At 74.1% G+C, this 55971-nt stretch carries 52 protein-coding genes and 1 pseudogene (2 of these 53 cut by a window edge); 23 read left to right on the top strand and 30 right to left on the bottom strand.

Annotated features, from left to right (window positions below):
- On the top strand, window positions 1-4 hold the 3' portion of the coding sequence (locus tag ABZ117_RS17975; protein ID WP_356821798.1) for a 3-keto-5-aminohexanoate cleavage protein. The gene continues 701 nt to the left of window position 1, outside the view; only the last 4 of its 705 coding nucleotides appear in the window; its start codon lies beyond the left edge, outside the window; it ends in the stop codon at window positions 2-4.
- An 11-nt stretch (window positions 5-15) separates the two neighbouring features.
- Here the strand turns inward: ABZ117_RS17975 and soxR are convergent, their stop codons facing one another.
- On the bottom strand, window positions 16-474 hold the full coding sequence (gene soxR, locus ABZ117_RS17980; RefSeq protein WP_356821800.1) for a redox-sensitive transcriptional activator SoxR: 459 nt from the start codon (window positions 472-474) through the stop codon (window positions 16-18).
- Window positions 475-579: 105 nt separating this feature from the next.
- Here soxR and ABZ117_RS17985 point away from each other — a divergent pair, with 105 nt between their 5' ends.
- Window positions 580-1041 carry a MaoC family dehydratase gene (locus ABZ117_RS17985; RefSeq protein WP_356821802.1) on the top strand — a complete coding sequence of 154 codons (462 nt, stop codon included), beginning with the start codon at window positions 580-582 and terminating at the stop codon, window positions 1039-1041.
- Between the two features lie 13 nt (window positions 1042-1054).
- Here the strand turns inward: ABZ117_RS17985 and ABZ117_RS17990 are convergent, their stop codons facing one another.
- The 3 genes from ABZ117_RS17990 to ABZ117_RS18000 form a co-directional block, all read right to left on the bottom strand.
- Window positions 1055-1678, bottom strand: coding sequence for a TetR/AcrR family transcriptional regulator (locus ABZ117_RS17990; protein WP_356821804.1), 624 nt, complete (start codon window positions 1676-1678; stop codon window positions 1055-1057).
- A 101-nt stretch (window positions 1679-1779) separates the two neighbouring features.
- A complete protein-coding gene (locus ABZ117_RS17995) occupies window positions 1780-2067 on the bottom strand; it encodes a YiaA/YiaB family inner membrane protein (protein ID WP_356821805.1) in 288 nt (95 codons plus the stop codon).
- A 60-nt stretch (window positions 2068-2127) separates the two neighbouring features.
- Window positions 2128-3279: an acyl-CoA dehydrogenase family protein gene (locus ABZ117_RS18000; protein WP_356821971.1), complete on the bottom strand. Its 1152-nt coding sequence runs from the start codon at window positions 3277-3279 to the stop codon at window positions 2128-2130.
- A gap of 90 nt (window positions 3280-3369) precedes the next feature.
- Between ABZ117_RS18000 and ABZ117_RS18005 the strand changes: the two genes are divergently transcribed.
- Entirely contained in the window at window positions 3370-4011 is a 642-nt protein-coding gene (locus tag ABZ117_RS18005; RefSeq protein ID WP_356821807.1) for a TetR/AcrR family transcriptional regulator, read from the top strand.
- A 59-nt stretch (window positions 4012-4070) separates the two neighbouring features.
- Here the strand turns inward: ABZ117_RS18005 and ABZ117_RS18010 are convergent, their stop codons facing one another.
- From ABZ117_RS18010 to ABZ117_RS18050, 9 genes are all read right to left on the bottom strand, one after another.
- Window positions 4071-5153 (bottom strand): Zn-dependent alcohol dehydrogenase, encoded by a 1083-nt coding sequence (locus tag ABZ117_RS18010; protein ID WP_356821809.1) that lies wholly within the window; start codon window positions 5151-5153, stop codon window positions 4071-4073.
- A gap of 15 nt (window positions 5154-5168) precedes the next feature.
- Window positions 5169-6557, bottom strand: coding sequence for an aldehyde dehydrogenase family protein (locus ABZ117_RS18015; protein ID WP_356821811.1), 1389 nt, complete (start codon window positions 6555-6557; stop codon window positions 5169-5171).
- Window positions 6558-6734: 177 nt separating this feature from the next.
- A complete protein-coding gene (locus ABZ117_RS18020) occupies window positions 6735-7451 on the bottom strand; it encodes a class F sortase (protein WP_356821813.1) in 717 nt (238 codons plus the stop codon).
- Entirely contained in the window at window positions 7438-8100 is a 663-nt protein-coding gene (locus ABZ117_RS18025) for a hypothetical protein (protein WP_356821815.1), read from the bottom strand. The genes ABZ117_RS18020 and ABZ117_RS18025 overlap by 14 nt, the downstream gene beginning before the upstream one ends.
- 101 nt (window positions 8101-8201) lie before the next feature.
- Window positions 8202-9437: an MFS transporter gene (locus ABZ117_RS18030; RefSeq protein ID WP_356821817.1), complete on the bottom strand. Its 1236-nt coding sequence runs from the start codon at window positions 9435-9437 to the stop codon at window positions 8202-8204.
- A gap of 24 nt (window positions 9438-9461) precedes the next feature.
- Window positions 9462-10898, bottom strand: coding sequence for a citrate:proton symporter (locus ABZ117_RS18035; protein ID WP_356821818.1), 1437 nt, complete (start codon window positions 10896-10898; stop codon window positions 9462-9464).
- Window positions 10899-11023: 125 nt separating this feature from the next.
- Window positions 11024-13255 (bottom strand): molybdopterin oxidoreductase family protein, encoded by a 2232-nt coding sequence (locus ABZ117_RS18040; RefSeq protein WP_356821820.1) that lies wholly within the window; start codon window positions 13253-13255, stop codon window positions 11024-11026.
- 180 nt (window positions 13256-13435) lie between these two features.
- Entirely contained in the window at window positions 13436-14101 is a 666-nt protein-coding gene (locus ABZ117_RS18045; protein ID WP_356821822.1) for a TetR/AcrR family transcriptional regulator, read from the bottom strand.
- A gap of 64 nt (window positions 14102-14165) precedes the next feature.
- Window positions 14166-14813, bottom strand: coding sequence for a hypothetical protein (locus ABZ117_RS18050; RefSeq protein ID WP_356821823.1), 648 nt, complete (start codon window positions 14811-14813; stop codon window positions 14166-14168).
- A 154-nt stretch (window positions 14814-14967) separates the two neighbouring features.
- Between ABZ117_RS18050 and hmgA the strand changes: the two genes are divergently transcribed.
- The 3 genes from hmgA (at window position 14968) to ABZ117_RS18065 (ending at window position 18841) form a co-directional block, all read left to right on the top strand.
- Window positions 14968-16278 carry a homogentisate 1,2-dioxygenase gene (hmgA, locus tag ABZ117_RS18055; RefSeq protein WP_356821825.1) on the top strand — a complete coding sequence of 437 codons (1311 nt, stop codon included), beginning with the start codon at window positions 14968-14970 and terminating at the stop codon, window positions 16276-16278.
- Window positions 16279-16323: 45 nt separating this feature from the next.
- Window positions 16324-17070, top strand: a complete 747-nt coding sequence (locus tag ABZ117_RS18060; RefSeq protein ID WP_356821827.1) for a GntR family transcriptional regulator — start codon at window positions 16324-16326, stop codon at window positions 17068-17070.
- A 616-nt stretch (window positions 17071-17686) separates the two neighbouring features.
- On the top strand, window positions 17687-18841 hold the full coding sequence (locus ABZ117_RS18065; protein ID WP_356821828.1) for a type ISP restriction/modification enzyme: 1155 nt from the start codon (window positions 17687-17689) through the stop codon (window positions 18839-18841).
- On the opposite strand, the gene ABZ117_RS18070 is transcribed toward ABZ117_RS18065, so the two are convergent.
- A complete protein-coding gene (locus ABZ117_RS18070; protein ID WP_356821830.1) occupies window positions 18838-19566 on the bottom strand; it encodes a TetR/AcrR family transcriptional regulator in 729 nt (242 codons plus the stop codon). The genes ABZ117_RS18065 and ABZ117_RS18070 overlap by 4 nt on opposite strands.
- Window positions 19567-19629: 63 nt before the next feature.
- On the opposite strand from ABZ117_RS18070, the gene ABZ117_RS18075 reads away from it, so the two are divergent.
- The 3 genes from ABZ117_RS18075 to ABZ117_RS18085 are packed head-to-tail and all read left to right on the top strand — an operon-like array spanning window position 19630 to window position 22626.
- Entirely contained in the window at window positions 19630-20586 is a 957-nt protein-coding gene (locus ABZ117_RS18075; protein ID WP_356821832.1) for an ATP-binding cassette domain-containing protein, read from the top strand.
- The gene (locus ABZ117_RS18080; protein WP_356821834.1) at window positions 20583-21362 is read left to right on the top strand and encodes an ABC transporter permease; all 780 of its coding nucleotides are present in this window, start codon (window positions 20583-20585) and stop codon (window positions 21360-21362) included. Before ABZ117_RS18075 ends, ABZ117_RS18080 begins: the two co-directional genes overlap by 4 nt.
- Before the next feature lie 46 nt (window positions 21363-21408).
- Window positions 21409-22626, top strand: coding sequence for a CaiB/BaiF CoA-transferase family protein (locus ABZ117_RS18085; protein WP_356821836.1), 1218 nt, complete (start codon window positions 21409-21411; stop codon window positions 22624-22626).
- Window positions 22627-22683: 57 nt separating this feature from the next.
- On the opposite strand, the gene ABZ117_RS18090 is transcribed toward ABZ117_RS18085, so the two are convergent.
- From ABZ117_RS18090 to ABZ117_RS18100, 3 genes are all read right to left on the bottom strand, one after another.
- Complete coding sequence (locus tag ABZ117_RS18090; RefSeq protein WP_356821838.1) at window positions 22684-22953, bottom strand: hypothetical protein; 270 nt, start codon at window positions 22951-22953, stop codon at window positions 22684-22686.
- A 126-nt stretch (window positions 22954-23079) separates the two neighbouring features.
- The gene (locus ABZ117_RS18095; RefSeq protein ID WP_356821840.1) at window positions 23080-23892 is read right to left on the bottom strand and encodes an anti-sigma factor; all 813 of its coding nucleotides are present in this window, start codon (window positions 23890-23892) and stop codon (window positions 23080-23082) included.
- Complete coding sequence (locus tag ABZ117_RS18100; protein WP_356821842.1) at window positions 23889-24431, bottom strand: sigma-70 family RNA polymerase sigma factor; 543 nt, start codon at window positions 24429-24431, stop codon at window positions 23889-23891. Before ABZ117_RS18100 ends, ABZ117_RS18095 begins: the two co-directional genes overlap by 4 nt.
- Before the next feature lie 208 nt (window positions 24432-24639).
- On the opposite strand from ABZ117_RS18100, the gene ABZ117_RS18105 reads away from it, so the two are divergent.
- The 3 genes from ABZ117_RS18105 to ABZ117_RS18115 all read left to right on the top strand — a co-directional run bounded on the left by ABZ117_RS18105 (window position 24640) and on the right by ABZ117_RS18115 (window position 29508).
- Window positions 24640-26181, top strand: coding sequence for a DUF4331 domain-containing protein (locus ABZ117_RS18105; protein WP_356821844.1), 1542 nt, complete (start codon window positions 24640-24642; stop codon window positions 26179-26181).
- Window positions 26182-26284: 103 nt separating this feature from the next.
- Window positions 26285-27892, top strand: coding sequence for a tetratricopeptide repeat protein (locus ABZ117_RS18110; RefSeq protein ID WP_356821846.1), 1608 nt, complete (start codon window positions 26285-26287; stop codon window positions 27890-27892).
- Complete coding sequence (locus ABZ117_RS18115) at window positions 27889-29508, top strand: nickel transporter (RefSeq protein WP_356821848.1); 1620 nt, start codon at window positions 27889-27891, stop codon at window positions 29506-29508. The genes ABZ117_RS18110 and ABZ117_RS18115 overlap by 4 nt, the downstream gene beginning before the upstream one ends.
- Before the next feature lie 119 nt (window positions 29509-29627).
- On the opposite strand, the gene ABZ117_RS18120 is transcribed toward ABZ117_RS18115, so the two are convergent.
- Entirely contained in the window at window positions 29628-30434 is an 807-nt protein-coding gene (locus ABZ117_RS18120) for an SGNH/GDSL hydrolase family protein (protein WP_356821850.1), read from the bottom strand.
- A gap of 260 nt (window positions 30435-30694) precedes the next feature.
- Between ABZ117_RS18120 and ABZ117_RS18125 the strand changes: the two genes are divergently transcribed.
- The 5 genes and pseudogenes from ABZ117_RS18125 to ABZ117_RS18145 all read left to right on the top strand — a co-directional run bounded on the left by ABZ117_RS18125 (window position 30695) and on the right by ABZ117_RS18145 (window position 38109).
- Window positions 30695-31105, top strand: a complete 411-nt coding sequence (locus tag ABZ117_RS18125) for a hypothetical protein (protein WP_356821852.1) — start codon at window positions 30695-30697, stop codon at window positions 31103-31105.
- A gap of 414 nt (window positions 31106-31519) precedes the next feature.
- Complete coding sequence (locus ABZ117_RS18130; RefSeq protein WP_356821853.1) at window positions 31520-32341, top strand: glycosyltransferase family 2 protein; 822 nt, start codon at window positions 31520-31522, stop codon at window positions 32339-32341.
- Window positions 32338-33276: pseudogene (locus tag ABZ117_RS18135) on the top strand (glycosyltransferase family 2 protein); the annotation flags it as partial. The gene ABZ117_RS18130 and the pseudogene ABZ117_RS18135, both read left to right, overlap by 4 nt.
- A gap of 563 nt (window positions 33277-33839) precedes the next feature.
- Window positions 33840-34640 (top strand): polysaccharide deacetylase family protein, encoded by an 801-nt coding sequence (locus ABZ117_RS18140; protein ID WP_356821854.1) that lies wholly within the window; start codon window positions 33840-33842, stop codon window positions 34638-34640.
- A 127-nt stretch (window positions 34641-34767) separates the two neighbouring features.
- Window positions 34768-38109, top strand: coding sequence for a lipopolysaccharide biosynthesis protein (locus ABZ117_RS18145; protein WP_356821973.1), 3342 nt, complete (start codon window positions 34768-34770; stop codon window positions 38107-38109).
- A 102-nt stretch (window positions 38110-38211) separates the two neighbouring features.
- On the opposite strand, the gene ABZ117_RS18150 is transcribed toward ABZ117_RS18145, so the two are convergent.
- Window positions 38212-39618, bottom strand: a complete 1407-nt coding sequence (locus ABZ117_RS18150; RefSeq protein ID WP_356821855.1) for a xylan 1,4-beta-xylosidase — start codon at window positions 39616-39618, stop codon at window positions 38212-38214.
- Window positions 39619-39771: 153 nt separating this feature from the next.
- On the opposite strand from ABZ117_RS18150, the gene ABZ117_RS18155 reads away from it, so the two are divergent.
- Both ABZ117_RS18155 and ABZ117_RS18160 read left to right on the top strand, forming a co-directional pair.
- Window positions 39772-40866 carry a DUF5925 domain-containing protein gene (locus ABZ117_RS18155; protein ID WP_356821857.1) on the top strand — a complete coding sequence of 365 codons (1095 nt, stop codon included), beginning with the start codon at window positions 39772-39774 and terminating at the stop codon, window positions 40864-40866.
- Window positions 40867-40881: 15 nt separating this feature from the next.
- On the top strand, window positions 40882-41652 hold the full coding sequence (locus ABZ117_RS18160; RefSeq protein ID WP_356821859.1) for a DUF72 domain-containing protein: 771 nt from the start codon (window positions 40882-40884) through the stop codon (window positions 41650-41652).
- A 22-nt stretch (window positions 41653-41674) separates the two neighbouring features.
- Here the strand turns inward: ABZ117_RS18160 and ABZ117_RS18165 are convergent, their stop codons facing one another.
- Window positions 41675-42043 (bottom strand): GntR family transcriptional regulator, encoded by a 369-nt coding sequence (locus tag ABZ117_RS18165; RefSeq protein WP_356821861.1) that lies wholly within the window; start codon window positions 42041-42043, stop codon window positions 41675-41677.
- 72 nt (window positions 42044-42115) lie between these two features.
- Between ABZ117_RS18165 and ABZ117_RS18170 the strand changes: the two genes are divergently transcribed.
- A complete protein-coding gene (locus ABZ117_RS18170; RefSeq protein WP_356821863.1) occupies window positions 42116-43045 on the top strand; it encodes a GNAT family N-acetyltransferase in 930 nt (309 codons plus the stop codon).
- Window positions 43026-43526, top strand: a complete 501-nt coding sequence (locus ABZ117_RS18175) for a DUF402 domain-containing protein (protein WP_356821864.1) — start codon at window positions 43026-43028, stop codon at window positions 43524-43526. Before ABZ117_RS18170 ends, ABZ117_RS18175 begins: the two co-directional genes overlap by 20 nt.
- A 19-nt stretch (window positions 43527-43545) precedes the next feature.
- On the opposite strand, the gene ABZ117_RS18180 is transcribed toward ABZ117_RS18175, so the two are convergent.
- Window positions 43546-44166 (bottom strand): class I SAM-dependent methyltransferase, encoded by a 621-nt coding sequence (locus ABZ117_RS18180; RefSeq protein ID WP_356821866.1) that lies wholly within the window; start codon window positions 44164-44166, stop codon window positions 43546-43548.
- Between the two features lie 139 nt (window positions 44167-44305).
- Here ABZ117_RS18180 and ABZ117_RS18185 point away from each other — a divergent pair, with 139 nt between their 5' ends.
- On the top strand, window positions 44306-44440 hold the full coding sequence (locus ABZ117_RS18185) for a hypothetical protein (RefSeq protein WP_356821868.1): 135 nt from the start codon (window positions 44306-44308) through the stop codon (window positions 44438-44440).
- Window positions 44441-44667: 227 nt separating this feature from the next.
- Here the strand turns inward: ABZ117_RS18185 and ABZ117_RS18190 are convergent, their stop codons facing one another.
- Together ABZ117_RS18190 and ABZ117_RS18195 are read right to left on the bottom strand one after the other, a co-directional pair.
- The gene (locus ABZ117_RS18190) at window positions 44668-45540 is read right to left on the bottom strand and encodes an alpha/beta fold hydrolase (protein WP_356821870.1); all 873 of its coding nucleotides are present in this window, start codon (window positions 45538-45540) and stop codon (window positions 44668-44670) included.
- Between the two features lie 183 nt (window positions 45541-45723).
- The gene (locus ABZ117_RS18195) at window positions 45724-46170 is read right to left on the bottom strand and encodes a MarR family transcriptional regulator (protein ID WP_356821872.1); all 447 of its coding nucleotides are present in this window, start codon (window positions 46168-46170) and stop codon (window positions 45724-45726) included.
- A gap of 88 nt (window positions 46171-46258) precedes the next feature.
- On the opposite strand from ABZ117_RS18195, the gene ABZ117_RS18200 reads away from it, so the two are divergent.
- Window positions 46259-46633 (top strand): cupin domain-containing protein, encoded by a 375-nt coding sequence (locus ABZ117_RS18200; RefSeq protein ID WP_356821874.1) that lies wholly within the window; start codon window positions 46259-46261, stop codon window positions 46631-46633.
- Window positions 46634-46650: 17 nt separating this feature from the next.
- Here the strand turns inward: ABZ117_RS18200 and ABZ117_RS18205 are convergent, their stop codons facing one another.
- From ABZ117_RS18205 to ABZ117_RS18235, 7 genes are all read right to left on the bottom strand, one after another.
- On the bottom strand, window positions 46651-47625 hold the full coding sequence (locus ABZ117_RS18205; protein ID WP_356821876.1) for a hypothetical protein: 975 nt from the start codon (window positions 47623-47625) through the stop codon (window positions 46651-46653).
- Complete coding sequence (locus ABZ117_RS18210) at window positions 47622-51131, bottom strand: DNA polymerase III subunit alpha (protein WP_356821878.1); 3510 nt, start codon at window positions 51129-51131, stop codon at window positions 47622-47624. Before ABZ117_RS18210 ends, ABZ117_RS18205 begins: the two co-directional genes overlap by 4 nt.
- 265 nt (window positions 51132-51396) lie before the next feature.
- Window positions 51397-52296: a S1 family peptidase gene (locus tag ABZ117_RS18215; protein WP_356821880.1), complete on the bottom strand. Its 900-nt coding sequence runs from the start codon at window positions 52294-52296 to the stop codon at window positions 51397-51399.
- 222 nt (window positions 52297-52518) lie between these two features.
- Window positions 52519-53301, bottom strand: coding sequence for a DUF1684 domain-containing protein (locus ABZ117_RS18220; protein WP_356821882.1), 783 nt, complete (start codon window positions 53299-53301; stop codon window positions 52519-52521).
- A 68-nt stretch (window positions 53302-53369) separates the two neighbouring features.
- Window positions 53370-54449, bottom strand: coding sequence for an LLM class flavin-dependent oxidoreductase (locus tag ABZ117_RS18225; RefSeq protein ID WP_356821884.1), 1080 nt, complete (start codon window positions 54447-54449; stop codon window positions 53370-53372).
- A 136-nt stretch (window positions 54450-54585) separates the two neighbouring features.
- Complete coding sequence (locus ABZ117_RS18230) at window positions 54586-55347, bottom strand: amino acid ABC transporter ATP-binding protein (protein WP_356821886.1); 762 nt, start codon at window positions 55345-55347, stop codon at window positions 54586-54588.
- Window positions 55348-55378: 31 nt separating this feature from the next.
- Window positions 55379-55971: the 3' portion of an FAD/NAD(P)-binding protein gene (locus ABZ117_RS18235; protein ID WP_356821888.1), read on the bottom strand. The gene runs 1165 nt beyond the window's last position; 593 of the gene's 1758 nt are visible here — the last part of the coding sequence; its start codon lies off the right edge, out of view — the gene reads right to left on this strand; its stop codon occupies window positions 55379-55381.

Consider the following 55971-nt stretch of genomic DNA (forward strand, 5'->3'; position numbering starts at 1 on the left):
GTAGGGGTGTGCCGGTCAGCGGTCCTCGGCGAGGAGCCGGGAGCCGGTCAGGCGGTCACCGAAGACGTCGTCCGGGTTGGACAGGACGCAGTTCTCCAGGGACAGGCATCCGCACCCGATGCAGTCGGCCAGATGGTCCCGCAGGCGGTTCAGCTGCTGGATCCGCTCCTCCAGTTCCGAGCGCCACCTCTCCGACAGCCGCGCCCAGTCCTCCCTGGTCGGCGTCCGTTCCTCCGGCAGTCCGGAGAGCGCCTCGCGGATCGTGGCCAGGGGGATGCCGACCCGCTGGGCCGCGCGGACGAACGCGACGCGGCGCAGGGTGTCGCGGCTGTACCGGCGCTGGTTGCCCGGGGTGCGCCGGCTGGAGATCAGGCCCTTGGCCTCGTAGAAGTGCAGGGCGGACACCGCGGCGCCGCTGCGCGCGGACAACTGGCCGACGGTCAGCTCGTGGATCTTCTCCGGAATCTGGGGCACTCCCCAGAGATTACCCATCCGGCCGGCCGGGCCGTCCGTTGACATCGCCGTCCCGCCCGACCATGCTAAGCAGTTGCTTAGAGACGCGAGCGAGAGGCCGGGAACATGGCAGAACCGAGGATCTTCACCTCCCCCGACGAGCTGCGGGCGGCCGTGGGCGAGCAACTGGGGCACACCGACTGGGTGGAGGTCGACCAGAAGCGGATCGACCTGTTCGCCGAGGCGACCGGGGACCACCAGTGGATCCACGTGGACCCGGAGAAGGCCGCCGCCGGGCCGTTCGGGACCACGATCGCCCACGGCTACCTCACCCTGTCGCTGCTGCCGCTGTTCGGGCCGCAGCTCATCCGGGTCGACGGCGTGAAGATGGGCGTCAACTACGGGACGAACAAGGTCCGCTTCCCCGCCCCGGTGCCGGTCGGCTCCCGGCTGCGCGCCACCGGGACGATCACCGGCGTGGAGGACGTCACCGGCGGGGTGCAGGTGACGGTCGCCTTCACCGTGGAGCGCGAGGGCGGCGACAAGCCGGTGTGCGTCGCCGAGTCGGTGTCCCGGTACTACCTCTGACCCGGGCGGCGGGCTAACTCGCCCCCACCATCCGCAGCACGAGGTCGGCGTAGAGCGCGCCGACCTCCTCGGGGGTGCGCGGGCCGTTCACGGTGAACCACCGGGCCACGTCGATGCACAGCGACAGCACGGCGAGCGTGGTGCCCTGCACGTCCGGCACGTCGAACTCGCCCGAGGCCACGCCGTCCTCGATGATCCCGCGCACCTCGGCGTCCACCTGGCGGCGCAGCGCGACGATCTCGGCGCGGGCGTCGGGGCCGAGGGCGTCGAGTTCGTACTGCACGACCCGCGCGGTGGTCCGCCGGCCGGCGTGCCAGCGGACGAAGGAGCTGACCGCGTCGGCCAGCCGCTCGGACGCGCGGCCCTCGCGGCGGGCCGCCGTGCGCAGGATGTCGAGGGCCTTGTCGTGGCCTATCCGGCTGATCCGGTGGAGCAGCTCTTCCTTGGTCTTGTAGTGGATGTAGAGCGCGGCCGGGCTCATCCCCGCGCGACTCGCGATGTCACGGGTCGTCGTCGCGTGGTAGCCCCGCTCGGCGAAGGCCTCCACGGCGGCGACGAGCAGCCGCCGGGCCGCGTCCGGGGTGACCTCTTCCCACGGCTCCACTTCGCCGCCGGTCGTCTCCTCCGCCGTACTCATCGCTCGTTCGCCCCTCTCGTGACAGGAGCACCACCATACCGCCGACGGTGAGCGGGCGCTTAGCGTAGCCGCCCGGCCAGGTCACCGGGGCAGACGGCGCCTCAGGGCTTGTCGAAGGGGTCGTGTTCGGCGAGCAGCTTCTCCAGGCGCGCCTGGTCGACGCGGCTGACGAGGTACCCGGCCTCCTGGCGGTCCCGGACGACCTTGGCGAGGGTGAAGGCGGAGGTGACGAGGTAGAGGACGGCGATCGCGAGGAAGCCGCGGACCCAGGCGCCGGCGTCCAGCCGGTAGACGCCGATGGCGGTGGCCGCCAGGGCGACGGCGAAGGAGGCGACGGCCTGACCGTGGAAAGCGGCCGTGCTCTGCTGTTTGACCGGTGTGTCGCTCATGGGACACAGCATCGGCGGACGCGGCCCGCGCCACATCCGCCGGGATACTCAGGGACGTACTCAGAACGCCGAGACACCGGTCAGGGCGCGCCCGATGAGCAGCTTCTGGATCTGGCTGGTGCCCTCGTAGAGGGTCATCACCCGGGCGTCGCGCAGGAGTTTGCCGACCGGGTACTCGTCTATGTAGCCGTAGCCGCCGAACACCTGGAGGGCGTTGTTGGCGGCGCGCACGGCGGCCTCGGAGGCGAACAGCTTGGCCTTGGAGGACTCGACGGCGAACGGTTCGCCGCGGTCGACGAGGTCGGCGACCCGCCAGGTCAGCAGCCGGGCCGCGTCCACGTCGACGGCGATGTCGCTGATCAGCTCCTGCACCAGCTGGTGGCGGGCGATCGGCTTGCCGAACTGCTCGCGCTCGCCGGCGTACCGCACGGCCGCGTCCAGGGCGGCCTGGGCGATGCCGACGCAGCCCGCGGCCACCGACATCCGGCCCTTGGCGAGCGCGGACATGGCGACCGAGAAGCCCCTGCCCTCCTCGCCGAGCAGGGCGGACGCCGGGACGCGCACGTCCTGGAGGACGAGTTCGGCGGTGGCCTGGCCGCGCAGGCCGAGCTTGCCGTGGACGGTACGGCGGGTCAGGCCGAGCGTGTCGGCGGGGACGAGGAAGGCGGAGACGCCCTTGTGGCCGGGCGCGTCGGTGGAGCGGGCGAAGAGCAGGACGACATCGGCCCAGGTGCCGTTGGTGATGAACATCTTGGTGCCGTTGATGACGTAGTCGCCGCCGTCGCGGACGGCCCGGGTGGTGAGGCTGCCCGCGTCGGATCCGGTGCCCGGCTCGGTCAGGCCGAAGCAGCCGACGTACGCGCCGGAGGTGAGTCCGGGCAGCCAGCGCCGCTTGTGCTCCTCGCTCCCCCAGGCGGCGATCGTCTTGGCGACGAGCCCGAGGGAGACGGACACGATCCCGCGGACCGAGGAGTCACCGCGGCCCAGCTCCTCCGTGACCAGGCAGTACGCGAGATGGTCGCCGCCCGAGCCGCCGTACTCCTCGTCGATGGTCAGGCCGAGGAAGCCGATCTCGCCGAGTTTCTTCACGATGCCCCGGTCGACCTCCTCGGCCCGGTCCCAGGCGACGACGTGCGGGGCGATGTCGCGCTCCACGAAGTCCCGGGCGAGCTGCCGTACGGCCGTCTGCTCCTCGCTGAGTCCCAGGTTCACCACGAGATCACCCCACACCAGATGTATCTTGAAAGCCGTACATTTAAATTAGCACTGCTAGTTTCTGATCGCAGCCCTACTATGTGCGCCATGGCCCGACCGCGCAAGCCCCTCCTCAGCCCCGACCGGATCGTCGAGACGGCCCGCAACCTCGTGGACCGGGAGGGCCTGGCCGCCGTCTCCACCCGCCGGCTCGCCGCCGAGCTGGGGGTGAGCGGGCCCTCGCTGTACAACCACTTCCGCACCAAGGACGAGATCCTGGAGGCGGTCGCGGACTCGGTGAGCGGGCTGGTGGATCTGTCGATGTTCGAGGACGGCCGGGAGTGGCGGACCGCGCTGCACGACTGGGCCGTCTCCTACCGGGCCGCCCTGCGCGACCACCCGAACATCGTCCCGGTCCTCGCCCGGGGCCCCGGCCGCCGCCCCGCCGCCCTGCGCCTGGCCGACGCGGTCTACGGCGCCATGGTCGACGCGGGCTGGCCGCCGGCGCAGGCGACCTCCATCGGCGCGCTGATGCGGTACTTCATCATGGGCTCGGCGCTCGGTTCGTTCGCCGGCGGCTTCGTGGACGACGCCAGCGCCTACGACCCCGCCGACTACCCCCACCTCGGCCAGGCCCACCTCCTGGCCGAGCAGCAGGAGAAGATCGACGAACGGGCCTTCGAGACGGGGCTGACCGCGCTGCTGGACGGGCTCGCGCGGCAGTACCGGCAGGTACGGGAGGGGGCGTAGGGAGCAGTGCCTCCGGGCTCCCCCGTCCCCCGGGTCCGCCCGGAGTCCCGCCGGGTCCCTCAGAACACCACCAGCGCCCGGCCCCCCTTGCCGGCCAGCATGTTGTCGAAGGCCGCCGGGATGCCCTCCAGGGTGATCCGCTCGGTCACCAGCCGGGAGAGGTCCAGGCGGCCCTCCCGTACGTGGGCCGCGATGACCGGGAGGTCGCGGGCCGGGTCGCTGTTGCCGTAGACGCAGCCGGACAGGGTGCGGCCCCAGTGGAAGAGTTCCAGGGCGTTGAAGGTGACCTGCTCGTCCTTGCCGCCGATGCCGACGACCGTCGTACGGCCGCCCCGGCGGGTGGACTCCCAGGCCGTCCGGATGGAGACCGCGCGGCCCGCGCACTCCACGGAGACGTCGACGCCCTGCTTGCCGGTGAGCGCGCGGATCTCGCGCGCGGTGGTGCCGGAGGCGAGGACGTAGTCCGTGGCGCCGGCCGCGCGGGCCAGCTCCTCCTTGCCGGGGGAGACGTCGACCGCGATGACGCGGGAGGCGCCCGCGATGCGGGCCGACTGGAGGGCGGCGAGGCCGACCCCGCCGACGCCGAACACGGCGACCGTCTCGCCGGGCCGGACCTTCGCCGAGTGGTGGACGGCGCCGTACCCGGTGAGCACGGCGCAGCCGAGGAGGGCGGCGTCCACCAGCGGCACCCCCTGAGGCAGCGGCAGCACGCAGGACGCGGCGACCACCGTCTCCTCGGCGAACGCGGCGACGTTGAGGCCGGGGTGGAGGTCGGTGCCGTCGGTGGTGCGGGCGTGGACGTCCGCGGCGCCGTTCAGGGCGTTGGCGCACAGCCAGACCTCGCCGAGGGTGCAGGCGTGGCAGGTGCCGCAGGACGGCGCCCAGTTGAGGACCACGGACGCGCCGGGCGCGACATGGGTGACGCCCTCGCCGACGGCGACGACCGTGCCGGCGCCCTCGTGGCCGAGGACGGCCGGCACCGGCACCCGCATGGTGCCGTTCGCCAGGGACAGGTCGGAGTGGCAGACGCCGGCGGCGGCCAGGCGTACCCGGACCTGTCCGGGGCCCGGGTCGGGCAGTTCGATCCCGGTGATCTCCAGGGGGGCGCCGATGGCGGGCAGGACGGCGGCTCGTACGGCCATGGGTCTCGGACTCCCTTAGAACTGGAGGGACTTGGTCTGGAGGTACTCCGCGAGTCCGTGCGCGCCGAGTTCCCGGCCGACTCCGGACTGCTTGTACCCCCCGAAGGGCGCGAGGGGGTTGAACCGGCCGCCGTTGATGTCGACCTGGCCGGTGTCCATGCGGCGGGCGAAGGCCACCGCCTCCGCCTCGTCGGCGGCCCAGACGGCGCCCGCGAGGCCGTACACCGTGCCGTTGGCGATGCGCAGGGCGTCGTCCTCGTCCTCGTAGCTCAGGATGGACAGGACCGGCCCGAAGATCTCCTCCTGGGCGATGGTCATCTCCGGGGTGACGTCCGCGAAGACGGTCGGGCTGACGAAGTAGCCCCGCTCGCGCGGTGCTTCGGGGCCGCCGGCGACCAGCCGGGCGCCCTCGGCGATGCCCTTCTCGATGTAGCCGCGCACCCGTGCCCGCTGGCCGGCGTTGACCACCGGACCGATGCGGTCGCCGTACTTGGCGGCGGCGGCCGCGGCCAGCTCGACGGCCTCGGCGTACCGGTCGCGGTGGACCAGCATGCGGGTCCAGGCGCTGCACGTCTGGCCCGAGTTGGACATCACGTTGGCCACGCCGACGTTGACGGCCTTGGCGAGGTCGGCGCTCGGCAGGATGACGTTGGCGGACTTGCCGCCCAGTTCGAGGGCGACCTTCTTCACGGCCGCACCGGCCGCCGCGCCGATCCGCCGGCCGACCGCCGTGGAACCGGTGAAGGAGACCAGGTCGACGCCCGGGTGTTCGGCGAGGGCCTGTCCGGCGACCGGTCCGAGGCCGGTGACCAGGTTGAACACGCCCGCGGGTACGCCCGCCTCGTGCACCGCCTCGGCGAACAGCTGGGCGGTGAGCGGGGTGTCCTCGGCGGGCTTGAGGACGACCGTGCAGCCCGCGGCGAGCGCGGGGGCGACCTTGGCGACGATCTGGTGGAGGGGGTAGTTCCAGGGGGTGATCGCGCCGACCACGCCGACCGGTTCGTGCAGGACGGTGGAGTTGCCGACCCGCTCCTCGAAGGGGTGGGCGGCGGCCAGCTCGGCGTAGGAGCCGGCGACCGCGATCGGCACGCCGGCGTGCACGGCCTGGGAGAACTGCGGCGGTGAGCCCAGTTCGGCGGTGACCGTCGCGGCGATCTCCTCCCTGCGGGTCACGAGGGCGTCGCGGAGGGCGGCCAGGCGTGCGGCCCGCTCGGCCGGGGGCGTGGCCGCCCAGGCGGGCAGGGCGGCGCGGGCGGCCCGGACGGCGGTGTCGACGTCCAGGGCCCCGCCCGCCGGGACCCTGCCGATGACCTGCTCGTCGGCGGGGTTCACGACCTCGATCACGTCCCCGCTGTCGGCGGGGCGCCAGGCGCCGTCGATGTACAGGGCGTCGTGTGCCTTCATGCTGCTTTCCTCCCGGCGGGTCTGCGTCGTCCGGCACACAAACTAGCGGTGATAGTTTTCGGGCGCCAGACATTCCCGGTCCGCAGACGCTTCCGGCACATCATCGCGAAGGGCGTCACGCCCACGACGGCGGACCGGCCGGTACGGTCGGAGAACCCGTACCGGCCGGTCCGCCGGTCACTTCGTCGCGGTCAGGTGGGCGAAGACCACCACGTTGCTGGTGTAGCCGGTCCGCCGGGAGAAGAGGCCGCCGCAGGTGAGGATCCGCAGCTCCGGACGCCCGGAGGGCCCGTAGACCTCCTTGTCGGGGAAGCCCGCCTTGTCGAAGACCTGCACGCGGTCCACGGTGTAGACGGCGGTACGGCCGTCCGCCCGCCGCACCTCCACGGGCTTGCCGGGCCGGACCAGGGCGAGCCCGGCGAACACGGCGGGCCCGGTCCTGGTGTCGCGGTGGCCGACGGCGACCGCGGTGCCCGACTCGCCCGGCGTGGGGCCGCCCTGGTACCAGCCGACCAGCTTGGGCCGGTCGACGGGCGGCGTCTGGAGCTGCCGGTTCGCGTCCAGGCGCAGCGGGGTGACGGGGGCGTCGATCCCGAGGGAGGGCACCCGGAAGGACGTCGGCCGGGACCGGGGCAGCGGGCGCGGCGGGGGCCCCGCGGCTGCGGCGGGCTCGGTGTCGTCCGGGCCGGGGCCCCGTCCGTCGGCCGGGGCGGAGCCCGCGCCGGGGGCGGCCACGGCGTCCGGGCCGCCCGGCCGGCCGGGCAGGGCCGGTCCGCCGTCCCGTCCGCACCGGCTGCCGACCGACACCAGGACGGTCACGAGCAGCGCCGTCCTGGCCAGGCGGTAGGCGCGGGTCCGGTGCCAGGGCCTGCGTCGGCGCCTACGCGGCACCATGGGGCCGCCGGCGGACCACCCGGACGTACACGACACCACTGACGGCGATCAGGCCCACGAGGCCCGCGGCGGCCACCGGCGAGTACGCGGCGGCCGTGTCGATGAGACCGCCGCCGCCCGCGTGCACCCCGCCCTTGGGGCCGCCCGGGTCGCTCTTGCCCCAGGCACCGTCGTTGTGCTGGTCGTCGGCGATCTGGCCGTTCGGGCCCTCGTGCCCCTCCTCCTGGTGCTCGTCCTTGCACCGGACCCGGAAGACCTTCTCCTTGGGGGCGCCCGCCACCACCCAGGTGAGCCGGTACTGACCGTCCGCCAGGCCGAGCGGGTCGGTGTGACCGGCGCCGCCGGCGAGCGGGATGGTGCCCGCGACGGTGGCCGAGGTCGGCAGCGGGGGCTGCGGGGTGATGGTGTAGGCGATGGTGGGCAGCACGTCGAAGTTGACGGCGTCCAGGTAGAACTTGCACACCACCGGATCGTCCTTCGAGACCCCGAAGGGCACGCCCACGCGGTGGATCCTGATGTCGCCGTTCTCCCCCTGGGCCACCGCCGCCGGCGCGGCCACCCACGACGCGCCGGACGCCGCGAGAGCGGAGAGAATGACGGTGGCGCCCGCGCGCGAGCCGAGGCCTCGTGGGAGTTTCAGGGTGGGCATGGATGTTCCTCCGAGTCAGACGATTTTCATACAAATCGCTCTTTCGCCTGGACTCTGCGCCATCCACCCCGCGCGAGCCGGGAGCGACGCCCGACGCGCCGTCAGAAATCGCTCGTACGGCGTAGTCCCGGGCGCTCCGGACGGCCCTCGCCCGCCCGGACGGGCGAACGAGGCCCGTCCGCAGAGCGCAGCGCCACGCCCGACGACACCAGCAGCAGACCCCCCAGCAGCACGAACGGCGCCGCCACCCCCGCCAGACCGGCGACCAGGCCCGCGGCGGCCGGCGCGGCGACCTGGCCGAGCCGGTTCCCGGTCAGCCGCAGGGCGAGCGCGGTGGACCGGGCCTGCGCGGGCGCCGCCCGCACCACCGTCGTCATCGACAGCGGCTGGCCCACCCCCAGGCAGAATCCGAGCGCCGTGAGCATCGCGCCGAGCACCCCCACCGGCACCGGCAGCGCGACCCCCGCGCACAGCAGGGCAGCCAGGAGACAGGTCACGGTGAGCAGCGCCGGCCGGCCGAGCAGCCGGAGCAGCGGCGTGAGGACGAGCCGGCAGGCGAGGGTGGCCCCCGCGCGCAGGCCGAGCAGGACACCGATCACCGAGGGGGCGATGCCCCGGTGCTCGCCGACCACGGGCAGGTAGGCGGTCAGGATGTCGGTCGCGGACAGCACCGACAGGCTGATCAGCATCCCGGCGGGCACGCCCCGGGCACGCAGGATGCCGGCTACCGGCACGCGTGCGCCCCGCCCCGGGCGGGAGGCGACGGCCGTACGGTCCTCCACGCGCCACAGCGACGTGAACGCGACGGCCGCGCCCGCGCCCGCCGTGACGAGGGCGAGCGCGCTGCTGCGCGCCAGGTCCGGGCCGCCGACGAGGGCGCCCGCGGCGACGGGTCCGGCGAGCTGGCCGAGGGCGGCGCCGATGGTGAAGTGGCCGAAATCGCGGTCCTGTTCGTGCGGCGCGGACCGGCGGGCCACCAGCGACTGCGCCCCGATCACGAAGCAGAGGTGGCCGAGGCCCATCACCCCGCTCCACAGGGCCATCGTCCACAGCGAGCCGGCGAGCCCGCTGAGCACACAGCCGCCGGCGATCAGGGCCACGCCCGCCGGGAGCAGGGGCACGCAGCGGCCGTGGTCGGTACGGCGGCCGAGCGGTACGGCCGCGAACAGCGGGAGCAGCGCGTAGGCGCCCGCGATGACACCGACCGCCCGTTCGTCGGCGCCCGGCGCGAGGGCCCGGTAGGAGACGGCGGGCCGGGCCATCGACACCGCCCCCTGCGCGCAGCCGAAGGCGATGACGAGGCGCAGCAGCCAGCCGCGGTTCCCACCGGACCCCATGGACACGACCTCCGTCGCGAGCGGTCAGAGGATGCCGAACACGATGGCCGCGCCGAGCACCACCAGGGACGTGAGCGCGGCCCACTTGACCACGAACCGGGTGTGGTCGCCGAACTCGACCTTGGCCATGCCGACCAGGACGTACACGGCGGGGACGAGCGGGCTGGACATGTGCAGGGGCTGGCCGATGATCGAGGCGCGGGCGATCTCCAGGGAGGAGACGCCGTGCGCGTGGCCGGCCTCAGCGAGCACCGGCAGGACACCGAAGTAGAAGCCGTCGTTGGACATGAAGTACGTCAGCGGGATGCTCAGCACGCCGGTGACGGCGGCCATGTGCGGGCCCATGCCGGCGGGGATGTTGTCGACCAGCCACCCGGCCATGTGGTCGACCATGCCGGTGCCCTGGAGGACGCCGGTGAAGACGGCGGCGGCGAACACCATGCCGGAGACGTTGAGGACGTTCTCGGCGTGGGCGGCGACGCGGGCCTTCTGGTCGGGCATGTGCGGGAAGTTGACGGTCAGGGCGAGGGCCGCGCCGAGCAGGAACAGCACCGGGATCGGCAGCCACTCCATGATCATGGCGGTGAGCAGGACGACCGTGAGCAGCGCGTTGAACCAGTACAGGCGGGGGCGCAGGGTGGCGCGGTCCGGGTCCAGGCCCTGCAAGCCGTCGTCCTCGGGCTCGCCGGGTGAGGCGTCGGTGACGGCGGGGCCGCCGGCGCTCTCCACGCCGTTGCCGGAGGCCGGACCCCCGGCGCCCGTCGTGCCCTTGCCGGTGCCCGCACCGGCGCCGGCGCCGGCCAGTACGGTCTCGGTCTCCTCCACCAGGACCTCGTCCAGCGTGAGTACGCCGAGCCGCCCGCGCTCGCGGCGGCCGAGGACGAAGGCGAGGGCGAGGACGAACGCCAGCCCCACGGCCAGCGCCGGGATCATCGGCACGAAGATGTCGCTCGCGTCGACCTTCAGCGCGGTGGCGGCCCGGGCGGTGGGTCCGCCCCAGGGCAGCGTGTTCATCACGCCGTTGGCCATGGCGGCGACACCGGTCATCACGACCAGGGACATCTTCAGGCGCTTGTACAGCGGGTACATCGCCGACACGGTGATCATGAACGTGGTGGAGCCGTCGCCGTCCAGGGAGACGATCGCGGCGAGGACCGCGGTACCGACGACGATGCGCAGCGGGTCGGCCTTGCAGAACTTCAGGATGCCCCGCACGACCGGGTCGAAGAGGCCGACGTCGATCATCACACCGAAGTAGACGATCGCGAACATGAGCATCGCCGCGGTGGGGGCGAGGCTGGTGACGCCGTCGATGACGTAGTCGCCGAGCTTGGCGCCCTTGCCCACGAACACACAGAACAGCGCGGGTACGAGCACGAGCGCCGCGATCGGCGACATCTTCTTCAGCATGATCAGGACCAGGAAGGTCGCGATCATGGCGAAGCCGAGGATGGTCAGCATGAAATGGATACCTAACGTTCGCCCTTGAACATCCCACCTGGGGGCCGGCGGTGCGTTGACGTTAGGTCCGGTCAAACGGCGTTAACAAGTGGTTGACGTGCGAGCAATAAGCGCAGAAGTCCAGGTCACGGCAGTGTGACGACCTCGACGGGGATGCCGTTGAGCACCGCGTTGCCCGACAGCGGGTCGAGCAGGCTGCCGTCGAGCAGCTGGTTGACGTTGACGCCCGGGACGGTGGAGGCGTGGCCGAGCCGGGTGCCGGGACGGTCGTGGCCCCAGCCGTGCGGCAGGCTCACCACCCCGGGCCGGACACCGTCGGTGACCTCGGCGGGGGCGACCACCTCTCCCCCGGCGCCCCTGACGCGGACGCCGGCGCCGTCCCGGACGCCGAGCCGGGCCGCGTCCTCGGGATGGATGTGCAGGGTGCAGCGGTTGCTGCCGCCGGTCAGGGCGGGCACGTTGTGCATCCAGCTGTTGTTGGAGCGCAGATGGCGGCGGCCGACGAGGACGAGTCCCGCGGGGCGCTCGCGCAGGGCCCGGCGCAGCCGGGGCAGGTCGCCGGCGATCGGCTCGGGCAGCAGCTCGATCCTGCCGCTGCGGGTCCGCAGCGGCTGCGGGAGGCGGGGGCGCAGCGGGCCGAGGTCGATGCCGTGCGGGTGGGCGAGCAGCCGGGCCAGGCTCAGCCCGTCGGGCCGGGCGCCGAAGCCGTCGCCGTACGGGCCGAGGCGGAGCATCAGGTCGAGCCGCCGCTCGGGGCCGTTGTCGCCGGTGAGCCGGTCGGCGAGGGCGCGCGGGTCGCGGCCGTGCACCGGCGCGTGCTCGTCCTGGACCGCCTTGGCGAGCGTCCGGTCGATGACCATCGCGTCGACGGCGGCCGGATCCGTGCCGTGCATGCCGGAGACCGCCAGGACCAGCCGGGCCAGGATCTCGCTCTCGGCCATGCGGCCGGGCTCCAGCGGGACGGCGGGGCGGGTGTAGCGGACCTGGTTGCGGACGGCGAGGGTGTTGAAGGCGAAGTCGTGGTGCGGGCTCTGGGCGGGCGGGGGCGGGGGCAGGACGACGTGGGCGTGGCGCGAGGTCTCGTTGAGATACGGGTCGACGCTGACCATGAAGTCCAGGGAGGCCAGGGCCTTGTCGAGCCGGTCGCCGTCGGGCGCGGAGAGCACCGGGTTGGCGGCGACGACGATCAGCGCGCGGACCGGTTCCCCGGTGCCGGTCGCCGTGTCGATCTCCTCGGCGAGCGCCGACAGGGGCAGTTCGCCCTTGGCCTCCGGGTGCCGCCCGACCCGGGAGTGCCAGCGGCCGAGGGCGAAGCCGCGGCCGGGGCCCGCCGGGCGGGGTGCCCGGTCGGTGGCGGCCTGCGGGAAGAGGGCGCCGCCCGGGCGGTCGAGGTTGCCGGTGAGGATGTTGAGGACGTCGACCAGCCAGCTCGCCAGGGTGCCGTGCGGGACGGTGCAGCTGCCGATGCGGGCGTAGACGGCGGCGGCCGGGGCGGCGGCCAGTTCACGGGCCAGGGTGCGGATGACCTCGGCGTCCAGGTCGCAGGCGGGGGCCACGGCCTCGGGGGTGAAGTCGGCCAGCGCGGCGCGCAGTTCGGCCAGGCCCTCGACGTGCGGGGCCAGCTCCCCGAGGTCGGCCAGGTCCTCCGCGAAGAGGGTGTGGGCCATCGCGGCGAGCAGCAGGGCGTCGGTGCCGGGGCGTATCGCCAGGTGCCGGTCGGCGAGCTTGGCGGTGCGGGTGCGGCGCGGGTCCACGACGGTGAGCCGGCCGCCGCGGGCCTTGAGCGCCTTGAGCCGGCCGGGGAAGTCGGGGGCGGTGCACAGACTGCCGTTGGACTCCAGGGGGTTGGCGCCGATCAGGAGCAGGTGGCCGGTGTGGTCGAGGTCGGGCACCGGGATGGCGTTGGGGTCGCCGAACAGCAGCCCGCTGGATACGTGCTTGGGCATCTGGTCGACCGTCGAGGCGGTGAACAGGCTGCGGGTGCGCAGGGCGCCGAGCAGCACCGGCGGGTAGAGGGCACCGGCCATGGTGTGCACGTTGGGGTTGCCGAGCACCACGCCGACGGCGTCCGGGCCGTGGCGCTCCACGACCGGGCCGAGGCCGGCGGCGACCGCGTCGAAGGCCTCCTCCCACGTGGCCTCGCGCAGGACGCCGTCCTTTCGGACGAGCGGGGTGCGCAGCCGGTCGGGGTCGGCGTCGACGGCGCCGAAGGAGGCGCCCTTGGGGCAGATGAACCCCTTGCTGAAGACGTCATCCCGGTCGCCGCGGGCGCCGGTGACACGGGTGCCCTCGACGGTGAGGGTCAGCCCGCAGGTGGCCTCGCACAGGGGGCAGATTCGCAGGGCGGTGCGGGACACGGGTCCTCCGGAGGGTCGGCGGTGGCTCACCCGGGCCCGGACGGGGGCGGGCGGGCTCGGACGGGGGTGGACGAGCGCGAGCGGGCACGGACGGGCCCGGGCAGGCGCCGGTGGCGCGGACGGGCTCGCTCGGAGCATACCGACCGGTATGCCCGCTGGGGAGTCCCGGTGGCCGGCCGTTCAGTCGAGCGCGCGTCCCAGATAGGCCCGCAGCAGCTGCCGGGTCTCGGCGATGATCGCGTCGTCACCCTGCGGATCGATGCGGAAGGCAAGCTGGACGAGGGTGTCGGCGCTCTCCACGGCGACCAGGAAGACCCGGCGCAGTTCCTCGTCGGGGGTGCGGGAGAGATAGCCGGAGAGCAGGTCGGTCAGCCGGTCGGCGACCCGGGTGTTGGGCTCGTTGTGGCGGCTGCCCACCGGGATCTGGTTGCCGAAGTCGACCAGGGAGAAGCCGGGCGCGGTGCGTTTCATCGCCAGGTACTCGTCCAGGACGGCGTCCATGGCGGCCCGCCAGTCTCCTCCGCCCGCGCCCCCGCCCGCGGTCTCCCGCGAACGGGTGTGGGCGCCGCCATCCCCGTCCTTCAGCCGCTCGGTGACACGCTCGACGTACCGCTCCAGGTTGCGCTGGGCGAGGGCGTCGGCCATCTGCCGCTTGTTGCCGAAGAAGCGGTAGACCGAGCCGATGGGGACCCCGGCGCGCTGGGCGACGGCGCGGGTGCTCAGGGCGTCGTAGCCGACCTCGTCCAGGAGTTCGGCGCAGGCGTCCAGGATTCTGGTCAGCCGTTCGGCGCTGCGCCGCTGGACGGGCGCGCGGCGGAGCGAGGTCGCGTGGGGCACGGACTTCATGATGCCTTTCCGCCGGGGTCCGGTGAAGCTCGTCCCACAGTACGGAGAAGGATGGCCGATGCACTCATCTGCCGGCGCCGGGGGTCGCGCCGGCGGCCGGGGCCGTCCCCGCGTCCGCCTCCGCCGCGTGCGCCTGCGCCTCGGCCGCGTCCACCCCAGCGGCGTCCGCCCTCGCCGCGTCCGGCCCGGCGCCCGGCGCCGCCGCCGCCTCCGCGCCCGACACCGTGACGTCGGCGGTGCTCTCGACCGGCTTGCCCCGTACGGCCCACACGGTGCCGTCGTCCGCGTACAGCCGCGCGGTGACGTGGTGGGTGCCGTGCGGGACGAGGGCGGCGGCCAGGTGGAACGCGGGGGTGCGCGGCCGGGCGACGCGACGGCCGTCGACGAACAGGGAGACGACCCCGCGCCCGGTGACCGCGACCGGCCGGACGCCGGGCGCGGAACAGCGGAAGCGGCGGAACGCCAGCCGCACGTCCCAGCCGCCGCCGGCGGCCGGGGTCACCTCGATGCCGACCTCGGGGGCGTCCTTCCTGGCCACCTCGCGCAGATTCCGGCCGGTCCCGTCGGTGACGTCCAGCACCGTTCCCGCCGGTGGGGACGGGACCGTGCCCCCGTGCGCCTCACCCGTCGCGCAGGCCGCCGCTCCGAGCGGCAGCAGGACGCACACGGCGAGCGCGGCGAGAGGTTGACGCGTCGACTTGATCCACGGCATGGCCGGGAGCGTAGAACACCGCCCGGGGACCCCGGATCCCCCTCAGGTCGGGTTGTCCCCCTACCCCGGAGGGAGGAGCCGGGACCCTCTTGCGCAGTCCCCCGATTGATTCCTACGGTGATGCATAGGAATCAGCGGCACAAAGGGAGCGATGATGAGCGGGGACGCGCGGAAGACCGCCGAGGGGCTGTCGTATCTCACCGGGTTCGGCAACGAACACGCCTCGGAGGCGGTGCCGGGCGCCCTGCCCGAGGGCCGCAACTCGCCGCAGCGCGCACCGCTCGGGCTGTACGCGGAACAGCTGAGCGGTACGGCGTTCACCGAGCCGCGGGCGTACAACCGCCGCTCCTGGCTGTACCGCGTCCGCCCGTCGGCCGCGCACCCGGCGTTCGCCCGCACCGGCAACGGCGCGCTGCGCACGGCCCCCTTCACCCAGAGCGTGCCCGACCCCAACCGGCTGCGCTGGAACCCGCTGCCCGAGCCCCCGGCGGGCACCGACTTCCTCGCCGGCCTGTGGACGCTGGGCGGCAACGGCGACGTGAGTCAGCGCACCGGCATGGCCGTGCACCTCTACCACGCCGATGCCTCGATGGAGCGGGTCTTCTCCGACGCGGACGGGGAGCTGCTGATCGTGCCCGAGCGCGGCGGACTGCTGCTGCACACCGAGTTCGGCCGGCTCCATGTGGAGCCCGCCGAGGTGGCACTGATTCCGCGTGGGGTCCGCTTCCGTGTGGAACTGCTGGACGAGTCGGCGCGCGGTTATGTGTGCGAGAACTATGGGGCGCCGTTCCGGCTGCCCGACCTCGGCCCGATCGGCGCCAACGGGCTCGCCGCGCCCCGGGACTTCCGGGCGCCGGTGGCGGCCTACGAGGACGTGGAGGGGCCGGTGGAGGTGGTGAACAAGTTCTGCGGCAACCTGTGGGCCGCGACCTACGACCACAGCCCCCTGGACGTGGTCGCCTGGCACGGCAACTATGTGCCGTACGTCTATGACCTGCGCCGCTTCAATGTGATCGGCACCATCTCCTACGACCACCCCGACCCGTCCGTCTTCACGGTCCTCACCTCGCCCTCGGACACCCCGGGCCTGGCCGGTGTCGACTTCGTCGTGTTCGCGCCGCGCTGGCTGGTGGGCGAGGACACCTTCCGGCCGCCGTACTTCCACCGGAACGTGATGAGCGAGTACATGGGCCTGATCGAGGGCGCGTACGACGCGAAGGCGGAGGGTTTCGTGCCCGGTGGCGGCTCGCTGCACAACATGATGTCGGCGCACGGTCCGGACCGGGAGACGTTCGACCGGGCGAGCGCGGCCGAGCTGAAGCCGCAGAAGATCGACGACGGGCTGGCGTTCATGTTCGAGACCCGCTGGCCGGTGACCCTGACCCCGCTCGCGGCCCGGGCGGACCACCTACAGCAGCGCTACGACGACGTGTGGCAGGGGCTCGAGCGCCACTTCCGGGTGTGACGGCCGCATTGCGCCGACCGCTCACCGACAGGTACGGATAGCCGCGTGACCTCCTTCGCTCCGGATTCGATCGTCCTGAACCGCAAGCTGCCGCTGTGGTACCAGGTGTCGCAGTCACTGCGCGCCTCGATACTGGGCCGCTCCCCCCAGGACCCGCTGCGCCTGCCGACGGAGGAGCGGCTCGCGCAGCACTACGGGGTGAGCGTGCTGACCATGCGCCAGGCGCTGAAGGAACTGGAGGACGAGGGGCTGATCAGCCGGCACCGGCGGCGCGGCACGTTCATCGAGCCCGGGGTCCGGCGCGGGGCTCCCGTGCGGCTGCTGGGCTCGGTGGACGCCATCGTGGCCCAGCAGTCCGGGATGACGGCCGAGCTGCTGGAGCACGGCCCGGTGCCGGTGCCGGCCGGGCTCGCCGAATACTTCCCGGACCTCGCGGAGGTGACGGCGTACCACCGCCTGCGCAGCGACGAGAAGACCGGCGAGCCGACGAACCACGCCGTCAACCACATCCGTCCCGACCTGGCCGCGCTCATCGACCCGGACGACCTCGTCCGCTGGCCGATGACCAAGGTGCTGCGGGACGTGGTGCGGGCGGACATCAGCCGGATCACGGACACCGTGGAGGCCCGCCTCGCCGACCCCGAGACGGCCCGCCTGCTGGAGGTCCCGCTGCTCAGCCCGATCCTGCACTACACGGGCGTGACCTACGACACCGAGGGCCGGGTGCTGGACGTCGCCGTCATCCACTACCGGGGCGACCGCTTCTCGTTCACGGTCACGCTGGACGCCTGAGCGTTCCACCGGGCGGACCGTGAGGAACCGCCCGGCGGTCCGCGGGAGTCGGGCCGGCCGGTCCCCACGGACCCGGCACAACCGCCCGCGGGCCCCGTGACGGCCGTCCGCTGGCCTGTCTCGACCTCTGCGGGCCCGTCACGGCCGTCCACCCCCGCCCCCTCACAGCCGTGGGCATGCCTGTCACAGCCGCCCGCCGACCCCTCGCGGCCATCCGGGGCCTGTCACGGCCGTCCGCGATGCTCACAGTCGTCCGGGGGGCCTGCCACAGCCGTCCGGGGACCCGCAATGGCAGGCCACCGCCCGATCGCAGCCATCCGGGGCCTATGCCACGGCCACCACCGACCCCTCACAGCCGTCCGCATGCCCGTCACGGCCGCCCGCCGACCCCTCACCAGCCGTCCGGGGCCCATGCCACGGCCATCCGCCGGCCCCTCGCGGCCCCGTCCCCGGGTGCCTCACGGCCGTCCACCGGCCCCTCACGGCCGTCCATAGGCTCGCCCCGGCCACCCGCAGGCTTGCCCGGGCCGGTCGCGGGGCCACGCCGGCCGGTCGCTCCCGCGGCTGAGCCGCGTATCGCGCGAGGCCCCCGCCCGCGCCGGACCGCTGTCGTACGATGCCCGGCGTGACGCACGACGACGCTCCGCTGCTGGCGGACCTCATGCCGTGGTCGGTCGCACCCCTGCGGCTGGGCCGCGGCTGGCCGGTGGCACCGGACCCGGCGTCCCTGCGGGCCCGGTGGGACGCCCTGCTGAAGGCCGCGGGGCCGGACCGGGAGGCGCTGTTCGAGCCGAGCCGCGCCCGCACGCTCACCTCGGCGGTGGGCCAGCTGCCCGGCCAGGCCGGCGGCACACGACGGCTGGTGCGCGCCGAGGGTCCCTGCGCGGAGCCCGTCCGGGTGCTGGCCGCCCCCTTCGACGAGCAGTGGCTGATCCCGGACCACCGGCTGATCGACGCCGCCCGCCCGGAGCTGTGGCGGGTGGCGGACGCGCACCAGGTGTTCACGGTGGAGACGGGCGACGCCGGTACCCCGCTGCTGGCGACCTCGATGCTGCCCCTGCTGCGCACCGGCCGGGTCCGCCCGCTCCACCGCCGCCCCGGCGGCACGGAACCCAATCTGGCGCCCGGTCTGGCGGACCACCTCGCGGCCCGGCTGGGCACGTCCCCGACGGCGCCGGACGTGCTGGCGTGGATCCTGGCGGCGGTCCGCCCGGACCTCACCGTGCCGCTCACGGCGGACCCCGAACTGTGGTCCACGGGCGTGGGATTGGGCCGCCGCATGCTGTGGCTGTTGCGCCGCGACGGCGAACGCCCCAAGCTGCCGGGCGGCCGCCGCCCCTACGTCCGCGCGCCCCTGCCGAGCCGCCCGTCGGCCCTGCGCTACGACCGTGACGAGGAGACGCTGCACCTCGACGAGGGCCGTGTCTCTCCGGTGCCGCCGGAGGCCTGGGACCTGGAGGTGGCCGGAGTACGGGTCCTGGAGACCTGGTTCGCGGCCCGCACGGCCCCGCCCGAGCCGGGCACGCTCGCCGCGGTCCGCCCGGCGACCTGGCCGCAGTCCTGGACGTCGGAACTGCTGGAACTGATCACGGTTCTGGCGCTGCTGGCGGAACTGCGTCCGCTGCGGGCCGCGTTGCGGATGACGTCACCGGTCACGGCGGCCGACCTGCGCGACGCCGGCGTCCTCCCGCCACCGCGGCGGTCCCGCCGTCCGGCCTCGGTCCTGGACCACCACGAGGAGGGCCCGGAGGGCCAGTTCGCGCTTCTCTAGCCCACGCTGCCCGGCCGGTGCGGCGCGAACGCGTCCAGCACCCGCTCCAGCGCCCGCTGGAACACCGCCTCCATGTCGATCGGCCCCGGGTCCTCGCTGAACGCGGCCGCCATCCTCGGGTACGCGCCGGAGGCGATCCGGTCGCCCAGGTAGGCGATGCGCACCGCGTTCTCCTCGTCCTCGGACCAGGGCAGGGCACGCACCCGCTCGGCGGTGTCGAGTTCGTTGCGGACGTACGCCGTCACGACACCGTTCAGCATCGCGATGAGTTCGAGCTTGGTGCCGTACGGCAGGTCCAGCGGGTCCAGGCAGGCGAGGCAGTGCTCCAGGTACCGCAGGGCGTGCGGGCTGAAGCCGTACACCGGTGACATCAGCCGCGGTACCCACGGGTGGCGGTGCATCAGCGCCCTGGTCTCGTGCGCCACCCGCAGGAGGTCCGCCCGCCAGTCGCCGCAGGGCTCCCACGGGACGTGCTCGGCGCTGACCGCGTCCACCATCAGCTCGTGCAGATCCTCCTTGCGCGGGACGTAGTTGTACAGCGACATGGTGCCGCAGCCCAGCTCGGCCGCGACGTGCCGCATCGACACCGCGTCGAGCCCCTGCGCGTCGGCGATCCGGACGGCGGCGGCGGCGATGTCGTCGCGCGTGTACGCCGGCTTCGGGCCCCGGCCCGCGCGCTCGGGACGCGTCCAGATCACCTCGGGAACGGCCCCTCGGACTGCCATCGGTCAATCACCTCACCATCATCGTAGTTACGTACGGCGTACGTAGTGCGGTAGGGTCACCGCATGACTACTACGTACGCTGTACTTAGCGAGGGTCTGGAGAAGCGCTTCGGCGCGGTCCACGCCCTGCGCGGGCTGGATCTGGCCGTCGCCGAGGGCACGGTCTGCGGGCTGCTGGGGCCGAACGGGGCGGGGAAGACGACGGCGGTACGGCTGCTGACCACGCTGCTGCGGCCGGACGCGGGGTCGGCGCGGATCGCCGGGCACGATCTCACCCGGGAGGCGGCGGCCGTACGGCGCCGGATCGGGGTCACCGGCCAGTACGCCTCGGTCGACGGGGACCTCACCGGCCGGGAGAACCTGCGGCTCTTCGCCCGGCTGCACCGGGTGCGCGGTCCGGCCGCCCGCGCGGACGAGCTGCTGGAGCGTCTCGGCCTGACCGAGGCCGCGGACCGGAGGGCGTCGACGTACTCGGGCGGCATGCGGCGCCGGCTGGATCTCGCGGCGAGCCTCCTGCGGCGGCCCGACGTGCTCTTCCTGGACGAGCCGACCACCGGGCTCGACCCGGCCAGCCGCGCCCGTATCCACCAGGCCGTCCGCGAGCTGCGGACGGAGGGCACGACCGTGCTGCTGACCACGCAGTACCTTGAGGAGGCCGACCAACTGGCCGACGACATCGCCCTGGTGGACCGGGGGCGGGTCGCGCACACCGGCTCGCCCGCCGGGCTCAAGGCGCTCATCGGGTCGCACGCGGAGGCGGTGGTCGCGGACGGCACGGCCCTGTCCGGCGCCGCGGCCGTGCTGCACCGCCTGACCGGCACCGAGCCCGCGCTCGACCACGAGCGGAACACCGTCGGCGCGGTGACCACCGACCCGACCCTGACCCTGCCCCGCCTGGTGCGTGAACTGGACGCGGCCGGCGTGCCGTTGCTCGACGCGAGCATCCGGCCACCCACCCTCGACGACGTCTTCCTGCGGCTCACCGCGGGATCCGCGGACTGCAAGGAGGCCGCCGCGTGAACGCGTCGGCGTACGACGGACTGGCGATGGCGGGCCGGCAGCTGCGCCGGGTGCGCAACAACCCGGGCCTGGCGATCCTGACCCAGATGATGCCGGTCAACATGCTGCTGTTCTTCGGTTACGTCTTCGGCAGCGCCCTGGCGATGCCCGGCCGCGAGTACCGCTCCTTCCTGGTGCCCGGGCTGCTCGTCGCCACCGCCGCCGGCGGGCTGATGACCGGCATGTTCCAGGCCGCCCAGGACACCCACCGGGGGGTGGCGGACCGGTTCCGCACGATGCCGGTGAGCCGGGCCGCCGTACCGCTCGGACAGGCCGTGGCGGACCTCGTCGTCACCACCGCCGGCACCGTGCCGCTGCTGCTGGTGGGGCTCGCGGTGGGCTGGCGGATCGAGGGGAGCGCGCCCGGGGCCGCCGGGGCCGTGGGACTGCTGCTGCTCTTCCGGTTCGCGTGCACCTGCGCGGGGATCTTCCTGGGCCTGCTCACCCGCAGCGAGGAGGCGGCCGGCCAGCTCGGCGCGGCCTCGTTCCTGCTGCCGCTGCTGTCCGACGCCTACATCCCGGCGGACAACCTGCCCGGCTGGCTGCGCACGCTCGCCGAGTGGAACCCGATCAGCGCGGTGACGACCGCCCTGCGGGAACTGTTCGGCAACGCGCCGGTACCGGACGGCGCGGCCTGGCCGGTGGCCCACCCGGTCGCCGGGGCGCTCGCCTGGAGCCTCGCCCTGACCGCGCTGTTCCTGCCGCTCGCGGTGCGCAGGTACGCGCGGGGCGGATGAGACCCCACTGCTGACAAAGTCGCCGCTCAGGGGCCATGATCCGGGCATGGATCAGCCGATGGACCCGTACCCGCGTCAGCCCCTGCCCCTGGCGGGCATCACCGTCGTCGCCGTCGAACAAGCCGTGTCCGCGCCCTTCGCGACCCGGCAGCTCGCCGACCTGGGCGCCCGGGTCATCAAGGTGGAGCGGGTCGACGGCGGCGACTTCGCGCGCGGCTACGACACGGCGGCCGGCGGTCTCGCCTCGCACTTCGTGTGGTGCAACCGCGGCAAGGAGTCCCTCGCCCTGGACCTGAAGGACCCGCGCGGCCTCGACGTCGTACGGCGGCTGGTCGCGGACGCGGACGTGTTCGTGCAGAACCTCGCGCACGGCGCGGCGGCCCGGCTCGGCCTGGACGCGGCCACGCTCTGCGCCGCGCACCCTCGGCTGGTCGCCGTGGACATCTCGGGCTACGGCGGCTCGGGGCCGTACGCGGACAAGCGGGCCTACGACATGCTGGTGCAGTGCGAGGCGGGCCTGGTGTCGGTGACCGGGACGCCGGAGCAGCCGGTGAAGGCGGGGATCCCGGCGGCGGACATCGCGGCGGCCATGTACGCGTTCTCGGGGGTCCTGGCCGCTCTCGTGCGGCGCGGGACGACCGGGCGGGGCGGGCCGGTGGAGGTGTCGATGCTGGAGTCGCTCGCCGAGTGGATGGGGCATCCGCTGCACCACGCGATGCACGGGGGCGAGCCGCCGGCGCGCACCGGACTGGCGCACGCCGTCATCGCCCCGTACGACGCCTATCCGACGGCGGACGGCGGGCGGGTGCTGCTGTCGGTGCAGAACGACCGGGAGTGGCGGCGGCTCGCCGGACAGGTCATGGGCCGTCCCGAGCTGGGCACGGATCCGGCGTACGCGACCAACGCGGCCCGGGTGGCGCACCGGGAGGGCACCGACGCCCTGGTCGCGCGGGCGCTGGGGGCACTGGGCACCGAGGAGGCCCTGGCGCGGCTGGAGAAGGCCGGCATCGCCTGTGCGCGGCTGCGGGACCTGCACGAGCTGGCGGAGCATCCGCAGCTGGCGGCCCGGGAGCGGTGGCGTCAGGTGGGTTCGCCGGCCGGGCCGCTGAGGGCGCTGCTGCCGCCCATCACACTGCCGGGCGGGGACGAGGCGCGGATGGGCGACGTGCCCGCGCTCGGGCAGCACACCGGGGCGCTGCTACGCGCCGTGGGGATGACGGACGACGAGATCGCAGCGCTGCGCCGGGACGGTGTGGCGGCCTGAGCGCGGGCCTCCCCGCGCGGTGGCCGCTTCGGTGGGCGGGTGACCGCTCGGTGGCCGCTAGTGGCCGCCGAACAGCGAACGGCGCAGCCGGCGCAGCGGCGCGAAGAGGGAGACGCGACTGACCCGCCTGCCCCGGTCACTGCGCTCGTGCACGGCGCTGCGCGCCGTCAGTTCACGCATCAACGAGGTCGCCTCGATCGTCTCCCGCTGCGGTATGGCGGGACCCGCCAGTACCGACAGATGGCGGTCGAGGCGCGAACTGGTCGCGCTGCTCCCGCAGGTGATCGCAGGGACCCTGGCCCTGCTGCGCACTGTTATCTGCTCCATGTCACTCCCCACCCGTACGAGTCCACCCGGCCCGGGCAGGGTAACCCTATCGCCCCAGTGGGGCACGCGTGTATCTCGGCCACACGATTCACCTTCCCTGTAAGGGGGTTGACCATCCCTCGCCGACTACTCTCCGAATCCGACCGATTCCAGGGTGAGTTGGACAATCGGCTGGCCCGTGGGCCGCGCTGAGCCGCCGTCAGGCTCGACGGTCACGGCGAGTGACGTCGAGGAGGTGTCGAGGCCCCGCGCGACCAAGGGCGTGTCGCCCGCGAAGAGCCCCAGGGAGCGCGGTTGCGCGCGGGGACGCATGAGCCAGAGCTGGTGCACGCGCCCGCCGGCCGGGGCGCCGTGCCCGCTGAGGGTGACGACGGCGTCCCGCCCGGAGGCGGAAGCGATCACTCCGATCCGGCGGCCCCGCGCGTCCTCGCTGCTCGCCGCCCGGGCGTCGGGAGCGGCCAGAACGTGGGCGATCTCACGTGCCCGCTCCTGCTCGGCGGCCAGCCGGTCCCCGGTGCGGTGCGCCTGGACCGCGAAGAGGGAGGCGACGACGAGGGCGGCGGTGGCGGTGGCCGTGGCGAACGGCGCGAACAGAGGGCGCCCGCGGGGGGCGTGCGCGCGTCCCGGCGGAGGCCGGACACCCCAGACGTGCGGCGGCAGCCGGCGCGCGCCCTCCGGGGCCGGTGCCTGCTCCTGCGGGGTGGTGCGCACGGCGGCCAGCACCCTCTCCCGCAGGGCGGCCGGCGCGGGGACCGCCGCGGACCAGGCGAGCCGCACCGCGTCCTCGGCCAGGTCCCGGACCTCGGCGGCGCAGCGGTCGCAGCCCGCCAGGTGTTTCTCGAAGCGGCGCCGCTCGCCCGGTTCGAGGGCGTCGAGCGCGTAGGGAGCGGCGAGCGAGTGCGGGTCCTCGCGGCGCACCAGTGCCCGAAGGATGCTCATACGGCGCCTCCGAGGCACTGGCGCAGCCGGGTGAGCCCGTCGCGCATCCGCGACTTGACCGTGCCGAGCGGCAGCGAGAGCCGCTCGGCCACCTCACGGTAGGTGTAGCCGTCGTAGTAGGCCAGGGTGACGGACTGGCGCTGGAGGGCGGTCAGCCGGTTCAGGCAGCGGCGCACCCACTCGCGTTCCAGGCCGGCCTCGACCTCCTCGGCGACGTGGTCGAACGCGGGTTCCCCGGCGCGCAGGGCCTCGCGCTGCTCGCGTTCCCCGGCCGCGCGGGCGCTGCGCACCCGGTCGACGGCCCGGCGGTGGGCGAGGGTGAGGACCCAGGAGAGGGCGCTGCCCCGGCCGGGGTCGAACCGGGCGGCGGAGCGCCACAGTTCGAGCAGCACCTCCTGCGCGACCTCCTCGGACTGGGCGGGGTCGCGCACCACCCGCCGGACGAGCCCGAACACCGGCCCGGAGACCAGTGCGTACAGGTCCTCGAACGCCCGCTGGTCGCCGCGCGCCACGCGCACCAGCAGATCGTCCGCCCCCACGCGGGCCCCCTCCCCGTGCCCGCAGCCGGTCCTTCCCCGCACACCGCGCATCCGCACCGAGACACACCTCCCGGGAGACATACGGATCCGCGGGCCTGAAACGCGGGCCGTCCGGCGCCGGAAAATTTTTCCGCGCCGACCGATCCGAACGGCGTGACCGCTCCGTATATCCGTCCGTCAAGGCAAGACGGCACTGAGGACGGACGGCATGACACCTCTCTTCTCCAGGAGCGGCACAGGACGCAAGGGCCTGGTCTCGCTCATATGTGGCGCGCTGGCCGCCGGAGGGCTCGCAGCCGCCGGCGTCGCCACGCTGGAACCCGGGGCGGCCTCCGCCTCCTCCCACCGGGAGGCGCCACTGATCTCGGGGACCCCGCAGTACGACAACACCGATCTGTACGCGTTCGTCAGCCCGGACAAGCCGGACACGACGACGATCGTGGCGGACTGGATCCCCTTCGAGGAACCGGCGGGCGGACCGAACTTCTACACGTTCGCGGACGACGCGCAGTACGACCTGCACGTCGACAACAACGGGGACGCGCAGGGCGATACGGTCTTCCGCTACACCTTCAGGACGCACACGAAGAACGGGGACACGTTCCTCTACAACACGGGCCCGGTCACCAACCTGGCCGACCCGGACCTCAACATCACGCAGACCTACGACCTCGACCTGATCCGGCTGAAGAACGGGCACGAGGCGTCGAGGACGAAGCTCGCCGACGACGTGCCGGTGGCACCGTCCGACGTGGGCAAGGCGTCCATGCCGGACTACGGCAAACTGCGCTCGCAGGCCGTCTACCGGACGGCGGGCGGCGCCACCACGTTCGCCGGGCAGGCGGACGACCCGTTCTTCGCCGACCTGCGCGTCTTCGACCTGCTGTACGGGGGCAACCTCAGCGAGGTCGGCCGGGACACCCTCAAGGGCTACAACGTCAACACCATCGCCCTCCAGGTGCCGAACGAGCTGATCCGCGAGTCGGCCCACCAGCCGGTCGTCGGCATCTGGTCGACCACCCAGCGCCGTAACGCCCAGGGCTACTACAGCCAGGTCTCGCGCCTGGGCAACCCGCTGGTGAACGAGGTCGTCAACCCGCAGAAGGACAAGGACAGGTTCAACGCGTCGCAGCCCGCCTACGACGGCCAGTTCCTGAAGAACGTCACCAACCCCGAGCTGCCGAAGCTCATCGAGTCCATCTACAAGATCAAGGCACCCGCCGAGCCGCGCAACGACCTCGTGGACGTCTTCCTCAAGGGCGTCAAGGGCCTCAACCAGCCCCCGAACGTGCGGGCGGCGGAGGAACTGCGGCTGAACACCTCGGTCCGGCCGAGCATGCATCCCAAGCGGCTGGGCGTGCTGGACGGTGACAACGCGGGCTTCCCGAACGGGCGCCGGCTCGGCGACGACGTGATCGACGCCGCGCTCCAGGTCGTCGAGGGCGAGCTGGTCGGCTCCAAGAACGACCTGGGTGACGCGGTCGACAAGAACGACAAGAAGTTCGAGCAGTACTTCCCGTACGTCGCCGAGCCCACGGCCGGTTCACGCGGCCGGCTCGCCAAGGGCACGACCGCGGGGACGGACGTGCGCAGCCAGCTCGGGGACGCGCTCCAGCCGGCCGGGTCCGCCGCCGGCGGCTCCGGCGACACGATGCTGATCGCCGCCTCGGCGGCCTCCGGTGCGGCCGGGATCCTGCTGCTCGGCACCGCGTTCGCGTGGTGGCGCCGGCGTATGCAGCGCGCGTACTGATCCCCGCCCCCACCCCCCGGACCGGCGCGGCCCGCGTTCCCCCTCCCCCCACGGCGGGCCGCGCCTCCCACACGACCGACGCACGACCGACGGAGGAACAGGCATGGGCCCGCGCGGGCAGGACCAGGAGAACGACGAGCGGCCGGCGGGCACGACCGGCGTCCCCCGGCCGACGACATCCCCGCCACCGGAGCCGGCCACGCCGGACACCGGCGAGGCCGGGCCCGCCGGTGCGGGCCCGGCCCGGGGTGCCGGTGAACGCGAAGGCGCCGATCGGGTCACCGCGGTGCGGCGGGCCGGGGAGGCCGGGCGGCGGTGGCGGGCCGCGCGGCTGGCCGGGCGCGAAGGCGCCGATCGGGTCACCGCGGTGCGGCGGGCCGGGGAGGCCGGGCGGCGGTGGCGGGCCGCGCGGCTGGCCGGGTCCGCCGTCCTGGTGGCCGTCGCCCTGACCGGCGGCGCGATCGCCCTCGGCGCGCAGCGGGCGCCGGCGACCGTGCCGGTCGTGGCCGACGCCGTCGACCCCGGTGTCCTGGGCGGCGCGAACCTGGACGCGAGCATCGCCGCGCTCCAGACGCATCTGCGAGCGCAGCCGAAGGACTCCGGCGGCTGGGCCACCCTCGGCCTGGCCTACGTGGAACAGGCGCGCACCAAGGGCGATCCGGCCCGTTACCCGCAGGCGGAGCGGGCGCTGCGGCGTTCCCTGTCTCTGACACCGGACAGCGACCAGGCCCTGGCCGGCCGCGCCGCCCTCGCCGCGGCCCGGCACGACTTCGCGCACGCGCTGACGTTCGCGGACGCGGCCCTGCGGCGGAACCCGTACAGCGAGCGCGCCCTGTCCTCCCGTATCGACGCCCTGGTCGAACTCGGCCGGTACGCCGACGCGGCGAAGGCCGCGGCGACCGCCGACGCGCGCAAGCCGGGCGTCCCGGTCTTCACCCGGTACGCGTACGTGCGCGAGCTGCGCGGGGACGTCACCACGGCACGCCGGGTCCTCGAACAGGCGCTGTCCGCGGCCACCTCACCGGGCGACACCGCCTACGTGGCCTCGCAGCTCGGCCAGCTCGCCTGGAACCAGGGCGACTACCGGTCGGCCCTCACCTGCTACGCCCGCGCCCTGGCCGCCGACGACGGCTACCTCCCGGCGCTGGAGGGCCGGGCCCGCGCCCAGGCGGCCCGCGGTGACCTGACCGCCGCGATCAAGGGGATGGAGACGGTGGTCGCCCGGTATCCGGTGCCCGGCCCCCTCGTCGTCCTGGGCGAGCTGTACGAGGCGCGCGGCGCGGCGGGCGACCGGGCGCGGGCCCGGCGGCAGTACGCGCTCGTCGACGCCTGGACGGCGCTGGCCCGCGCCAACGGCGTCAACGCCGACCTGGACACCGCGCTGGCCGCCGCCGACCACGGCGACAGGACGGCCGCCCTGCGCGCGGCCCGGGCGGAATGGGCCCGCCGGCACACCGTGCACACGGCGGACGCGCTCGCCTGGGCGCTGCACGTCGACGGCCGGGACACCGAGGCCCTGCCGTACGCCCGCCGTGCCACCGCCACCGGCTACCGCAACGCCGCGTTCCGCTACCACCGGGGTGTGATCGAGCTGGCCACGGGCCACCGGGCGGCCGGCCGCGCCTCGCTGGCCTCGGCCCTGAGGCTGAACCCCGGCTTCTCCCCGCTGGGCTCCGCCGCGGCCCGCAAGGCCCTGGAGGGGACCGAGTGAGGCCACGCCCGCTGTACCTCCTCCTCGCCGTGTGCGCGCTCGCCCTTCTCCCGGCCGGCACCGCGAGCGCGCACCCCCTCGGCAATTTCACCGTCAACCGCTACGACGGCCTCGTCGCCGCTCCCGGGCAGCTCCGGGTCGACCATGTGGAGGACCTCGCCGAGATACCGGCGACCCAGGCGGGGCCCGACATCGAGCGGCTGGGGCTGGGCGGGTGGGCGCGGCAGCGGTGCGCGCGGGCCGCCGCGGACAGCGCCCTCACCGTGGACGGGCGTACGACCGCGCTGACGGCCGCCCGCGGCACCGCGCGCCCGCGCCCCGGTCAGGCCGGGCTGCACACCCTGCGCGTGGAGTGCCGGCTGACCGCCGCGCTCCCCCGCGCCGGTACCGTCACCCTGCGCTTCCACGGCGCGGGTGCCGCCGGCGGGCCCGGCTGGCGGGAGATCACCGCGCGCGGTGACCGGATGACGCTGACCGCGACGGACGTACCGCGCACGTCCGTCTCGCACGAACTGACCACGTATCCGAGGGACTTGCTGTCCTCGCCCGCCGACACCGCGACGGCCTCCGTACGGCTGCGACCGGGTGGTCCGGCGCTCGCCGGGGACGCGGCGCGGCAGGAGACCCCGGGCGCCGGCGTGCTGCCCCGGGGTGCCGACCGCTGGACCCGGGCCCTGGACGATCTGGTGGCCCGGCGTGATCTCACCGTCGGCTTCGCGGCGCTGGCGCTGCTCATCGCGGTCGCCCTGGGCGCGCTGCACGCGCTCGCGCCGGGGCACGGCAAGACCCTGATGGCCGCGTCGGCGGCGGCACGCGGGGGCCGGGCCCGGCTCCGGGACGTGCTGCCGCTGGCCGCCTCGGTCACCGTGACCCACACGCTCGGGGTGGTCGCCCTGGGCCTGCTGGTGACGGCCGGGTCCGCCGCCACGCCGGCGGTGATCGCCTGGCTGGGCCTCGCCAGCGGCGTCCTGGTGCTCGCGGCGGGCGTCACCCTTCTGCGCCGGGCGTGGCACAGCCGGCCGCGTACCGTCACCGTCGCCCGCGGGGAGGCGGCGCGGCGGGAGTTGGTGACCGTGGGCGCCGGCCCACACCCCCGCCACCACGACGGTGTGGAGCCCACCCATGGCGGCCACACCCACCACCACGACGGTGTGGAGCCCACATATGGCGGCCACACCCACAGCCACGACGGTCACACGCACACTCACGCGGGTCACCCCCACACCCACACCCACACCCACGGCGGTCACACGCACACCCACCCCACCGCGCCCACCCTCCGGGGCACGCTTCTTCTCGGGTTCGCCGGTGGGCTGGTGCCCAGTCCGTCGGCCGTGGTGGTGCTGGTCGGTGCCGCCGCGCTCGGCAAGGCCTGGTTCGGGCTGCTGCTCGTCGTGGCCTACGGCGCCGGTCTCGCGCTGACGCTCACCGCGGCCGGGTTCGCCGTCGTACGGCTGGGCTCGGGCGCGGCCCGGGTGCTGGAGCGGCGTCCGCGCTGGACCGCGCATCCGCTGGCCACGCTGGCGCGCCGCACCCTGCCGTTGGCGTCCGCGCTGGTCGTGGTGGCGCTGGGTACGGGACTGGTGCTCAAGGGGGCCGCGTCGGCACTCGGTTGAGCCGCTTCGGTGGGACTACGGCGGCGGAGACCCCGTCGGACCGGGTCTCCGCCGCGCCGCCGGGCTCGCCCCGAGGAACCGGCCGGGAAAGTTCACCCTGCCGGGCGAGCCCGAACGGGTCAGGCCGCGTTCGTGAGCACCGGCAGGTAACCGCCGGAGTGGCCGGCCGCGGTCGGGTGGTACGACGTGCCGATGTCGAGCCAGTTGACGCTGTGCAGCCAGGAGTCGCCGGAGCAGATCTCGTGGCCGGTGAACGTGTTGCGGACGTCGCCGAAGGCGAAGTTGTGGGCGGTGGCGCGGGCCTTGATGACGGTGTCGATGTAGTCGGCCGCGCCGTTGATGGCGGACCGCTTGGTCTCGGAGAGGCCCAGGCAGGTCTGGCCGAGCAGGTAGAAGCGGGGGTAGCCGATGACGACCACGTGGGCGGACGGGGCTTTGGCGCTGATCGCGTTGTAGACGGTGTCCAGCTTGCCGGGGAGCGTGTTGGCGACGTACGCCCTGGCCGTGTCGATCTTGGAGAGGCAGGCGCTGTCGGACTGGATGACACAGGTCGTCATGACGTCGGAGAACCCGGCGTCGTTGCCGCCGATCGTGAGGGACACCAGCGAGGTGGCGGAGCTGAGGGAGCCGAGCTGGTTCGCGAGCACGTCGTCCGTCTTCGCGCCCGAGCAGGCGTTGAAGGCGAACGAGGAGTAGCTGTGGGCGGCGTTCCACAGGTAGGGGTAGGCCTTCGTGCTCCGGTCGCAGCTGCCGCTCGAACTGATGTAACTCCCGGCGCCCACCCCGGAGGAGTAGGAGTCGCCGAGCGCCACGTAGCCTCCGGCCGCGGCCGTGCCGGACGCGTGCGCCGAAGCGGCCCCGGTGAGACCGAGGCCGGCGGCGAGGAGGAGTGAGCTGAGGAGTCCGGTAAGTCGGGAACGTCTCATGGAACCTCCCTTTAGCAGGATCTCTGCCTCAACGTTGGTACCAACTACGCGTGTTGACGGGAAGTGTTCATGCCAAGAGTTTTGTGATCTCAACAGGATCAGCCCAAGACGTTCACTGCTCATCTATTGCATGCGCATGTCATTTGTGGGAGCGCCCGCGGGAAAACGGCAACCGCCCGCGGCAGGGCCTTCTTGACGCCCACCGCGGTCTGCGCCACATTGAAGCCCGGCATCCGGCGCGTCGGGGGGCGAAGTCGCCAATGCGGACCTCACGCACCAGAACACGCACCGAGGCACACGCCCGGCCAGGGCCGGGACGGCTCTGGCCGCCCCTGCTCGCCGGGGCCGCGACCGCCGTGGCGGTGGCCGGCGCGGTGCTCGCGCTCCTCGACTCCGCCTCACCCCTGCGCGCCCCGTTCACCCTGTTCTTCCTGCTCGCGGCGCCGGCCGCGGCGATCGGCGCGGCGCTGCGCGGGCTGGATCCCTACGGCCGGACACTGACCGCCCTCGCGGGCGCGGTCGCCGTGAACATGCTGGTAGCCCAGGTCATGCTGGCCGTGCACCGGTGGTCGGTCCGTGGCGGAGTGGCCGCGGTGGCCGCCCTGAGCCTGCTGCTGCTCCTCCCGCTGCCACTGCGGGAACGAATTTCCGGAAAACGCACACAAAAGTGACCGCTATGGTCCAAGGTGGTCCAACGGCCAAACCAGCATGAAGGTGAGGCAGTGTTCCGTGTCTTGCCTTTCGGGTGCAACCGTCAATACCGTCATACATCTCACCCGCACCGGTCCGCCGGCACTCGCCTCCAGGGGAGGGCTCAGGGCCACGGTGTGCCCGGCGCGGGGCGCGGTAGGGGGGTGCCGTGCTCGGTGACCACAACCGTGACCGAGTCGTGCCGCGCGACCGGCTGCCGTCGTTCCCCGGCAGACCGGCCAGCTTTGCCAGCTCGTCGACGGACACGGAGACCGCCCCGGGTGCCGCCCCGGAGACCGGCCCGCCGTGCCGAAGATGAGAACCCCCCTTTCGAACCGGACACAGAGCCGGACCGCCCGTGGGCGGGCGGTCCACCGGACGAGAGGGAAACACTCATGAGTTCCGTCCTGCGCCCGCCGATTCCGGGCCAAGATCCGCTGATCACCGCCGACTACCGGCCCATCTCCTCCCACCTGGCGATCACCGTGCCGGTGAGCGTGGTCATTCCCGCCATGAACGAGGCGGAGAACCTGCCGTACGTCTTCAAGAGTCTGCCCGGCTGGATACACGAAGTGGTCCTGGTGGACGGCAACTCCACGGACGGCACCGTCGGCGTGGCGCGTTCCCTGTGGCCGGAGGTCAAGGTCGTCGAACAGCGGGGCAGAGGCAAGGGGGATGCCCTGATCGCCGGGTTCGAGGCCTGCACCGGCGACATCATCGTGATGGTCGACGCGGACGGCTCGGCCGACGGCGGGGAGATCGTGTCGTACGTCTCCGCCCTGGTCTCCGGCGCCGACTTCGCCAAGGGCTCCCGCTTCGCCAACGGCGGCGGCACCGACGACATGACCTTCGTCCGCAGACTCGGCAACCGGGCGCTGTGCGCCACCGTCAACCGCAAGTTCGGCGCCCGCTACACCGATCTCTGCTACGGCTACAACGCGTTCTGGCGGCACTGCCTGGACAGGATCGACCTCGACTGCACCGGCTTCGAGGTCGAGACGCTGATGAACATCAGAGTGGTCAAGGCGGGCCTGCGGGTGCAGGAGATACCGAGCCACGAGTACCTGCGCATCCACGGCACCAGCAACCTGCGGGCCGTCCGGGACGGGTTCCGGGTGCTGCGGGTGATCCTGCGGGAACGCTCCAACCGGCGGGAACTGCGCGGCCGGGAACGCCGCTCGCCGCTGCTCGACGCGGTCCGGGGGGAAGCGTCGTGACCGGTCCCGGCATCTCCGTCGTGATCTGCGTGTACACCGAGGACCGCTGGGAGGACATCCTCGCGGCGGTCTCCTCGGTCCGCGCGCAGTCCTGTCCGGCGCTGGAGACGCTCCTGGTCGTGGACCACAATCCGGCCCTGCGGGCCCGGCTGGAGCGCGCGTTCGAGGCGGGCGACGGCGTCCGGGTCCTGGCCAACGCCGGTCCGCGCGGCCTCTCCGCGGGCCGCAACACCGGCATCGCCGCCTCCCGGGGCGAGGTGATCGCCTTCCTGGACGACGACGCCGTGGCCGAACGGGACTGGCTGCGCCGCTTCACCGAGGGGTACGCCGACCCCCGGGTCCTCGCGGTCGGCGGCCGTACGGAACCCGTCTGGGCGTCGGGCCGGCGGCCGGCCTGGTTCCCGGAGGAGTTCGACTGGGTGGTGGGCTGCACCTACCGGGGACTGCCGCCCGGCCGGGTCCGGGTCCGCAACGTCCTCGGCGGCAACGCCTCCTTCCGGCGCGCGGCGTTCGAGGCGGCGGGCGGCTTCGCCACCGGCATCGGCCGCGACGGCGACCGCCGCCCGCTGGGCTGCGAGGAGACGGAACTGTGCATCCGCCTCGCCCGCGCCCGCCCCGACGCCGTCCTGCTCATCGACGACCGCGCGGTGATCCACCACCGGGTGCCCGCGCCCCGCGAGCACTTCGCCTACTTCCGCAGCCGCACCTACGCCGAGGGCCTGTCCAAGGCCCTGGTCACCCGCAGTGTCGGCGCGGAGAAGGGCCTGGAATCCGAACGCCGGTACGTGACACGGGTACTGCCGGCCGGGGTCGCGCGGGGAATCAGGGACGCGCTGCTGGGCAGGCCGGGCGGGGCGGGTCGCGCGGGCGCGATCCTCGCCGGGGCACTGAGCGCGGCCGGCGGCTACGCGCTGGGCAGCCTGCGGGCCCGGCGAGCGGCCGGTACGCCGTTCCCGACCCCGCCGGCCGTCGAACCACCCCAGACACCACCCGGCGAACCGCCCCGGACACCGACCCAGAGGCCAAGCCGGACACCGACCCAGGAAGCGTCCCGCGAGCCGGCCCAGGAACCGCCCCGGACACCGGCCGAGCAACCTCCCCGCGCCCCCACCAGGAACCCACCCCCCGAACCGGCCCAGGAACCGCCCCGGACACCAGCCGAGCAACCTCCCCGCGCCCCCACCAGGAACCCACCCCCCGAACCGGCCCAGGAACCGCCCCGGACACCAGCCCGAACGCCAAGCCGGACACCGGCCCAGGAACCGCCCTGCGAGCCGGCCCAGATGCCAAGCCGGACACCGGCCCAGGATGCGTCCCGCGGACCGACCGAGGACCCGCCCCCCGGGACCGGCCGAGGACCCGCCCCGGCCATCGATCCGGAACCCCGCCCGGACACCGGCCCAGGAACCATCCCGCGGACCGACCCGGGCACCGGCCCAGAACCCGCCCCGATCTCCCGTCCAGGCGCCCCCGCGGACTCCGGCATCCGGGGGTTCCGATGAGTGACGCACCCGTGCCCATCCTCATGTACCACTCCGTCGCCACCGCGCCCAGCGGCGCCACCCGTGCCCTGTCGGTCGCGCCGGAGGCGTTCGCGGAGCAGATGGCGCTCATCGGCGGCCTGGGGCTGACCCCGGTGACCACCGCCGGTCTCGCGGCCGGCTGGCGCTGTGGGCGTCCGCTGCCCGCCCGGCCGGTGCTGATCACGTTCGACGACGGCTACGAGGGCGTGCACCGGCACGCGCTGCCCGTCCTGGCGAGACACGGCTTCCCGGCCACCGTGTTCCTCGCCACCGGCTGGCTCCGGGGCGCCCACGACACCGGCGGCGCCCCGGACACCATGCTCGACTGGCCGCAGGTGCGCGAACTGGCCGCCGCCGGGCTCGAGATCGGCGGGCACAGCCACACGCATCCCCAGCTGGACCAGCTCCCCGACGGCGGACTGCGCGCCGAGCTGGACCGCTGTACGCGGATCGTCACCGACGAACTCGGCGCACCGCCGGCGTCGTTCGCCTACCCGTACGGCTACTCCAGCCGCCGGGTCCGCCGGGCGGTGCGCGCGGCCGGGTACGCCCAGGCGCTCGCCGTCGGCAACGCTCTCGCCCGCCGCCGCCAGGGACCGTACGCGCTGCGCCGTGTCACGGTCCGCCGCGGCACCGGTGCCGAGGAGTTCGGGCGGCTCCTCGAAGGCCGCGGTCTCGCCCGGGACTTCGCCGGGGACCGCGTCCTCACCAAGGGGTACGCCGTCGTCCGCAGAGCCCGCCAGGTCCGCCGGAAGGCCCTCCCCAGCCGTGTCTGACACGACCACCGCGACCACGACGACCACCGCGGCCGGGACGGCTGCGCCCGGCACCACGGCATCCGGGACCGGCCGGTCCGCCGATGGCGGCAGCGGCAGTCCGCTGTTCCGCAACGCCTACGCGCTGATGCTCAACACCGGCATCTCCGCCGTCCTCGGGCTCGGTTTCTGGCTGGCCGCGGCGCGCTACTACTCCGAGTCGGCGGTCGGGCAGGGCTCCGCCGCCATCGCCGCGATGAAGTTCCTCGCCGGGCTGACCGCGGTCACCCTGACCGGCGCCCTGGCCCGTTTCATCCCCGTCTCCGGTGACCGCACCGGGCGGCTCGTGCTGCGTACCTACGCGGGCGGTTCGCTGGTCGTGGCGGCCGCCGCCGGGATCTTCCTGCTGACCCTGGACGCGTGGGGGCCGTCGTACCACTTCCTGCACGGCACCCTCAACGGGCTCGGGTTCGTGCTGGCCGTCGCCGCCTGGAACGTGCTCACCCTCCAGGACGGCGTGCTCACCGGGCTGCGCAGCGCGCCCTGGGTGCCGGTCGGCAACACCGTCTTCTCGGCGGTCAAGCTGGCCCTGCTCGTCGCGTTCGCCGTCGCCCTGCCGGCCACCGGTGTCTTCGTGTCCTGGGTGGCCGCGATCGCCACCTCGGTGGTGCCGCTGGGCTGGCTGGTGTTCCGGCGGCTGGTCCCCCGGCACGTGCGGGCCACCGCGAACCTGGCCCGTCCGCCGACGCCGGGGGAGATCGGCAGGTTCCTGGCCGGGGACTACACCGGCTCCCTGTTCTCCCTCGCCGTGGTCTACCTCGTGCCGGTGATCATCGCCGCGCGGGTCAGCTCCGAGCAGAACGCGTACTTCTACATCACCGCCACGATCGCCGGCACGACCAACCTGCTCGCCATCAACATGGGCGCCTCCCTCACCGTCGAGGGCTCGCACGACCCGGCGCGGCTGGCCGCCGACACCCGGGCCGCGCTGCGGCGGATGGCCCGGATCATGCTGCCGGTCGCGGGTCTGCTGTTCCTCGGGGCGCCCTGGATCCTCGGTGTGTTCGGTGAGGGCTATGCGGACGCGGCGACCCCGCTGCTGCGCTGGTCGGCGGTCGGCACGGTGCTGCGGACGGTGCTGGAGACCCACTTCGCGGTGCTGCGCGCACAGAGCCGCACCGCCGGACTCGCCTGGCTGCAGGGCCTGTTGTGCGTGCTGGTGCTGGGCCTGACCATGCTGCTCCTGCCCCGGCTGGGGCTGACCGGCGCGGGCGTCGCCGAGGTCTCCAGCCTCACGGTGGTCGTGGCCGTCGCCGCGCCGAAGCTGTGGCGGGCGGTGCGGTCCGCGCCCACCATCGTGCCGGACACCACGGCACCGGACGGCGACCTCGCCGACCTGGAGCCGTTCTCCCGCTCCCGGCGGCGCTCCGGCGGCGGCACCCCGCCCGCCCCGGCGCCCCGGCCCGGCCCGGCGCGGGTGCGCGACCCGGACACCCGGACCGGGCTGCTTCTCGGGTGCCTGCTGGTGGCCGCGCTGGCGCTGTACTGGGTGCCCGCGCTGCGGCTCGGCGAGGCGGACCTGGACCGGATGAGCGGGCTCGGGCTGGTCTCGGTGCTACCGCTGCCGACCCTGGCCGGGGCGGCCCTGTTGATCACCGTGTTCGCCGCGCTGCTCCGGCTGCGCCGCGAACACCGGGCGCTGCTGCTGCTCACCCTGCTGGCGACCGTGGTCTGCCTGCACGCGCTGCCCGCGGTGATCGAGAGCGAACCGCGGTTCCCGACGGCCTGGCAGCACCTCGGCTTCCTCGACCACATCGACCGGACCGGCTCCGCCGTACCGGACCTGGACGCCCGCTGGAGCTGGCCGGGCTTCTTCGCGCTGGCCGCGTTCGCCGGCCGGGCGTGCGGGATCACCGACTTCACCGAGGTCATCCGCTGGTGGCCGACGGTCCTGCAACTCGCCTTCCTGGCACCGGTGTTCCTGCTCACCCGGGCGATGCGCGCGAGCTGGCGGGCCAAGTGGACCGGCGTCTGGATCTTCGCGCTGAGCGGCTGGGTCGGCCAGGACTACTTCTCCCCGCAGGGCTTCACCTATCTGCTGTACCTGGTGTTCGTGGCGATCCTGCTGGTCTGGTTCCGCCCGCCCCGGGTGATCCGGACGTCACGTCGCCCGGGCGAGGCCGAGGTGGAGCCGGCCGGCCGGCGGCAACGCACCGTGCTGCTGCTCGTGCTGATGGCGCTCTACGCGGCGACGGTGCCCGCGCACCAGCTCACCCCGTTCATGATGCTGGGCGTGCTCACGGCCCTCGTCCTGCTGGGCCGGTGCGAACTCCCCGGACTGCCGCTGCTGTTCGGGGTGCTGGTGGCGGTCTGGGTCGGCTTCATGGCCGAGCCGTACTGGTCCGGGCACTTCGACGACCTCTTCGGCGGGGTGGGCGGGGTCGGCGGCAACGTCTCCACCTCCGTCTCGGGCCGCATCCAGGGCGGCAGCGCGGCCCACAAGCTGGTGCTGTACACCCGGGTGCTGCTGGCCGGCTCGGTGCTGGGCCTGGCCTGCTGGGGCTGGTGGCGACGCCGCCTGCACCGGTACCGGGAACGGTCCCTGCCGGTCCTCGTGTTCGTCCCGTTCCTCGGCTTCGGCATGCAGTCGTACGGCGGTGAGATGGCGCTGCGCGTCTTCATGTTCGCGCTGCCCGGCGCGGCCCTGCTCGGCGGACTCGCCCTCTTCCCGCGCTCCGGTGCCACCGTGCACGAGGTCCGGGCGCGGCTGGCCCCGCCGGCCGTGCTCCTCACCGGGCTGCTGCTGATGGGCGGTTTCCTGGTGGCCCGCTGGGGCAACGAGCCGTTCGAACGGGTCCGGCCCGGCGAGGTCGCGGCCATGGACTGGGTGTACGCCCATGACCGGCCGACGGTACGGCTGCTGTGGCTCAGCCAGGATCCGGTCGACGACGTGACGCCGGCGCTGCCGTGGGGCGCGCGGGACATGGAGCGGGTGACCTACGTGCCGACGCGCGCACCGGCCGACCCCCGGCTGGTGTCGGGCCTGGTGAAGGCGCTCGAGGACGCCGGGCCGCACTCGTACCTGATGGTCGACCGCAGCCAGGCGACGTACCTGGAGCTGGACGCGGGCTACCCGGCGGCCTGGCAGCCCCGATTGGTCCGGCAGCTGGACGGCCGGCGGGAGCTGACGAGGGTCCTGGCCGGTGAGGACGTCACGGTGTACGCGCTGCGCGAGCGGCCGGCGGGAGCGGTGCCCCGGCCGCGGCCGGGGCCGGCCGGGCCGCAGGTGACATGGACACCGTGGTCGGTGGCCGGCGCGCTCGCCGCCGTCGTCCTGGTCCTGCTGCTGGCCGCCCGCGAGCTGGTCCGGGTCGCGGTGCGGCCGGGTGTGCGCCGGCTGCGGCTGGTGCAGGGCGGTTTCTGGTTCGCGCTGCCGCTGCTGGGGCTGGTGCTGGCCTCGCTGGTGCAGCGGTTCGTGACGCTGAAGTGAGGGTGCGGCGGCCAGGGCCTCCCGTTCGGATCATGCCGGGCTCGCAGGGTCTGGCACCGCTCCCTGATCCGGCCTGACCCGGCCTGATCCGAGCGAAAGACCCTAGCGGTCGAGCCATTTCACCTCGTACGCGTCCATCGCGAACCGTCTGCCGTCGACGCGTGCGCTGATCCGCCGGGCGAGGGTGTTGACGACGAGGACGGTGCTCCGGGTGGCGAGGACACGGACGTGGGGCGCGTCGTCCGGGGCGACGGAGACGCTCGCGTACCGGGTGCCCGGCGGGAAGGCCCGCGCGAACCGGGACAGCAGGCCGTACAGGGGCAGTTCCCGGCCGCCGCCGGCGGTGCCGGTGGGGGTCCACAGGCAGCCGGGGCACGGGCCCGCCCGCTGCTCGGGGTTCCAGTAGAAGCCGGAGCCGGCGCCGCCCCTGACCATGGCGATCATGCCGGTGGCCTGGACGGCGACGCGGTGCGGTTCGCTCCAGCCGGTGCGTCCGCCGTCGCCGTCGCCGGGTTCGACGTAGTACTCGGCCCACCACAGGGGCAGGTCACGGGTCTGCCGCCGTACCCAGGCGCCGACGGCGGTGAATTTGGCGGTGGCCGCGAACTCGTCGGGGAGCAGCGCGTCGTCGCGGGTGTAGCTGGAGCCGTCGACCACGGTGAAGTCGGCACCGGACCGGTGGGTGTTCCAGTAGGCGAAGGCGTCCAGGACCCGCTGGTCCATGGCGCCCCAGGGACCCTTGAGCGTGGTCGAGGCGTTCGGGTCGTGCGGGCCGACGCTGTCCATGACGAGGTACGGGCCGCCGACCATGATGTCCTGGTCGACGTTCTTCAGCGCCTTGTACACGAGGTTGTACATCCGGGTGTAGCCCTCGTAGTCCCAGCGGGACCCGGCGTCGTTCCAGAAGCCCTTGAACTCGTTCCAGACGATGAAGTGCCGCACGTCCGGGTAGCGCCGGGCGACGGTCGCGGCGAGGTCGGCGAAGTCCTGGTAGTGGCCGGGCAGCGGGGCGCTCTCCAGCGCGGCCCGGCTCCAGTCGGTGCGGCCGGCCCCGGCCGCGGCGCCCTTCATCCAGTCCGGGGCACAGCACAGCGTGATCACCGGGGTGCCGCCGGAGGCGCGGACGAGGCCGATGCGCCGGTCCAGCGCGCCGAAGTCGTAACGCCCCCTGGCCGGTTCGGGGTTGTCGGCGCCCCAGCCCATGATGTGCTGGTTCTGCGCCAGCCCGCCGTCCCGGCCGAGGAGCCGGGTGACGCGCGCGGTGGCGGCCGGCGAACCCTGGCCGGCGCTGTACCGGGTGTGCGTGAAACCCCAGCCGACGTACGGTCCGGCTCTCCCGTCCGGGGCGGCCGGGGTGCCGTGCGGCCTGTCGCCGTCACGTGCGGTGCGGGGGCCGCCGGGCAGCGTGCCGAGCAGGGCGATCAGCAGGGCCGGCGCGGCCAGGGCCGCGCCGAGCAGGGCGGTGAGCCGCCACCGCCGCCTTCGCGCGTCCCCGCCAGGGCGTCCCATCGCGGACCACAGTAACGGGGGGAGCCGGGCGGCGGGCAGGTGTCGGCCGGAACACGGCAACGGTCCCGGGACATCGTGAACCGTCTTTGGGACACCGGGAGCAAGCGGCGGAAATGCGGTGCGCGGAGCGCGTCCGTGCCGGATCATGGCGGCATGGCTGCCAACCCGCACGACGCTCTGCCGATCCGGCTCCACGTCGACGACTCCGACTCGCCGTCCGACGTCGTCGACGCGCTGTTCCTCGGCCGTTTCGCAACGGGCGAGCAGCCGTACTCGCACGCGGTGAACATCGACCGCGTCCGCTCGGGCGCGACCCTGCTGCCGGAGGGCGCCCGGGTGCTGCGGGTCGCCCGTGACGACGACCGCAGCGCGACCCTCGCCGAGGGCGAGGACTGGACCCTGCTGGTCTCCCGCTGGAACCGCGGCGCCGACGTCACGGTCACCGCGACCAGCGCCGAGCTGGCGAAGCGGATCCTCGACCAGGCCACGGACGGCGCGACCGACGAACCGGAACCGCAGCCGGAGAACGTGACGATGGGGTTCTGGTACGTCTCCCCGCGGCGCGGCCCGCACCGCACCACCCGTCAGATCTCGGCGGGCACCTGGGAAGAGGTGCGGCCCAACTACACGGCTCCGGTGGCGGACGCGATGGACCGCCTCATGAAGACGACCCCCGAGGACATCGCGGGCCGGCTGCTCCTGCTCCACGGCCCGCCCGGCACCGGGAAGACCTCCGCGCTGCGCACCCTGGCCCGTTCCTGGCGGGACTGGTGCCAGGTGGACTGCGTCCTGGACCCCGAACGACTCTTCTCCGACGTCGGCTATCTGATGGACATCGCCATCGGCGAGGACGACGGTGCCGGCAAGGGCCGTTGGCGGCTGCTGCTGCTGGAGGACTGCGACGAGCTGATCCGCGGTGAGGCCCGGCACACGGCGGGCCAGGCCCTGTCCCGGCTGCTGAACCTGACCGACGGCCTGCTCGGCCAGGGCCGCAACGTCCTGGTGGGCGTCACCACCAACGAGGACCTGGAGCGCCTGCATCCGGCCGTGGTCCGCCCCGGCCGCTGCATGGCCCGCATCGAGGTGGGCCCGCTGACCCACCCGGAGGCGGTGAACTGGCTCGGTACCGAGGAGGGCGTCGGCCGCGAGGGCGCGACCCTGGCCGAGCTGTACGCGCTGCGCCGGGGCACCACACCGACGTCCGTGCCGAGCGCGCGGGAGGGAGCGGACGCGGGCCTGTACCTGTGATGCTTTCATGAGGGTATGACCGTGTTCGTCGGCACGTCGGGGTGGCAGTACAAGGACTGGCGGGACCTCGTCTACCCGGCGGGTGTCCCGACGCGGCTGTGGCTGGAGGAGTACACCCGGCTGTTCGCGACGGTGGAGATCAACAACGCGTTCTACCGGCTGCCGTCGTACGACACCTTCGCCGCCTGGCGCGACCGCGTCCCGCCGGACTTCGTCGTCGCGGTCAAGGCCAGCCGCTTCCTCACCCACATCAAGCGACTGAAGGACCCGGAGGAGCCGGTCCACCGTCTGATGACGCACGCGGCGGGCCTCGGCGACCGCCTGGGCCCGGTACTCCTCCAGCTCCCGCCGACCCTGCGCGCCGACCCAGCCCTGCTGGACGCGTGCCTGGCCCGCTTCCCGGCCGGCACCCGGGTCGCGGTGGAACCCCGCCACGACTCGTGGTGGACACCGGAGCTGCGGCGCGTGCTGGAGTCCCGGGGCGCGGCCCTGTGCTGGGCGGACGTCCTGGCCCGTCCGGCCGGCCCGCTGTGGCGCACCGCCGGCTGGGGGTACGTCCGCTTCCACCAGGGCCGCGCCCAGCCCTGGCCCCGCTACGGCCGGCGCTCCCTTCAGACCTGGGTGGACCGCGTCGCGACGGCCTGGACCGGCGGGGAGAACGTGTACGCGTACTTCAACAACGACCCCGGGGGCGCGGCGGTGCGGGACGCGCAGGTGTTCGCGGCGCTGGCGCGCCGGGCGGGACTGACGGTCTCACGGACACCGGAGCCTGTGCCACCGCGGTGACCGCGCGGGCCCGGCGCGGGGGCTATCCCGCGTAGGCCGCCCGCAGGGCGTCCCGTACGGCGGCGAGCGCCTCGTCCTCGCCGAGCCCGAGTCTGCGCACCCGCTCCGCGTACGCCTGCGCGGCCGAGGACGCCTCCCGCTCGGCGGCCGAGCCGGCGGCGGCCAGGAACGTGCCGTTGCGTCCGCGCGTCTCGATCACCCCGTCGCCCTCCAGCGCCCGGTACGCCTTCGCCACCGTGTTCACCGCGAGCCCCAGGGACTCGGCCAGCCCCCGCACGGTCGGCAGGCGGTACCCCACGGGGAGCGCGCCGGACCGCGCCTGCTCGGAAATCTGCGCCCGCACCTGCTCGTACGGCGGCGCGCTGTCATCGATGCGGATCTTCAGGCTCACGGCCCGATTGTCCCGCACCCGGCGCGGAAATGGGGAGGCGGTCCGGTGCTCGCGCCCCGTACGGTCCACCGCATGACCCTGCTCGTGCGTGACCTGCGCCCCGGCGTCCCGGCCGACGCCGAGGGCTTCGCCCGTGTCCGCCGCCTCGCCCTCCCCTTCCTCCTGTGCACCCCGGAGTCGGTGCGGCACGCGGCCGCCCGGAGCCGTCCGGGCGCCCGCTCCCGTCCGCTCGTCGCGGAGGAGGACGGCGAGGTGATCGGCGCGGCAGAGGTGTATCTGGCCCATGACAGCCCCGAGCCGGGCCAGGGCTGTCTGAACATCCACGTCCGTCCGGACCGGACCCGCCGGGGCGCCGGCCGGCTGCTGGTGCGGGCCGCCGAGGAGTACCTGACGGGCCTGGGCACGACCAGGCTGCTCGCCTGGGCGATGGACGAGCCGGCCTGCCGGGCCTTCGCCGAGCGGTGCGGCTACCGGCGGGGCCGCTCCGCCCACTTCCTCCGGCTGGACCTCGCGCACGGCACCCTTCCCCCGGCGCCGCCGGTCCCGCCCGGCGTCGAACTGCGCACCGCCGCCGACTTCGCGGACGACCCCCGGCCGCTGTTCGACCTGGACGCGGAGACGGTGCGGGACGAACCGGGTGACGTGAGCGCCGGGATGACGGACTACGACGCCTGGGTCGAGGAGAGCTGGAACCATCCGCTGCTGGACCGGGAGCTGACCACGGTCGCCTGTGCGGACGGCCGTCCGGTCGCCTTCACCATGGCCCGCACCGACGGCGGCACCCGTTACGACACGGCCATGACCGGCACCGCCCGCGCCCATCGCGGCCGGGGCCTGGCCAAGCTGACCAAGAGCCGTTCCCTGCGCCTGGCCCGCGCCGCCGGTATCACCGAGGCCTTCACGGGCAACGACGCCGGCAACGCCGCCATGCTCGCCGTGAACACATGGCTCGGCTACGAGAAGTGCGCGTCGGAGGTGCGCTATGTCCGCGAACTCGGCTGAGCCCGTGCGGTGGCTGGACGTCGTCCTGGTCAAGGGGGGCCGTACGAAGATCCGTTACCCGGCACAGCTGCTCCGGGACGACGGCACCCGCATCGCCGTACGTGCCCGCTGGGCGGGTGCGGGGGTGCGTGACTTCGGGTTCGTGCGCTTCGAGCCGGGCGACGTGTTCACCGAGTACTACTGGCGGGACCGGTGGTACGCCGTGAAGGAGGTCCGCGGCGCGGACGGTTCCCTCAAGGGCTGGTACTGCGACGTCGCCCGCCCCGTGGTCCTGTCCGGCACGGAGCTGGTCGTGGAGGACCTCGACCTGGACCTGTGGCGCTCCGCGGACGGGCGGGACGTACGGCGGCTGGACGAGGACGAGTTCGCCGGGAGCGGGCTCACGCAGGCGGACCCGCGGGCCGCGTCCGCCGCGGTGGCCGCGCTGGACACCCTGGAGGCGCTGGCCCGGGACGGCGGCTTCGATGGGCTGCTGGCCTGACCCGCCGGCGCCCGCGGTGTCACACCGTCGCCACGACCGTGTACCGCTCGTCGGTCACCGGCTTCCCCCACAGCAGCGGGTCGCCGGACAGCCGCTCCACGCGCACGTCCGCGGCGAGCGGCCGGAGCAGGGCGGTGAGCCGCTCGGCGGGTATGCCGACCGGGGTGACGGTCCCCCACACGCCCTCGGTCAGCACGAACCGGCCCGCGGGCCGCAGCAGGCCCCGCCAGTGCCGCAGGACGCGGGCGGGGTCCGGCAGTGTCCACAGCACGTGCCGTACGAGGACGACGTCGAAGCGGCGGTCGCCGACCAGCGGGCTCGCGGCGTCCCCGCACAGGATCTCCGCGTCGCGCCCGGCGAGCTTGGCGCGGGCCCGCCCGGCCATCGCGGGCGACCGGTCGACGCCCGTCACCCGGTGGCCCTGTTCGGCCGCGAGGAGTGACAGGCTGCCGGTGCCGCAGCCGAGGTCGAGGACGTCGGCGGGGTGCCCGGGCAGCCAGGTCCGCAGCCGGGCCGCCCAGGCCGCGCGCACCCCGGGATCGCGCAGCCCGTGGTCGGGTTCGTCGTCGAAGGCGTCGGCGCGCGCATCCCAGTCCACTTCCGGGGCAGCCGTAACCGTGTGCCGCTTCCTGTTCGTCATACCCCGGAGAGTGACACACGCCACTGACAGTGCGGACGTGACTGCCGCCACTGACATCCCGGCACCGATGAGGAACTCTCCCCCCAGGCGTCTGCCTCCGTGACGACGCGGAACCCGGTAGGCACCGAAGGAGGCAGCCATGCGCCGCGTGACCGTGCAGAAGCCCCTGAAGAGGACCGACAGCCGCCGGATCCGCGAGGAGGCGGAGGAGCCCCCCGCGGGACGCCCCGAGGTGCGCAGGGACATCGCGCGCACCTGGTGGCCCGAGGCCTGACCTCGCGGCGCCCGGCCCGGCCGGCGCCGCCCACCTCAGCGCAGCCTGAGCACCGCCTTAACGGCACCATAAGGATCTTCCGCGGCCGCCCGCGGCGGGGGGTTCCGCGGTTTGCTGGGGGCAGCTCTCGAACACACCACGGCTTCGGCGAGCGGCCGGTCGGCCACGCCTCGCGGTGCCGTCCGGGGCCTGTCCGGCGGCTCAGGCCGGTCAGGCCCCGGTAGCCGTCAGCTGAACACGGACGCGCAGGTGGTGGCGGTGGCGTGGGCCGGGTCGAGCGCGTTGGCCACCTCGTGGAAGGCGATCCGGTCGAGCAGGCCGATCGCGACGTGTTCGGAGAGGTCGAGCGGGCAGAGGTCCTGGAGCAGCACGTTGTGGACGTCCGGGCCGGTCAGGTACTGGCTGCGCCACGGGGTGACGACCTCGTCGTTCCGGGTGGCGATGACCGTGTAGCGCACTCCGGGGACGGTGTCGCCGCCCGCGTTGAGCCGGGTGAGGAACGCGGAGCCGGCGATCTGGTCGGCGAGGCCGGGGGTGGTGGCCCGGAGCAGGTCCTCGGCGCCGGGGAAGTAGGGCAGCAGCCGGGTGAGGCCGCTGAGGCCGGTGCCGTGGTTGTCGGGGGCGATGCCGACGAGCGCGTTCACCTTGTCCGCCCCGCCCAGGAACCTCAGGTAGTAGCGGGGCATCATGCCGCCCTGCGAGTGACCGACCAGGTCGGCCTTGGCGGTGCCGGTCGCGGCGAGCACCCGGTCGACGAAGGCGGCCAGCTGTCCGGCGGACTCGTCTATGGGGCCGAGGCCGTGGAAGAGGGGGACGCCGGGGAGCTGACCGTAGTCCAGGGAGTAGACGCAGTATCCGCGGCTCTTCAGGTAGGGGGCGAGGGAGAGCCAGTTGTCGACCGAGTTGCCCAGGGTGCCGTGGACGAGGACGACGGGGCGGGGATGGGCGGCGGAGGGCTTGCAGGTGTAGTCGTTCCAGCCCGCGCTCGGGGCGGCGGTGTCCGAGGCGCTGGCGGTGGCGGTGGCGGTGGGTACGGCGGCGAGGGCGGCGGTCAGGAGGAGGGCGGCGACGGGTCTGAGCGCTCGCTTCCAGGGCAGCATCGGGGGATCTCCTTGCGGCTCAAGGGAGGTGCACGGCCTCAACCTGTGATCCGGATCACGGGATGCTGTTCATCCGTCAAGTTACGGGCGGGTAGTGGACGTGTGAAGTTACGCGTCGGTAAAAACTTCCGGCGCTGACCCGCGGCTCGCCGGCCGGTGGCTCGGCGGCAGGCCGGCTCCCCGTCACCAGGCGGGCCTGATGGGGCCACGGGGGGCGAGCCGCGCCACCCGCTCCCGCAGCAGGCGGAGTTCCCCCTCGCCCAGCAGGTCGCCCCAGCGCCCCACCACCTCGGCGGCCGCCTCCTCCGCGGCCCGGGTGCACGCCCGCCCCCGCTCGGTCAGCACGATCAGCCGCGCCCGCGCGTCCTCGGGATGCGGCCGCCGCTGCGCGTAGCCCTTGCGTACGATCTCGTCCACCAGCTGGCTCGCCGCCTGCTTGGTCACCCCGAGATGCGCGGCGAGGTCGGTGGCGGTGGCCCCGTCCGGAGCGAGCCGCGCGAAGGCGAAGCCATGGGCGGGCCGCAGGTCCGTGAAGCCGCGGGCCGTCACCCCGTCATGGATGCGCTGCGTGAGGTCACCCGCCACGGCGAGCAGGGCGGCGGACAGGGCCATGGCTTCGGAGTTCTGCACGGAGGCATTGAAACACCTTGACCGAAAGGTCAAGTAGCTTGACTATATAGTCAAGCTACTTGACCAGATCGCACAAGGAGACCTCACCATGCCCGTCGTCCGGTCCTCACAAGCCGTCACCCACGAGATGCACGGCGCTCGTTTCGTCTCGTACGCCACCCCGCTCACCGGTGCCGTGGAGCTGTGCGCCTGGCGGAGCGAGATCCCGGCCGGGACGAAGGCCCCGGTCCACACCGTCACCCGCGAGGAGATCCTGCACCTGCTCATCGGCGAGCTGCGGGTCACGCTCGACGGCCGTACCGAGCGGATCACCGCGGGCGACACGGTGATCGTCAACCCCGGTACGGCCCTGGGCCTGGAGAACCCGGCCGAGCACACCGCGATCTCCTGGGTCACCGCCCCCGTCGGCCTGGCGGCGGAGCTGGCGGACGGTACGCGCCTCGCCCCGCCGTGGGCCAACTGACGCCCGGAACAAGGGAGTCAGGCGGCCAGTCGCCCCGGCATCACCGCCCGCGGCCCGAACTTCGCCCGCGCGCGGTCCGCGACCTCCTCGATGCGGCGGACCTTCTCGTCCACCGGGTCGAAGGTGAGCTGGTGGGAAGCCTGCTCGGCGGCCCCCAGGTCCTCCGCGCGCAGGGCGATCGCCCTCACCCGGGCCCGCTGGAGGCCCAGGGACTCGTACATGCCGTACGCCGTCCTCGTCAGCTCGGCCGAGTGCGCGGTCGGCTCCTTCAGGGTGCGGCTGCGGGTGGTCGAGGAGCGGTCGGCGTAGCGCACGGTGAGGGTCAGGGTGCGGCAGACCTTGTCCAGGGCGCGCAGCCGGGCGCCCAGCTCCTCGGCCGCCGAGAGCAGGGCGCGGCGGTGGTGGGCGGGGTCCAGCTCGTCCCGCCGGAAGGGGCGTTCGGTGGCCAGGGAGCGGGAGACGGAGTTCGGGACGACCCGGCCGCGGTCGACACCGGCCGCCTTCTCGCGCAGTTCCCGGCCCGCCCTCGCGCCGATCAGCCGCTGGAGCGTGGACAGCGGCGCGGCGGCGACCCGGCCCAGGGTGTCCAGGCCGTACTCGTCCAGGGTGCGGGTGGTCGCCGTGCCGACGCCGGGCAGCGCGGACACCGGGCGGCCGGCGAGGAACCCGGCGATGCCGTCGGGGTCCTCGGGCACCGCGCAGGTCACCCCCGGCCGGGCGTCGCGCAGTGCCACGCGGGCCAGCATCGGGCCCGGTCCGGCGCCGATCACGCAGTCGACGCCGTACCGCGCGAGGGCGCGTACCCGGATCACCGAGGCCAGCTCCACCGCGCCGCGCCCGAAGTACCGCTCGGCACCGCGCAGATCGGCCAGCGCCCCGTCCGGGGGCAGCGCCTCCACGACCGGCGTGAACTCCTGAAGCAGTCCGAGCAGTTCCGGCAGGGCTGCCTCGTGCGCCGACGGCAGCTGGAAACGTACGCAGAGAATGGTCATCCCGCACTCCCCGGACTCTGGTGCCACAGTTTCCTTCCCACCGCGGGCCCTTCGCCCGCGGGGCGCAGATCGGCCCAGGGGTGCATCTCGTACCCCGTGGGCAGGCGGATCCGCCGCCGGTCCATCGCGTCCTGGGCGGCGGAACCCGCCGGGGCCGGCAGTCCGTCCGAACCGGCGAGCCGGGCCCGGGACGGACCGCCTTCGCCCTCCGCCGGGGAATCCGCCGGGGATCCGTCGTCGGCGCGGGGGCCGGCCAGCCGGGCGGCGACGCCGTCGAGTCCCTCCTCGTGGCGTACGTCCACCAGTTCGGCGAGGTTCCAGGCGGCGGAGCCCACCACGCTCAGGCTGCGCGGGCCGCGCCGCTGCACCACTCCGCGCACCAGCAGCAGCCAGGAGTGGAAGACGGTGTGGGCGCACGTGTCGTGCGAGTCGTCGAAGAACGCGAGGTCGACCAGGCCCGTGCCGTCGTCCAGCGTGGAGAAGATGACCCGCTTGCCGGAGCGGATCGGCGGGGTCTGGGTGGCCGCCTTGGCGCCCGCGACCAGCACGGTCTCGCCGTGCCGCGCCTCGCGCAGCCGGCGCGCGGAGACCACGCCCAGCTCGTCGAGGAACTCCCGGTGGTCGTCCATCAGATTGCGGGAGGCGTCCAGGGACAGCACACCCAGCTCGGCGCTGAGCCGCTCGGCCGGGGTGAGGTCCGGCAGGCCGGCCGGCGCGGTCCTCCTGCCTCCCGCGAGCGGGAGCTGGCCGCCGCCACCGCCCCGGGCGCCCCGGTGCAGCTCGGTGAGGTGCAGTTGCAGGTCACGCCGGTTGGCGCCGAAGGCGTCCAGCGCCCCCACCTGGGCGAGCCGTCCCGCCAGCGGCCTGCTGGGCCGGGCCCGCTCCCAGAAGTCCAGCAGGGAGGCGTACGGCTGGCCGTCCTCGATCCGCTCCGCCTCGGCCTCGCTGATGCCGTGCACGTCGCAGAGGGCGAGGCGCAGCCCCCACACCGCCGGGAACTCGGACACCAGTTCGATCTTATGGGCGACCCCGGAGACGTTCACGTCCAGCGGCAGGACCGGCACCCCGCGCCGTCGCGCGTCCGCCAGCAGCAGCCGCTTGGGGTACATCCCGGGGTCGTGCGTGAGCAGCCCGGCGTAGAAGGCGGCCGGGTGGTGCGCCTTCAGCCAGGCCGACTGGTAGGTGGGTACGGCGAAGGCGACCGCGTGCGCCTTGCAGAAGCCGTACGAACCGAAGGCCTCCACGGTCCCCCAGGTCTGCTGAATCGTTTCTGCGCTGTACCCCCTGGCCGCCGCCCGCTCGGCGAACCACACCTTGATCCGCCCCTGCGTCTGCGGATCGGACAGCCCGCGCCGCATCCGGTCGGCCTCGCCCCGGCCGCAGCCGGTCATGACGGCGATGATGTCGATGACCTGTTCGTGGAAGACGACGACCCCGTAGGTCCCCTTCAGCGCCTCCTCCAGGTCCGGGTGCGGACAGCGCACCGGCGCCCGCCCGTGCCGGGCCTCGATGAACGGCCGCACCATGTCGGCGGCGACCGGGCCGGGCCGGAACAGCGAGATGTCGACCACCAGGTCGTGGAAGGTGGCCGGCTGCAACCGCCCCACCAGGTCCCGCTGCCCCGGCGACTCGATCTGGAAGCACCCCAGGGTCTCGGTGGACCGGATCAGCCGGTACGTCTCCGGGTCCTCCGGCGGCACCGCGTCCAGGTCGATCCGCTCCCCGCTCGCCCGCTCCACCTCGGCGACCGCGTGCGCCATCGCCGACTGCATCCGCACCCCCAGCACGTCCAGCTTGAGCAGCCCGAGGTCCTCCACGTCCTCCTTGTCGAACTGCGACATGGGCAGCCCCTCGCCGCTGGTCGGCACCACCGGCGTACGGGCGAGCAGGGAGGCGTCGGACAGGAGCACCCCGCACGGATGCATGGCGGTCCCGCGCGGCAGGGCGTCGAGAGCCTCCACCAGCTCCCACAGCCTGCCGAACCTCTCCTTCTCCCCCGCCAGCCGCCGCAGCTCGGGCAGCTCCGCCAGGGCGGCCCGGGCGTCGCGGGCGCGGATGTGCGGGAAGGACTTGGCGATCCGGTCGATCTCGGCCGGGTCCATGGACAGCGCGGCGCCCACGTCCCGGATCGCGTGCCGGACCCGGTAGGTCTCCGGCATGGAGACGGTCGCGACCCGCTCCGCGCCGAACCGGCCGATGATCGCCCGGTAGACCTCCAGCCGCCGCGCGGACTCCACGTCGATGTCGATGTCGGGCAGCACGACGCGCTCCCTGGACAGGAAGCGCTCCATCAGCAGCCCGTGCCCGACCGGGTCGGCGTGCGCGATCCCGAGCAGGTGGTTGACGAGCGACCCGGCGCCGGAGCCCCGCGCGGCCACCCGGATACCCATCTCCCGTACGTCGTCGACCACCTGGGCGACCGTCAGGAAGTAGGAGGCGAAACCGTGGTGGGCGATGATGTCCAGCTCGTGGTGCATCCGCTCCCAGTACGCGCGCCGGCCGCCGTACCCGAGCCGCAGCATCCCCGCCGTCGCCCGCGAGGCGAGCGTCCGCTGCGCGGTGCGCAGGCCGGCGCCGACGAGGTGCGGCTCGGGAAAGTGGACGGTGCCGATGCCGAGGCCGCCCTCGGGGTCGACCCGGCACTCGGCGGCCGTGGCCCGGGTCTGCTCCAGCAGCCGGTGGGCGGTGTCCCGGCGGAACCCGGCGGCCTCCACGACCCGCTCGGCGACCCGCAGCATGGCCTGCGGGTCCTTCAGCCACGCCTCGCCGGAGTCCAGCTCGCCCCGGGGGTCGACCGGCACCAGACGGCGCGCGGCGTCCAGTACGTCGGCGACCGGCCCCTGGCCGGGATCGGCGTACCGGACGGCGTTGCTGAGCACCGGCCGGATCCCCTGCTCGGCGGCGAAGCCGACGGTACGGGCGGCGAGCCGCAGGGAGCCGGTCCCCGTGCCGGTACGGCCGTGCCAGACGGCTTCCAGGCGCAGCGCGTCGCCGTAGATCTCGCGCCACGGGGCCAGCAGCGCCGCCGCCCGGTCGGGCCGCCCGGCGGCCAGCGCGCGCCCTACGTCCGATCCCGGACCGAGCAGCACCACCAGGCCGTCCTCCTGGTGCGCGGACCAGGGAAGCAGCGGCGTGCCCCCGCCGGCGTGCGCCTGCGTGACGAGCCGGCACAGGCCGGCCCAGCCACGGGCACCGTCCCGGGCGAGGAAGGTCACCCGGGGCGCCGACTCGTCCACGAAGGCGCCGCCGCGCACCGGGGTGCGCCGCCGGTCCCGCCGTACGTCCCGTCCCGTCCGCACCGCCAGGTCCACGCCGAACAGCGGACGGACGCCCGCGCCGGCGCAGGCCTTGGCGAAGCGCACCGTGCCGGCGAGGGTGTCGCGGTCGGTCAGGGCGAGGGCGTCCATGCCCCGTTCCGCTGCACGCTCGGCCAGCCGCTCCGGGTGGGACGCCCCGTATCTCAGGGAGAACCCGGAGACGGTGTGCAGATGCGCGAAGCCCGGCACGCACACCTCCCGCACTCGTGAGCCCCGAACGGCTCTCGAACATCTGTTCCCAACCCCCTCACCCCACCATACCCCCATTCCCGAACGTATGTACGACTGCCGTTCGGGCGCCTCCCACCTGCGCGAACACCCGCCACAGATGGTTCTCGGGGACATGACACCGGCAGCCCGGGGAGCCCGCGCCGGCCGGGCCGGGGCACGGCGGAGCCCCCGCTCGCGCTCGGCCGGCGGGGGCTCGTGTCACCGGAGCGGGCCCCGGCGGCCGTCAGGGCAGGGTCACCCCGTAGTAGCTCAGCGCCTCGGTGACCGGCTGGAAGAAGGTCGTACCGCCGGAGGTGCAGTCGCCGCTGCCGCCGGAGGTCAGACCGTAGGCCACGCTGCCCCCGTAGAGCGGGCCGCCGCTGTCGCCGCCCTCGGCGCAGACGGTGGTCTGGATCAGCCCGGAGACGACGTCACCGCTGCCGTAGTTGACCGTGGCGTTCAGCGCCGTCACCCGGCCGCTGTGGGTGCCGGTGGTGGAGCCGCGCCGGTAGACGGTCGTCCCCACGGACGGGGTGGCCGCGCTGCTGATGGTCTGGCTGCCCACCGCGCTCGGGTGCGCCACCGAGGAGTTGGTGTAGCGCACCAGTGCGAAGTCGTTGCCCGGGAAGCTGTAGCCGACGTTGGTGCCGAGCACCGTGGTCTTGCTGGAGTTGCTGTACCAGGTGGAGGCGACCTGGCCGCAGTGCCCGGCGGTCAGGAAGTAGTACGTGCTGCCGCTGTGCACGTTGAAGCCGAGCGAACAGCGGTAGGCGCCGCCGTAGATGGCGTCACCGCCGGTGATCAGCTTCTTGAACCTGCCGGGGGTGTGCTTGATGGTGAGCGCGCCCGCGTCGGCGCCGGCCTGCTGCTTGATCCTGGCGATCTCGGTCGGGGACACCGTGCTGTCGACGGTGACGACGACGCGGTGGGTCCTGCCGTCGACCGCCCAGGCCGTACCGGGGATGTCGGCCTTTCGGACGGAGTCGCTCGCACTGGTCAGCTGGGTGGCGCTGAACGTGTGGGCATCGCTGGCGTTGGCGGTGGGGGCCGCGAACGCCGCTGCGGCCAGGAAGCCGGTGGCCACGGCGGTCAGCCGGGTCCGTCTCGTGGCACCGTTGCGGGGAGTGATGCGCTTGATCCTCACTTGTCGTTCCCTCCAAGGGAAGTCAGGGGGCCCGCGTGGGGTCGGGGCCCGTGAGGCGCAGCCAGGGAACCGACCGGATTCAAATACGCATGCCCCTGACAAGCGCTGAGGGGGAGTATTCGGCCGAACGGCCGGTCGGCACAAGGGTGCCTTTCGGCCGTCGCCTCCAAACCACTCGAAAGCATCAACACCCCCCGCACCGGCCCCGGGTGCGCACCCCGTTCAGCCCACCCGGCGCTCCCCCGCCGGCACCGCCACGTCCAGCGTGTTCCCGGGGGGCGGGAAGGGGCAGAGGAAGTGGTCGGCGAAGGCGCACGGCGGGAGCTGGGCGCGGTTGAAGTCGACGGTCGTGCGCCCCTCGGCGTCCGGCGCCCCGGCGAAGAGGAAGCGGAACCGGAAGCTCGTGTCGCCGCTGGTGGCGTCGGCGAACACCGCCCACAGCGCCCCGTCCGCCTGCCGTGCGGCCTTCAGGGTCCGCTCCCGCCCGGCCAGGGTGAAGCCCAGCTCCCCGGCGAGATCGAACCCGCGTTCGCGGCCGTCCGCGTTGCCGACCCGTACGGTGCGCGTGGCGTCGTACGGCGTGAACCGCGCCGGCACCGCCCAGTCCGGGTCGTAGGGGCCGGCCTCGATGCCCGGGAAGGCGCGGCGGGCCTTCGCGCCGGGGTCGTAGACGCGCACTCCCCAGACGCCCTCGCGGACCAGGACGACCAGTCGTTTCCCGCCCAGCGCGACCCGCGCTGCGGACTCCGGGCCGCGGTCGGCGGCCAGGGCGACCGTCCCCGCGAGGGGCCGGCCGTCCACGGTGAGGCCGTCGGTGTCGGCGGCGGTGAGCGCCACCCCGTCCTCTTCGGCCACCCAGGTCCCGGGAATGTCCGGAAGTCGCCCCTCCGGATAGTCCTCGATCCAGTGGGTCCCGGTCAGTGCGAGCGGCCCGTAGGGAGCCGTGACCGCCTCCACGCGCTTCTCGTGCCACTGCTTCCAGGCGTCGGATGCGTCCGTCGTCATGCCGTTGTCTCCTTTCGTGTGCGGCCGTCGCTCCCCAGCGGGAGCGGCGGCCGGGGTCTGGCGCCGGATCAGGGCGCGGGGTGCCGGCCGTAGTCCGTCAGCACGGCGTAGCGGTGGGCGGACCGGCCGAGGCCCAGGTGCTCGCGCAGGGTGCTGCCCGGGTAGAAGGTGCGGAACAGGCCGCGGTGCTGGAGCAGCGCCACGGTGCCGTTGACCAGCCGTTCCAGGTCGCGGCGCGGTTCGACGGGGATCAGGTGGAAGCCGTCGGTGACGCCGTCGGCATGCCAGGCGGTCACCAGTTCCGCGAGATCGACCGGGCCGCCCCGGTACAGCGGGCCCCGCGCGGTGGGCCGCGGGCCGCCCCCGCCGTGCCCCGGCCGGGCCGCGCACTCGCCGTCGCCGAGGTCCACCAGCAGGCTGACCAGGATCCGCAGGGTGGCCGGGTCCCGGCCGGACGCGCGGGCCCGTTCCCGCAGCCGGTCGCGTACGCCGGCGGCCTGGGCCGGGTCCGTGGCCCGCACCAGGGCCACGTCCGCGTACCGGGCGGCGACGGTGAGAGCGTGGTCGTCGGTGGCGTCGACCACGCGGACGGGGTGGCCCTGCGGCGGCCGGGGCACGGTGGAGGGGTCCCGGACCGAGAACGCGGTGCGGGTGAGGTCGGCGTGGTGCGAGCGGTCCCGGTCCGGGAACCGGCCGGTGGCCGCGTCCCGGCTCTCGGCGCCGTCCTCCCAGCAGTCCCCCGGCCCGGCCGCCGCGCCGGCGGCCCCGCCCGCCTCCCGCCACTGCGTGTCCGGTAACGCCGCGGGCCGGCGGCCGCACAGCCGGGCCTCCCCCTCGGTGGCCGGCACGTCGGTCCGCCAGCCGGCCCGCCCGCGGCTGACCCGGTCCAGGGCGGCCACGGCGGCCCGCACCCGGAGGGACTCGCCGTGAGCGGTGGTGACGGTCGGCACCAGCCCGATCCGCCGGGTCGCGGGTGCCAGCCCGGACAGCACGCCGAGCGCGTCGGGCCCGGGCCGGGCGGAGGAGTCGTCCAGCGTCACGAAGTCCAGCCCGCCGCGCTCGGCGAGCAGGGCCAGCTCCGTGCAGGTGGCCGCGTCGGGCGGGCCGGGCTGGTCCACGGCGGCGGCGAGGTGCAGCAGACTGCTCATGCCGTGCGCCTCCCCGGTTCCCGCGTCCGCCGCGACGGCGGGCCGCCGCCCGGGCGCGGCCGGCGGGCCGTCCACGCCGTCCGGACGGCCGGCGCGGTGCCGGACGCGCCGTCCGCGGCGACCACGGCCGCCATCCTCACAGCACCTTCGCCAGGAACGTCCGCGTCCGTTCCTCCCGCGGAGCGCCGAGCACCTCCTGCGGCGGCCCCTGCTCGACGATCCTCCCGTCGGCCATGAACACCACCGTGTCGGCGACCTCCCGGGCGAACGCGATCTCGTGCGTGACGACGATCATCGTGGTGCCCCCCGCCGCCAGGTCCCGGATGACATCGAGGACCTCGCCCACCAGTTCGGGATCGAGTGCCGACGTCGGCTCGTCGAACAGCAGCAGCTTCGGCTCCAGCGCCAGCGCCCGGGCGATGGCGACCCGTTGCTGCTGCCCGCCGGACAACTGCCGGGGATAGGCACCGGTCTTGTCCGCGAGCCCGACCCGCTCCAGCAGCCGGCGCGCGTGCTCCAGCGCCTCCTTGCGGGGCCGCTTCAGCGCGGACACCGGCGCCTCGACGACGTTGTCCAGCACGGTGAGGTGCGGGAAGAGGTGGAAGTCCTGGAAGACGAACCCGATGCGGGTGCGCTGGCGGAGCACCTCCCGTTCGGGCAGCTCGTACAGTCTGTCCCCGGCGCGCCGGTAGCCCATCAGCGCGCCGTCCACGCTGATCTCGCCCCGGTCCACCTTCTCCAGGTGGTTGATGGTGCGCAGCAGCGTGGACTTGCCGGAGCCGGACGGGCCGAGCACGACGGTGACCTCGCCGGCGCGCACCTGGAGGTCGATGCCCCTGAGCACGTCCAGCGGGCCGAAGCTCTTGTGCACCGACCTGATGTCGACCATGACGGTCATGGCAGGTGAGTTCCTTTTCGGGTCGAGGGGTTCAGGCGGCCGGGCGGCCGGCCAGGTCCCGCAGGAAGGCCAGTGCCGCCCGGGCGGTGGCGTCGTTCTGCCGGAACGCGGGTCCGCCGGTGCGGGGGCGGGTGAAGGCGCCGGGGGTACGGGTGTCGGTGTACGGGCCGAGCGCGAAGCGCCGGGGGTGCGGGCGCCCGGCACCGTCGAGGACTCGGCCGTCGCGGGGGTCGACCCGGAGCAGCCCGTCGGGGGTCGCGGCGGCGCCGTCGGCGTGCAGTTCGCGCAGCAGGCCGTCCCGGGCGCGCCCGACGGTGGGCTCGGGCAGTCGGGCCTCGACCAGCGCCCGGGCCTCGACGGAGAACCCGGGCACGGTGGAACCGGCCGCCCGGAACACCCCGTCCTCGGCGATGACGGTCATGCCGGCGCCGACGAACTTCAGCAGCCCGGCCCGGGACAGCGCGAGCATCTGCCGCAGTCGCGGCCCGGGCGGCCCGGACGCCAGGTAGCTGAAGAACCCGTGCCACCGGGGCCCGATGTCCCCGAGCCGCACGAGCTGTCCGTAGACGGAGAGCAGCCCGAGGAAGACGCCCAGGTCCGCGCTGTGCGCGGGGTCGTGACGCC

The sequence above is a fragment of the Streptomyces sp. NPDC006309 genome (assembly GCF_040613095.1).
GTDB lineage: Bacteria > Actinomycetota > Actinomycetes > Streptomycetales > Streptomycetaceae > Streptomyces.

Coding starts and splice junctions, on each gene's coding strand:
- ABZ117_RS18095 (WP_356821840.1), bottom strand. CDS start 23,892: ATGAGCATCCTTCGGGCACTGGTGCGCCGCGAGGACCCGCACTCGCTC.
- ABZ117_RS18005 (WP_356821807.1), top strand. CDS start 3,370: ATGGCCCGACCGCGCAAGCCCCTCCTCAGCCCCGACCGGATCGTCGAG.
- ABZ117_RS18035 (WP_356821818.1), bottom strand. CDS start 10,898: ATGCTGACCATCCTCGGCTTCGCCATGATCGCGACCTTCCTGGTCCTG.
- ABZ117_RS18050 (WP_356821823.1), bottom strand. CDS start 14,813: ATGCCGTGGATCAAGTCGACGCGTCAACCTCTCGCCGCGCTCGCCGTG.
- ABZ117_RS18130 (WP_356821853.1), top strand. CDS start 31,520: ATGAGTTCCGTCCTGCGCCCGCCGATTCCGGGCCAAGATCCGCTGATC.
- ABZ117_RS17990 (WP_356821804.1), bottom strand. CDS start 1,678: ATGAGTACGGCGGAGGAGACGACCGGCGGCGAAGTGGAGCCGTGGGAA.
- ABZ117_RS18085 (WP_356821836.1), top strand. CDS start 21,409: ATGGATCAGCCGATGGACCCGTACCCGCGTCAGCCCCTGCCCCTGGCG.
- ABZ117_RS18190 (WP_356821870.1), bottom strand. CDS start 45,540: ATGCTGCCCTGGAAGCGAGCGCTCAGACCCGTCGCCGCCCTCCTCCTG.
- ABZ117_RS18075 (WP_356821832.1), top strand. CDS start 19,630: ATGACTACTACGTACGCTGTACTTAGCGAGGGTCTGGAGAAGCGCTTC.
- ABZ117_RS18090 (WP_356821838.1), bottom strand. CDS start 22,953: ATGGAGCAGATAACAGTGCGCAGCAGGGCCAGGGTCCCTGCGATCACC.
- ABZ117_RS18220 (WP_356821882.1), bottom strand. CDS start 53,301: ATGACGACGGACGCATCCGACGCCTGGAAGCAGTGGCACGAGAAGCGC.
- ABZ117_RS18065 (WP_356821828.1), top strand. CDS start 17,687: ATGCCCGGCGTGACGCACGACGACGCTCCGCTGCTGGCGGACCTCATG.
- ABZ117_RS18160 (WP_356821859.1), top strand. CDS start 40,882: ATGACCGTGTTCGTCGGCACGTCGGGGTGGCAGTACAAGGACTGGCGG.
- ABZ117_RS17995 (WP_356821805.1), bottom strand. CDS start 2,067: ATGAGCGACACACCGGTCAAACAGCAGAGCACGGCCGCTTTCCACGGT.
- ABZ117_RS18170 (WP_356821863.1), top strand. CDS start 42,116: ATGACCCTGCTCGTGCGTGACCTGCGCCCCGGCGTCCCGGCCGACGCC.
- ABZ117_RS18155 (WP_356821857.1), top strand. CDS start 39,772: ATGGCTGCCAACCCGCACGACGCTCTGCCGATCCGGCTCCACGTCGAC.
- ABZ117_RS18150 (WP_356821855.1), bottom strand. CDS start 39,618: ATGGGACGCCCTGGCGGGGACGCGCGAAGGCGGCGGTGGCGGCTCACC.
- ABZ117_RS18015 (WP_356821811.1), bottom strand. CDS start 6,557: ATGAAGGCACACGACGCCCTGTACATCGACGGCGCCTGGCGCCCCGCC.
- ABZ117_RS18120 (WP_356821850.1), bottom strand. CDS start 30,434: ATGAGACGTTCCCGACTTACCGGACTCCTCAGCTCACTCCTCCTCGCC.
- hmgA (WP_356821825.1), top strand. CDS start 14,968: ATGAGCGGGGACGCGCGGAAGACCGCCGAGGGGCTGTCGTATCTCACC.
- ABZ117_RS18230 (WP_356821886.1), bottom strand. CDS start 55,347: ATGACCGTCATGGTCGACATCAGGTCGGTGCACAAGAGCTTCGGCCCG.
- ABZ117_RS18110 (WP_356821846.1), top strand. CDS start 26,285: ATGGGCCCGCGCGGGCAGGACCAGGAGAACGACGAGCGGCCGGCGGGC.
- ABZ117_RS18010 (WP_356821809.1), bottom strand. CDS start 5,153: ATGGCCGTACGAGCCGCCGTCCTGCCCGCCATCGGCGCCCCCCTGGAG.
- ABZ117_RS18205 (WP_356821876.1), bottom strand. CDS start 47,625: ATGACCATTCTCTGCGTACGTTTCCAGCTGCCGTCGGCGCACGAGGCA.
- ABZ117_RS18070 (WP_356821830.1), bottom strand. CDS start 19,566: ATGGCAGTCCGAGGGGCCGTTCCCGAGGTGATCTGGACGCGTCCCGAG.
- ABZ117_RS18020 (WP_356821813.1), bottom strand. CDS start 7,451: ATGGTGCCGCGTAGGCGCCGACGCAGGCCCTGGCACCGGACCCGCGCC.
- ABZ117_RS18175 (WP_356821864.1), top strand. CDS start 43,026: ATGTCCGCGAACTCGGCTGAGCCCGTGCGGTGGCTGGACGTCGTCCTG.
- ABZ117_RS18200 (WP_356821874.1), top strand. CDS start 46,259: ATGCCCGTCGTCCGGTCCTCACAAGCCGTCACCCACGAGATGCACGGC.
- ABZ117_RS18140 (WP_356821854.1), top strand. CDS start 33,840: ATGAGTGACGCACCCGTGCCCATCCTCATGTACCACTCCGTCGCCACC.
- ABZ117_RS18145 (WP_356821973.1), top strand. CDS start 34,768: ATGCTCAACACCGGCATCTCCGCCGTCCTCGGGCTCGGTTTCTGGCTG.
- ABZ117_RS18045 (WP_356821822.1), bottom strand. CDS start 14,101: ATGAAGTCCGTGCCCCACGCGACCTCGCTCCGCCGCGCGCCCGTCCAG.
- ABZ117_RS18125 (WP_356821852.1), top strand. CDS start 30,695: ATGCGGACCTCACGCACCAGAACACGCACCGAGGCACACGCCCGGCCA.
- ABZ117_RS18025 (WP_356821815.1), bottom strand. CDS start 8,100: ATGCCCACCCTGAAACTCCCACGAGGCCTCGGCTCGCGCGCGGGCGCC.
- ABZ117_RS18180 (WP_356821866.1), bottom strand. CDS start 44,166: ATGACGAACAGGAAGCGGCACACGGTTACGGCTGCCCCGGAAGTGGAC.
- ABZ117_RS18105 (WP_356821844.1), top strand. CDS start 24,640: ATGACACCTCTCTTCTCCAGGAGCGGCACAGGACGCAAGGGCCTGGTC.
- ABZ117_RS17985 (WP_356821802.1), top strand. CDS start 580: ATGGCAGAACCGAGGATCTTCACCTCCCCCGACGAGCTGCGGGCGGCC.
- ABZ117_RS18185 (WP_356821868.1), top strand. CDS start 44,306: ATGCGCCGCGTGACCGTGCAGAAGCCCCTGAAGAGGACCGACAGCCGC.
- ABZ117_RS18030 (WP_356821817.1), bottom strand. CDS start 9,437: ATGGGGTCCGGTGGGAACCGCGGCTGGCTGCTGCGCCTCGTCATCGCC.
- ABZ117_RS18225 (WP_356821884.1), bottom strand. CDS start 54,449: ATGAGCAGTCTGCTGCACCTCGCCGCCGCCGTGGACCAGCCCGGCCCG.